Annotated in this window: 3 protein-coding genes (1 of these 3 running past the window's edge); all 3 read right to left on the reverse strand. The window is 75.7% G+C overall.

All coding sequences use genetic code 11. From position 1 onward, the window contains the following. Nucleotides 1-148: 148 nt before the first annotated feature. Entirely contained in the window at nucleotides 149-30,634 is a 30,486-nt protein-coding gene (locus ACZ47G_RS16500; RefSeq protein WP_465743182.1) for an SDR family NAD(P)-dependent oxidoreductase, read from the reverse strand. Between the two features lie 57 nt (nucleotides 30,635-30,691). After that, nucleotides 30,692-47,164 carry an SDR family NAD(P)-dependent oxidoreductase gene (locus tag ACZ47G_RS16505; protein ID WP_465743184.1) on the reverse strand — a complete coding sequence of 5,491 codons (16,473 nt, stop codon included), beginning with the start codon at nucleotides 47,162-47,164 and terminating at the stop codon, nucleotides 30,692-30,694. Between the two features lie 227 nt (nucleotides 47,165-47,391). Continuing rightward, a protein-coding gene (locus tag ACZ47G_RS16510) for a type I polyketide synthase (protein WP_465743186.1) crosses the window boundary here: on the reverse strand, nucleotides 47,392-57,671 show its 3' portion. It continues 5,824 nt past the right edge of the window; only the last 10,280 of its 16,104 coding nucleotides appear in the window; the start codon falls outside the window, past its right edge; the stop codon is at nucleotides 47,392-47,394.

Genomic DNA, 57,671 nt, shown 5'->3' on the forward strand with positions numbered 1-57,671 from the left:
GCCGTCGGCGTACGCCGGGTGCTGGCGGTAGCCTTAGCGTTCGCCCCCCTCCCCCCCCTCCACCCCCCCCCCCTCCCCCCCCCCCCCCCCCCCCCCCCCCCCCGACGCGAGGTGCGGGCCGGCAGGGACGGCCGGGGTCCGTCGGGGTTCAGTCGGCGAGGCCCAGTCCGTTGTCCAGGAGGTCGAACATCTCGTCGTCCGACGCCGACTCGAAGTCGAAGGCGTCGGTGTCGGTGTCGGTGTCGGAGGCTGCGCCCCGGGAGGCGAGCCACTTCGTGCGCAGGATCTCCAGGCGGGCGGTGACCCGGGCGAACAGCTCGTCGTCCGAGACGTCCACCTCCGTCGTACCGAACGCCTGCTCCAGGCGGTCGAGTTCGGCCAGCAGGGCGGCCGGGCCGTCGGTGGGCTCGGGCCGCAGGCCGAGGCGGTCGAAGAGGTGGTCGGCCAGTTCCGCCACCGTCGGGTGGTCGAAGACCAGAGTGGCCGGGAGCCGCAGGGCCACCAACGCACCCAGTCGGTTGCGCAGTTCGACCGCCGTCAGGGAGTCGAGGCCGAGGTCCTGGAAGGCCCGCTGCGGGTCCACGCCGGATGCGTCGGCGTGCCCGAGGACCGCGGCCACCTGGCCGCGGACCGCCTCCAGCAGCTCCTCGTGCCGCTCCGCGCCCGGCAGTTCGGCCAGGCGCCGGACGAACTCGGCGCCCCGGCCCGCCGCGCCCTGGGCGTCCGCGGCCGAACCGCGCCGCACCGGCGCCCGTACCAGGCCCCGCAGGAGCGACGGGATCTCGCCGCGTCGGGCCAGGGCGGCCGGGTCGAGGCGCAGCGGCAGGACGGCGGGTGCCGTGCCGGCCGTGGTCGCGTCGAACAGGGCGAGGCCGAGTTCCGAGGTGAGGGGCGGCATGCCGGCCCGGGCCAGTCGTTCGGCCTCGGCCTCGGTGAGGGTGCCGGTCATGCCGCCGCCGGTCCACGGACCCCAGGCCAGCGAGACCGCGGGCAGGCCCAGGGAGTGGCGGTGCCGGGCGAGTGCGTCCAGGAAGGCGTTGGCGGCCGCGTAGTTGCCCTGCCCGGGGTTGCCGAGCGTTCCGGCCGCCGAGGAGAACAGGACGAAGGCCTCGACGTTCTCGGCGGCCCGGTGGAGGTTCCACGCGGCGTCCGCCTTCGGACGCAGAACGGCGGAGACGCGCTCGGGCGTGAGCGAGCCGATCATCCCGTCGTCCAGGACGCCCGCGGTGTGCACCACCGCGCGGACGTCGTGGCGGGCGAACAGCCCGGTGACGGCGGCCTGGTCGGCGACGTCGCAGGCCTCGACGGCCGTCTCGGCGCCGAGCCCGGCCAGTTCGGCGACCAGCTCGGCCACGCCGTCGGCGGCGGCGCCGCTGCGGCTGACCAGGAGCAGACTGCGCACGCCGTGCTCGGCGGCGAGGTGCCGGGCCACCAGGCGCCCCAGGCCACCGGTGCCGCCGGTGATCAGCACCGTGCCCTCGGTGGGCCAGCTCGGGGCCTCGGCCGCGGGCTCCTCCCGGGTGATCCGGGCGGCGAACAACTCGCCCTCACGCAGCAGCAGTTGCGGCTCGTCGGCGACGAGGGCGGCCGGCAGCAGCTCGGTCTCGGCGGTGGCCAGGTCGATCAGGCCGAACCGGCCTGGCTCCTCCGAGGCCGCCGAGCGGACGAGGCCCCAGGCCGCCGCACCGGCGAGGTCGGCGCCGGACACCGCGCCCCGCGTGACGAAGACCAGCCGCGAGTCGGCGAACCCGTCGTGCGCGAGCCAGGTCCGGACCAGCTCCAGCACGGTGGCCACCCGGGCGTGCACCGACCCGGCGCCGCCGGCCGGGAGTTCGGCCACCACCACCGGCGGGACGTCGGCCCGCGCGGCCAGCCCGGCCAGCGCCTGCTCGTTCGGCTCGACCGCGACGAACGCCACGTCCGCGCCGGCGGGCGTCTGCACCGTTACCGGCACGGGCACCCAGTCGAGGCGGAACAGCGCGTCGTGACCCGCCGGGCGGACCGCGGCGCCGAGCTGCTCGGCGGCGATCGGCCGGACGCTGAGTGAGCCCACCGATGCCACCGGCCGGCCCGCCACGTCGGCCGCGGCGAGCGCCAGCCCGCCGGACGCCGAGCGCGTCAGCCGCACCCGCAGCGCGGACGCCCCGGAGGCGTGCAGCGCGACGTCCTCCCAAGCGAACGGCACCCCGGCGCCGCCCTCACCGAGCCCGCCGCCCACCGCGAGGGTGTGCAGGCAGGCGTCGAACAGCGCCGGATGCAGGCCGTAGGTGCCGCCCTCGACACCCTCGGGCAGGACGACGTCCGCGAACAGCTCGTCACCCCGGCGCCAGACCGTGCGCAGGCCCTGGAAGGCGGGGCCGTACCCGAACCCGGCCTCCGCCAGGCCGTCGTAGAGACCGGTCAGGTCGACCTGCTCGGCGGCGGCCGGCGGCCACACCGAGGCGTCGAACGCCGCCGGTGCGGCCCCCGAGCCCAGCACGCCGTCGGCGTGCAGGGTCCACGGGTGTCGGCCGCCCGATCCGGGCCGGGAGTGCACGCTCACGGACCGGCGGCCCGCATCGTCCGGCGCCCCGACGGCCACCTGGAGCTGCACGGCGCCCGTCCCCGGGAGGACCAGCGGCGCCGCGAGCGTCAGTTCCTCGACGACGTCGCAACCGACCTCGTCGCCCGCGCGCACGGCCAGCTCGACCAGCGCCGTGCCCGGCACCAGGACCGAGCCCATCACGACGTGGTCCGCCGCCCACGGGTGGGACCCCGCCGACAGCCGGCCGGTGAACAGGACGCCGTCGCTGTCGGCCAGCTCCAGCGAGCCGGTGAGCAGCGGGTGTTCGGCGTTCCTGAGCCCGGCGGACTCGGCCCCGCGACCGGCGGGCAGGCCGGTCGGCCAGTAGTCCCGGTGCTCGAACGGGTAGGTCGGGAGCTCGGCGAGGTGCCGGCCGGCTCCGCCGAGCAGGGCCCGCCAGTCGACCTTCACGCCGTGGACGTACAGGCTCGCCAGGGCCTGGAGGAGGCTCGCCTCCTCGGGCCGGTCCTTGCGGAGCGCCGGGGCGGCCACGGTGTCGGCGGCCTCCTCCGGCAGGGCGGTCGCGGTCAGGGCGGTGAGGACGGCGTCGGGGCCGAGTTCGAGGAAGCGGGTGACACCGGCGGCGTGCAGCGTGCGGATGCCGTCGGCGAAGCGGACGGCCTCGCGGACGTGGCGCACCCAGTAGTCGGGGGTCGTGAGGTCCTCGGCCAGTTCGCCGGTCAGGTTGGAGACGACGGGGATCGACGGAGTGCTGTACGTGAGCCCGTCGAGGACTTCACGGAAGTCCGCCAGCATCGGGTCCATCAGCGGCGAATGGAAGGCGTGGGACACCCGCAGTCGGTTCGTCTTGCGGTCGGCGAAGTGCTCCTCGATCGCCGCGACGGCCTCCTCCGTGCCGGAGACGACGATCGAGCGCGGGCCGTTGACGGCCGCGATCGACACGAACTCGCCGAGCAGCGGAAGGACTTCGTCCTCCGTCGCCTGTACCGCCAGCATCGCACCACCCGACGGCAGCGCCTGCATCAGGCGACCACGAGCACTCACCAGCGCGCAAGCGTCCGCGAGCGAGAACACCCCGGCGACATGCGCCGCCGCGATCTCACCGATCGAGTGGCCCGCGACGAACTCGGCACGCACGCCCAGCGATTCGACCAGGCGGTAGAGAGCCACCTCGACGGCGAACAACCCAGCCTGGGCGTACTCCGTACGGTTCAACAGCTCCGCGTCCGAACCCCACACGACGTCCCGCAGCGGAAGCTCCAGCCCCTCGCACACCTCGTCGAAGGCGCGGGCGAACACCGGGAAGCGGTCGTACAACTCCCTTCCCATGCCCACGCGTTGCGAGCCCTGCCCGGAGAACAGGAACGCCGTCCTGCCGTCGGCCGCGACCCCTCGGGCCACCTCCACGCCGTCCACCAGCACCGTGCGGTGCGGCAGCTCCGACCGTCCGGCCAAGGTGAACGCCACGTCTGCGGTGGGCAGTTCATCCGCGTCCGCGAGCCGTGCCAGCTGGGCGTCCAGCGCCGCCTCCGACTTGGCGGACACCGCCCACGGCACCGGGCCGGGCGCCGTCTCGCTCGCCGGCTCCGCCGACTCGGGCCGCTCCAGGATGACGTGGGCGTTGGTGCCGCTGATCCCGAAGGAGGACACACCCGCGCGGCGCGGGTGGCCGGTGGTCGGCCAATCGGTGCGCTCGGTGAGCAGCTCGACGGCGCCGGCCGTCCAGTCGACGTGCGACGAGGGCGCGTCCACGTGCAGCGTGCGCGGCAGCTGGCCGTGCCGCATCGCCAGCACCATCTTGATCACGCCCGCGACACCGGCCGCGGCCTGGGAGTGGCCGATGTTCGACTTGATCGAACCGAGGAGCAGGGGCTGTTCGCGGTCCTGGCCGTAGGTGGCGAGGAGGGCCTGCGCCTCGATCGGGTCGCCCAGCGTCGTCCCGGTCCCGTGCGCCTCGACCGCGTCGACCTCGGCGGTCGACAGCCCGGCGCTCACCAAAGCCTGTCGGATCACCCGCTGCTGCGACGGGCCGTTCGGCGCCGTCAGGCCGTTGGACGCACCGTCCTGGTTGACGGCGCTGCCGCGCAGGACGGCGAGGACGCTGTGCCCGTTGCGCCGGGCGTCCGACAGGCGCTCCAGCACCACCATGCCGACGCCCTCGCCCCAGCCCACGCCGTCCGCCGCCTCGGCGAAGGCCTTGCTGCGGCCGTCCGCGGCGAGGCCGCGCTGCCGGGAGAACTCCACGAACGTCGCCGGGGTGGACATCACCGTCACACCGCCGGCCAGCGCCAGCGTGCACTCACCGCTGCGCAGGGCCTGCGCGGCCAGGTGCATGGCGACCAGGGACGAGGAGCAGGCCGTGTCGACCGTCACCGCCGGGCCTTCGAGACCGAGGGTGTAGGACACCCGGCCCGAGGCCACGCTGCCGGCGCTGCCGCTGCCCTGGTGCCCCTCGAACTCGCCGCCGCCGAGCAGGTTCGCGTAGTCGGCGTACATCACGCCCGCGAAGACGCCCGTCCGGCTGCCGCGCAGCGACACCGGGTCGATGCCGGCCCGCTCGAAGGCCTCCCAGGAGGTCTCCAGCAGCAGGCGCTGCTGGGCGTCCGTCGCCAGCGCCTCGCGCGGGCTCATCCCGAAGAACGCCGCGTCGAACGCCGCCGCCTCCCGAAGGAACCCACCCGTCCGGGTGTAGGACGTGCCGACGTGATCCGGGTCCGGGTCGTAGAGGGTCTCTACGTCCCAGCCTCGGTTCGTCGGGAAGTCGGAGATCGCGTCGGTGCCGTCGGCCACCAGTCGCCACAGGTCCTCGGGCGACGCGACGCCGCCGGGGTAGCGGCAGGCCATCCCGACGAGCACGATCGGGTCGTCGGACGGGACGGGCAGGGCCGCCGGAAGGTCTGTGCTCTCCGTGGTGCCGAACAGGCCCTCCAACAGGAAGCCGGCCACCGCGTGGGCGGTCGGATAGTCGAACACGACGGTGGCCGGAAGCTGGAGACCGGTCACCGACTTGAGCCGGTTGCGCAGCTCGACCGCCGTCAGCGAGTCGAAGCCGAGCTCCTGGAACGCCTTCGACGGATCCACCGTCGCCCGGCCCTCGTGGCCGAGCACGAGGGCGATCTGGTCCCGCACCAGGTCCAGGACGGCCGCGTGGCGCTCGTCGCCGCCCAGGCCCGACAGCCGCCGGGTCAGGTCGACGGCCGCCGGGGCCGTGGCCGCCCGGCGGGCCGGGGGCCGGACCAGGCCGCGCAGCAGGGCGGGGACGTCGCCCCGGTCCCGCAGGGCGGGCAGGTCGAGTCGGACGGGCAGGACGGCCGGCTCGGCGCCGGTGGCGAGCGCGTCGAACAGCGCCAGCCCGTGCTCCGGGTCGAGCGGCGGCACGCCGGCGCGGGTCATCCGCTCGCGTTCGGCGTCGGTGAGGGTGCCGGTCATGCCCGCCACGTCGGACCACGGGCCCCAGCCGAGGGAGACGGCCGGCAGGCCGAGCGAGCGGCGGTGCACCGCCAGGGCGTCCAGGTAGGCGTTGCCCGCCGCATAGGCGCCCTGGCCCGCGCTGCCGAACGTACCGGCCATCGAGGAGAACAGGACGAAGACCTCGACGTTCTCGGCGGCCCGATGCAGGTTCCACGCCGCGTCCGCCTTCGGACGCAGAACCGCCGAGACCCGCTCAGGAGTCAGCGAACCGACCACCCCGTCATCCAGCACACCCGCCGTATGGACGACCGCGCGGATCTCATGCCGGGCGAACAGGTCGGCGACAGCGGCCTCGTCGGCCACATCACAGGCCTCGACCACCGCCCCCGTACCCAGCTCCGCCAGCAGTTCGTCGACACCCTCGGCCTCCGCGCCACGACGGCTCACCAGCAGCAGGTTCCGCACACCGTGCTCCGCCGCCAGGTGCCGAGCCACCAGCTTCCCGAGACCACCCGTACCACCGGTGACCAGCACCGTCCCCTCGCTCGGCCACGCCACCGCCTCAACCGACGACTCCGTCCGCACCAGCCGGGCCGCGAGCAGCTCACCGTCGCGGACCAGCAGCTGCGGCTCCTCCAACCCCAGAGCGGCGGGCGGCAGCTCCTCCGCACCCGCCAGATCCACCAGAGCGAACCGCCCCGGCTCCTCCGACATCGCCGACCGCACCAGACCCCACACCGCAGCACCCGGCAGATCCTCACCCGCCACCACACCACGCGTCACCACCACCAACCGCGAAGCCGCGAACCGCTCCTCCGCCAGCCAACCCTGCACCAACCCCAACACGTGGGCCGTCCGCGCGTGCACCCCACCGGCGACCGTCTCGACCACCACCACCGGCGGCACCTCCGCCGGCACCTCCACCAGCGACTCCACCGCCACGAACTCCGGCGTGCCAGAGGCCTTCACCGGCACCCAGTCCACCCGGAAGAGCTCGTCCCGGCCGACCCGCGACCCGGCCGCGAGCTGCTGGGCGGCGATCGGGCGCACCGTCAGCGCGCCGACCGAGGCGACCGGCCTGCCGTCGGTGTCGGCCACGGCGAGCGCCAGCGCGCCGGAGGCCGACCGCGTCAACCGCACCCGCACCGACGACGCGCCGGAGGCGTGCAGCGCCACGTTCTCCCAGGCGAACGGCACGCCGCCGTCCTCGGTGGAGCCCGCCAGGGCGAAGCCGTGGAGGCAGGCGTCGAAGAGCGCCGGGTGCAGGCCGAAGCCACTCCCGTCGGCGCCCTCGGGCAGGGCGACCTCCGCGAAGAGCTCGTCCCCGCGCCGCCAGACGGCACGGAGGCCCTGGAACACCGGGCCGTACCCGAACCCGGCCTCCGCCAGGCCCTCGTACAGCCCAGCCGCGTCGACCACCTCGGCACCGATCGGCGGCCACAGGCCCGCCTCGAACTCCGCCGGTGCCGCACCCGTCCCCAGCACACCGCTCGCGTGCAGGGTCCAGACCGGCTCCGGGCCGGTGTCCGCCGTGGAGTGGATGCCGACCGCGCGGCGCCCGGTGTCGTCCGGCTCGGCCAGGCGCACCTGGATCCGGACGGAGCCGTCCTCGGGCAGGACCAGCGGCGCGGCCATGGTCAGCTCCTCCACCAGGTCGCAGCCGGCCTCGTCCCCGGCGCGCAGGGCCAGTTCGACCAGCGCCGTGCCCGGCACCAGGACCGAACCCAGCACGACGTGGTCCGCGAGCCACTCGTGCGACCGGGCCGACAGCCGACCGGTGAGCACCAGCCCGGCGGTACCGGCCAGTTCGAGCGAGCCGGTGAGCAGCGGGTGGTCGGCGTTCCGGAGCCCGGCGGACTCGGCCGTGGGGAAGAAGGCCGAGGCGTCCGTCCAGAAGCGGCGGTGTTGGAAGGCGTAGGTCGGCAGGACGACCCGGCGGGCGCCCGTCCCGGCGTGGAAGGCGGACCAGTCCACCGGGACGCCGAGCACGTGCAGGCGCGCCAGCGCCTCGACGACGGTCCGCTCCTCGTCGTGCCCGCGGCGCAGCGCCGGGATCGCTTCGCCCTCGCCGTCGGGCAGCGCCGTCGCGGTGAGGGCGGTGAGGACGGCGTCGGGGCCGAGTTCGAGGTAGCGGCGGACGCCCGCCTCGTGGAGGGTCCGGACGCCGTCGGCGAAGCGGACGGCCTCGCGGACGTGGCGCACCCAGTACTCGGGGGTCATGAGATCCTCGGCCAGGCCACCGGTCAGATTGGAGACCACCGGGATCGAAGGAGCTGTGTACGTCAGCCCGCCGAGGACCGCGCGGAAGTCCGCCAGCATCGGATCCATCAGCGGCGAGTGGAAAGCGTGCGAGACCCGCAGCCGCGTGGTCTTGCGGTCGGCGAAGTGCGCCTCGATCGCCTCGATCGCCTCTTCCGTCCCCGAGACGACGACGGACATCGGGCCATTGACGGCGGCGATCGACACGAACTCGCCCAGCAGCGACAGGACTTCGTCCTCCGTCGCCTGCACCGCCAGCATCGCACCACCCGACGGCAGCGCCTGCATCAACCGACCACGAGCACTCACCAGCGCGCAGGCGTCCTCCAGCGAGAACACCCCGGCGACGTACGCGGCAGCGACCTCACCGATCGAGTGCCCGGCCACGAACTCCGGCCGCACACCCAGCGATTCGATCAGCCGGAACAGCGCCACCTCGACCGCGAACAACCCCGCCTGCGCGAACTCCGTACGGTTCAGCACCTCCGCGTCCGACCCCCACACCACCTCCCGCAGAACCGGGTCCAGCTCCCCGCACACCTCGTCGAAAGCCCGGGCGAACACCGGGAACCGGCCGTACAACTCCCGCCCCATCCCCAACCGCTGCGACCCCTGCCCCGAGAACAGGAACGCCGTCCGCCCACTCGTCGCGACACCGGTCGGCGCCTCGCCGGCCGCCACCGCCCGCAGGCCGGCCAGGAGTTGCCCGGTCCCGTCGCCGACCACGGCCGCGCGGTGTTCGAGCGCGGCGCGGGTCGTCGCCAGCGAGTACGCGATGTCCATCGGACGGGCGTCGTCGGCGACGGCGATCAGCCGCTCGGCCTGCGCGCGCAGGGCCTCGGGGGTCGCGGCGGACAGCAGCCAGGGCACGATCCCCGGTTCGGCCTCCGGCAGCTCCGTGGACGGCGCCGCCGCCGGGGCCTCCTCGATGATCACGTGGGCGTTGGTGCCGCTGATCCCGAAGGAGGAGACGCCAGCGCGGCGCGGGCGGTCGCCCGGGGCCCACGGCCGGGGCTCGGTCAGGAGCCGGACGGCCCCCTCCGACCAGTCCACGTTCGCGCTGGGCTCGTCCACGTGCAGCGTGGAGGGCAGTTCGCCGTTGTGCATCGCGAGCACCATCTTGATCACGCCCGCGACGCCGGCGGCGGCCTGGGTGTGCCCGATGTTCGACTTGATCGAGCCGAGGAGCAGCGGCTGTTCGCGGTCCTGGCCGTAGGTGGCGAGCAGGGCCTGCGCCTCGATCGGGTCACCCAGCGTCGTGCCGGTGCCGTGCGCCTCGACCGCGTCGACCTGGTCGGCGCCGAGGCGTGCGTTGGCCAGCGCCTGGCGGATCACCCGCTGCTGCGCCGGGCCGTTGGGCGCCGTCAGGCCGTTCGACGCGCCGTCCTGGTTGACGGCGCTGCCTCGGACGAGCGCGAGCACCGGGTGCCCGTTGCGCAGCGCGTCCGACAGCCGTTCGACGACCAGGAAGCCCGCGCCCTCGGCGAAGCCCGTGCCGTCGGCGGCGGTCGCGAACGACTTGCACCGCCCGTCGGGGGCGAGCGCGCCCTGACGGCCGAACTCGGCGAACACGCCCGGCGTGGCCATGACCGTCACGCCGCCGGTGATCGCGAGCGAGCAGTCTCCCTGGCGCAGGGCCTGGGCGGCCAGGTGCAGGGCGACCAGGGAGGAGGAGCAGGCGGTGTCCACGGCGACCGCCGGGCCCTCCAGGCCGAGCTTGTAGGAGACGCGGCCGGCCACGACGCTGCCGTTGCCGTCGCTGCCCGGGTAGTCGTGGTACATCACGCCGGTGAAGACGCCGGTACGGGTGCCGCGCAGGCCGCTCGGGTCGATGCCGGCCCGCTCCAGGGCCTCCCAGGAGAGCTCCAGCGTGAGCCGCTGCTGCGGGTCCATGGCGAGGGCCTCGCGCGGGGAGATCCCGAAGAAGCCGGGGTCGAACTCGGCGGCGCCGTCGAGGAATCCGCCCGCGCGGGTGTAGTACGAGTCCTCGGTGCGCAGCGCCGAGAGGTCCCAGCCGCGGTCGGCGGGGAACGGCGAGACGGCGTCCGCGCCGGAGGTCACCAGCTGCCACAGCTCCTCGGGCGTGGTCACCCCGCCCGGGTAGCGGCAGGCCATGCCGACGATCGCGATCGGGTCGTGGCGGACCTCCGTTGCCGGTGGGGTGTCCGTCTCGGTGTCGACGGAACGGGCCCGGTCGTCGGCCCGGTCGTACGCCCGGTCGTCGGCCAGGTCGAGCAGGGCGTCGACCAGGCCGGCGTCCCGCAGTCGACGGGTCGGGATCGACTGCAGCGCGGCGCGCAGGTCGGCCTCGGCCCGGGCCGCCCGGCCGCTCCCGGCGGCGGTCCGCACGCCCAGCTCGGCGACGATGAGGTCCGTCACCGCCTCGGCGTTCGGGTGGTCGAAGGCGAGGGTCGCGGGCAGGCGCAGGCCGGTGAGGGTGTTGAGCTGGTTGCGCAGGTCGGTCGCGGCGAGGGAGTCGAAGCCGAGCTCCTGGAACGCGCGGTCCGGCTCGATCGCGTCGCCCGACTCGTGGCCGAGCAGCCCGGCCACCCGGGCCCGGACGAGGTCGAGGACGGTCCGCCGCTGCTCGGCCTCCGTCAGCCCGGCGAGCCGGGCGGTGAGGCCGTCGGCCGGTGCGGCCGGCGCCGGGGCGTGGGCCGCCGTGCGACGGGCGGCCGGGACGAGGCCGCGCAGCAGCGCTGGGACCTCGTCGGTGCGGGCGCGCAGGGCGGCCGCGTCGACCCGGATCGGGACGACGGCGGCGCGGTCACTGCGCAGACCGGCGGCGAACAGCGCCAGACCGGCCTCCCGGCTGAGCGGCGGGACGCCCTGGGCGGCCATGCGGTTGCGGTTGAGCTCCAGGAGCTGCTCGCCGAGGCCGGCGCCGACGTCCCACATGCCGTAGGCCATCGAGGTGGCGGGCAGGCCGGCGGCGCGGCGGTGGTCGGCGAGGGCGTCCAGGAAGACGTTCGCGGCCGCGTAGTTGCCCTGACCGGCGGTCAGGACCAGCCCGCCGGCGGAGGAGAAGAGGACGAACGCACTCAGATCGAGGTGACCGGTCAGCTCGTGCAGGAACCACGCGCCATCGGCCTTCGGGGCCAGGACGGCATCCATCCGGGCGGGGGTCAGCGCGCCGACCAGAGCGTTGTCACCGACACCGGCGGCATGGATCACGGCCGACAGGCCGGGGATCGCGTCGATCAGAGCAGCCACCGCCGCGCGGTCCGCCATGTCACAGGCCCGCACCTCGGCCACAGCGCCCAAGGCGGACAACTCCGCCACCAGCTCCACCGCCCCCGGCGCCTCCGGACCGCGCCGGCTCGTCAACACCATGCTCCGGACACCGCACTCGGCCACCAGATACCGCGCCACCACGGCCCCCAGGCCACCCGTACCACCGGTGATCAGCACCGTGTCACCCGCGCCGACCGGCAGCGGGCCCGCCGGCTGCGGAAGCCGGACCAGACGTGGAACGTGCACGGCCCCGCCGCGTACGGCCGACTCCGGCTCAGCGGTGACCAGCACCTCCCCGTCCGTGTCCAGCAGCCCGAACCGCCCCGGATGCTCCGCCAACGCGGACCGCACCAGACCCCACACCGGAGCCTGCGCCAGATCCACCGACTCACCCTCACCGACGCCCACCGCACCCCGCGTCACCACCACCAGACGCGACGCCGCGAACCGCTCCTCCACCAGCCACGCCTGGAGGACCTCCAGGACGGCGTGGACGTTCACGCGGACACCGCTCGGGACGTCCGCGGGGCTCGCGAAGGAGCCGCAGTCGAGCACCACCGTGCCGGGCACCGGCTCCGAGGACTGAGGCGAGACGTCCTCCCACCGCGCCCAGGAGTCCTCCACAGCAGGCGAGTTCGGCAGCTTTGTCCAGTCGATCCCGTACAGCGGATCGACCGAACCCAGCTGCTCCGCCGAAACCGCCCGGCCCACCATCGAGGCCACGGCCAGCACCGGTCCGCCCGCCGGGTCGGCGAGGTCGAGCCGCAGCCCGCCGTCGCCGAGCCGGACGATCCGCACCCGCACCGCCGAGGCGCCGACGGCGGACAGGCTCACGCCGGTCCAGGCGAACGGGATCATGGTCTCCCGCTCACCGCCACCGGCCAGGATCGCGGCGTGCATGGCGGCGTCGAGCAGCGCCGGGTGGACGCCGAAGCCGTCGCCCGCCACACCCTCCGGCAGCGCGACCTCGGCGAACAGCTCGTTCCCGCGCCGCCAGGCCGCCCGCAGGCCCTGGAACACCGGGCCGTAGCCGAACCCGGCCTCCGCCATCCGCTCGTACGCGCCCTCCACCGGCAGCGGCTCCGCGCCGACCGGCGGCCAAGCCTCGAACGGCTCCGCCTCCACCGCTCCCCCGACGGCCAGCGAACCGGCCGCGTGCCGCACCCACCCGGCGTCCGGGTCCCCGTCCGGGCGGGAGTGGATGGTGACCGCGCGCCGTTGCGAGGCGTCCGGGCCGCCGACCCGCACGTGCAGCTGGACGGCGCCGTGCTCGGGCAGCACCAGCGGTGCGGCCAGGGTCAGCTCCTCCACCAGCTCGCACCCGACCTCGGCCGCGGCCCGCAGCGCGAGCTCGACCAGCGCCGCACCCGGGACCAGCACGGTGCCCAGGACCTGGTGGTCGGCCAGCCACGGGTGCGAGTCCAGCGACACCCGGCCGGTGAGGAGGAACCCGTCCGTGTGGGACAGGTCGACGGCCGCGCCGAGCAGCGGGTGCGCGAAGGCGCCCACGCCCACCGCGCCCAGGTCGCCGAGCGGGGTCGTCGCGTCGAGCCAGAACCGGCGGTGCTGGAACGCGTAGGTGGGCAGATCCACCGTCCGGGCGCCGGTACCGGCGAAGAGGACGGACCAGTCGACCTCGGCGCCGGCCGCATGCAGCCGGCCGAGCGCGCCGACCAGGTTCGCCTCCTCGCCGCGATCCGCGTGCAGCGCGGGCACGACGCACGTGCCGGCGGCCGTCGGATCGTCGAGGAGGCCCTGCACCAGGCCGGAGAGGACGGTGTCGGGGCCGAGTTCGAGGTAGCGGCGGGCGCCCGCGGCTTCCAGCGTGCGGATGCCGTCGGCGAAGCGGACGGCCTCGCGGACGTGGCGCACCCAGTAGTCGGGGGTCGTGAGGTCCTCGGCCGGTTCGCCGGTGAGGTTGGAGACCACCGGGATCGAAGGAGCTTTGTACGTCAGCCCGTCGAGGACTTCGCGGAAGTCCGCCAGCATCGGGTCCATCAGCGGCGAATGGAAGGCGTGCGAGACGCGCAGTCGGTTCGTCTTGCGGTCGGCGAAGTGCTGGTGAATCGCCTCGACGGCCTCTTCCGTACCCGAGACGACGATCGAGCGCGGGCCGTTGACGGCCGCGATCGACACGAACTCGCCCAGCAGCGGCAGGACTTCGTCCTCCGTCGCCTGCACCGCCAGCATCGCACCACCCGAAGGCAGCGCCTGCATCAACCGGCCACGAGCGCTCACCAGTGCGCAGGCATCAGCCAGCGAGAACACTCCGGCCACGTACGCCGCCGCCACCTCACCGATCGAGTGCCCGGCTACGAACTCGGCACGGACGCCCAGGGATTCGACCAGCCGGAACAGCGCCACCTCGACGGCGAACAGCCCTGCCTGGGCGTACTCCGTCCGGTTCAACAGCTCCGCGTCCGAACCCCACACCACGTCCCGCAGAACCGGGTCGAGACCCCCGCACACCTCGTCGAAGGCCCGGGCGAACACCGGGAAGCGGTCGTACAACTCCCTCCCCATGCCCAAGCGTTGCGACCCCTGCCCGGAGAACAGGAACGCCGTCGCGCCACCCGCCCGGGCGGAGGAGGTGACAGCACCCGGGGCGAGTTCGCCCCGGCTCAGCGCGTCCAGCCCGGCCACCAGCTCCGCCCGATCGGCGCCGAGCAGCACCGCGCGGTGCTCCAGCGCCGCCCGCGTCGCGACGAGCGAGTGGGCGACGTCCAGTGCGTCCAGCTCCGGCCGCGCGCTCACGAAGGCCGTGAGCCGCTCGGCCTGCATCCGTAGGGCCTCCGGCGTCGCCGCGGCGAGCAACCACGGCAGCGTGCCCAACAGCTGCCCACGGTCAGCCGGTTCGGCGGCCGGCTCGGCGACCGGCTCGGGCCCCTGCTCCACGATCACGTGCGCATTGGTCCCGCTGATCCCGAAGGCGGACACGCCCGCCCGGCGCGGACGACCGGTGGCCGGCCACTCCCGGGCCTCGGCCAGCAGCTCGACCGCGCCTTCCGACCACTCGACATGCGGCGAGGGCCGGTCGATGTGCAGCGACTTCGGCAGCACCCCGTGCTGCATCGCCAGCACCATCTTGATCACACCGGCCACACCCGCCGCCGCCTGCGCGTGCCCGATGTTCGACTTGATCGAACCGAGCAGCAGCGGCAGTTCACGGCCCTGCCCGTACGTGGCCAGGAGCGCCTGCGCCTCGATCGGATCGCCCAGCGTCGTCCCGGTGCCGTGCGCCTCGACCGCGTCGACGTCCGCCGCCGACAGCCCCGCGCCGGCCAGAGCCTGCCGGATCACCCGCTGCTGGGACGGACCGTTCGGCGCCGAGAAGCCGTTGCTCGCGCCGTCCTGGTTGACGGCCGTGCCGCGGACCACCGCGAGCACCCGGTGGCCGTTCCGCTCGGCGTCGGACAGCCGCTCGACGAGCAGCACGCCGACGCCCTCCGACCAGCCGACGCCGTCCGCCGCCCCGGCGAACGCCTTGCACCGGCCGTCCGCCGACAGCCCCCGCTGGCGCGAGAACTCGATGAACATGCCCGGCGTCGACATCACCGTCGCACCGCCCGCGAGGGCCAGTGAGCACTCGCCGCTGCGCAGCGCCTGGACCGCCAGGTGCAGGGCGACCAGCGAGGAGGAGCAGGCGGTGTCCACCGTCACCGCCGGGCCCTCCAGGCCCAGCGTGTAGGAGACCCGGCCCGAGACGACGCTGCCGCCGCTGGTCCCCGAGGGGTTCGTGTTGAGCGCGTAGTCGTGGTACATGACGCCCGCGAAGACGCCCGTCCGGCTGCCGCGCAGGGACAGCGGGTCGATGCCGGCCCGCTCCAGCGCCTCCCAGGAGGTCTCCAGGAGGAGCCGCTGCTGCGGGTCCATGTAGAGGGCCTCGCGCGGGGAGATCCCGAAGAAGCCGGGGTCGAAGTCGCCGGCGTCGTGCAGGAAGCTGCCGTGGCGGGTGTAGCTGTGGCCCTCCTTTCCGGGCTCGGGGTCGTAGAGGTGCTCGATGTCCCAGCCACGGTCGGTCGGCAGTCCGGTGACGGTGTCGACGCCCTCCGCCAGCAGCCGCCACAGGTCCTCGGGCGTGGCCGCGCCACCGGGGTAGCGGCAGGCCATGCCGACGATCGCGATCGGCTCGTCGGAGGTGTGCGGGCGGACGTCGGTGCCGGTCGTCGGCGTCGCCTCCGTGCCCGCGCCGGCCAGGTCGAGGAGGTGCTCCGCGACGGCCCGCGCGTTGGGGAAGTCGAAGGCGAGCGTGGCGGGCAGGCGCAGGCCGGTGCGCTTGTTGAGGCGGTTGCGCAGGTCGGTCGCGGCGAGGGAGTCGAAGCCGAGCTCCTGGAACGCCCGCCCGGGCGCGATCGCCTCGGCGGAGGCGTGGCCGAGCACGGCGGCGACCTCAGCCTGCACGAGCTCCAGCACCAGGCGCCGACCCTCGCTCTCGACCAGCCCGGCGAGGCGCTCGGCCAGGCCGGTCCCGGCCACCCGCCCGCTCACCGGCAGCTCGGCCCGCCTGCGCGGCGAGGCGAGGCCGCGCAGCAGCGCGGGGACCTCGTCGGTGCGGGCGCGCAGGGCGGCCACGTCGATCCGGATCGGGACGACGGCGGCGCGGTCGCTGCGCAGCGCGGTGTCGAACAGGGCGAGGCCGGCCGCGTGGTCGAGGACGGGGACGCCCTGGGTGGCCATCCGCGCCCGGTCGACGTCCGCGAGGTCGCGGCCGAGGCCGGCGCCGACGTCCCAGAGGCCGTAGGCCATGGCGGTGGCGGGCAGGCCGGCGGCGCGGCGGTGGGCGGCGAGGGCGTCGAGGAAGACGTTCGCGGCGGCGTAGTTGCCCTGGCCCGCGGTCAGGACCAGCCCGCCGGCGGAGGAGAAGAGGACGAACGCGGTCAGATCGAGGTGGCTGGTCAGCTCATGCAGGTACCAAGCGCCGTCGGCCTTCGGGGCCAGGACGGCATCCAACCGGTCGGGGGTCAGCGCACCGACCAGACCGTTGTCACCGACACCGGCGGCGTGAACCACAGCGGACAGGCCCGGGATCGCCTCGATCAGAGCGGTCACGGCCTCACGATCCGCCATGTCACACGCACGCACCTCGGCGACAGCGCCGAGGGCGGACAGCTCCGCCACCAACTCCACCGCCCCCGGCGCCTCCGGACCGCGCCGGCTCGTCAACACCACACTGCGCACACCACACCCGGCCACCAGGTAGCGTGCCACGACGGCCCCCAGACCACCCGTGCCACCGGTGATCAACACCGTGTCGTCAGCACCGACCGGCAGCGGACCCTCCGGCTGCGGGAGACGGCCCAGACGCGGGACGTGAACGGTCCCGCCACGCACGGCCGACTCCGGCTCAGAGGTGACGATCACCTCCCCGTCCGTGTCCAGCAGAACGAAACGGCCAGGGTTCTCCGCCTGCGCGGACCGCACCAGACCCCACACCGGGGCCTGCGCCAGATCCACCGACTCACCCGCGCCGACCGCCACCGCACCCCGCGTCACCACCACCAGACGCGACGCCGCGAACCGCTCCTCCGCCAGCCACGCCTGCACCGTGCGCAGCACGTGCTGCGTCACCGCGCGCATGGCCGCCGGGACGTCGGCGGCCGGGGCGCCGCCGCCCGGGGCGGCCAGGGCCGCGCAGTCCAGGACGACGGTCTCGGGGGCCGGCCCATCAGCGGGAAGGACGTCCCAGGCCGTCCACTCCGCACCCGCCTCCGGGACGGCCGGCAGCTCCGACCACTCGACCGCGTACAGCGGCTCGGCCGAACCCAGCTGCCCCGCCGAGACGGCCCGCCCCTTCACGGAGGCCACCGTGAGCACGGGGTCACCGGTCGGGTCGGCGAGGTCGAGGCGCAGCCCGCCCCCATCGAGCCGGACGATCCGCACCCGCACCACGGGCGCGCCGACGGCGCGCAGCGCCGCGCCCGTCCACGCGAACGGGACCACGGTGTCGTCGCTCCCGGCGTCCACGATGGCGACGTGCATGGCCGCGTCGAGCAGTGCCGGGTGCACGCCGAATCCATCGGCCTCGACGTCCTCGGGGAGCTCGACGTCCGCGAACAGCTCGTTCCCGCGCCGCCAGGCCGCCCGGAGGCCTTGGAAGGCGTGGCCGTAACCGAACCCGGCCTCCGCCATCCGCTCGTACGCGCCCTCCACCGGCAGCGGCTCCGCGCCGACCGGCGGCCAGACATCGAGACGCTCCGCCTCCACCGCTCCCCCGACGGCCAGCGAACCGGCCGCGTGCTGCACCCATCCGGCGTCCGGGTCCCCGTCCGGCCGGGAGTGGACGGTGAGCTCCCGGCGGCCGGTGGCATCCGGTGTTCCCACCCGCATTTGGAGCTGGAGCGCGCCGTGTTCGGGCAGCACCAGCGGTGCGGCCAGGGTCAGTTCCTCCACCAGCCCGCACCCGACCTCGGCCGCGGCGCGCAGCGCGAGTTCGAGCAGACCGGCTCCGGGGACCAGGACCGTGCCCTGCACGGTGTGGTCAGCCAGCCACGGGAACGCGGCCGTCGACAGACGTCCGGTGAGAACCAGCCCGTCCTCGTCGGCCAGGTCGACCGCCGCGCCGAGCATGGGGTGTGTCGTGGCGCCGAGGCCTGCGGAGCGGACATCACCGCCATGGGCGGCGAGGGGCGCGGGCCAGAAGCGGCGGCGCTGGAAGGCGTACGTCGGCAGGTCGACCTGGCGGGCACCGGTGGCGGCGAACAGGGCGGCCCAGCCCACCGGGGCGCCGTGGACGTGGAGGCGGGCGAGGGCGTCGACGAGGGTGTGCTCCTCGGCCCGGTTGCGGCGCAGTGCCGGGATCGCTTCGGCCTCTCCGTCGGGCAGGGCGGTCGCGGTGAGGGCGGTGAGGACGGCGTCGGGGCCGAGTTCGAGGAAGCGGGTGACACCGGCGGCGTGCAGCGTGCGGATGCCGTCGGCGAACCGGACGGCCTCGCGGACGTGGCGCACCCAGTAGTCGGGAGTGGTGACGTCCGTGCCGAGGGCGCCGGTCAGGTTGGAGACCAGCGGGATCGACGGTGCGCTGTACGTCAGCCCGTCGAGGACTTCGCGGAAGTCCGCCAGCATCGGGTCCATCAGCGGCGAATGGAAGGCGTGCGAGACCCGCAGTCGGTTCGTCTTGCGGTCGGCGAAGTGCTCCTCGATCGCCGCGACGGCCTCCTCCGTGCCGGAGACGACGATCGAGCGCGGGCCGTTGACGGCCGCGATCGACACGAACTCGCCCAGCAGCGGAAGGACTTCGCCCTCCGTCGCCTGCACCGCCAGCATCGCACCACCCGACGGCAGTGCCTGCATCAGTCGGCCGCGAGCACTCACCAGGGCGCAGGCGTCCGCGAGCGAGAACACCCCGGCGACATGCGCCGCCGCGACCTCACCGATCGAGTGGCCCGCGACGAACTCGGCATGCACGCCCAGCGATTCGACCAGGCGGTAGAGAGCCACCTCGACGGCGAACAACCCAGCCTGGGCGTACTCCGTACGGTTCAACAGCTCCGCGTCCGAACCCCACACCACGTCCCGCAGGGCCGGGTCGAGCTCCCCGCACACCTCGTCGAAGGCCCGGGCGAACACCGGGAACCGGCCGTACAACTCCCGCCCCATGCCCAGGCGTTGCGAGCCCTGACCGGAGAAGAGGAACGCGCTCTTGCCTTCGGCTGCCACGCCTCGGGCCAGCTCGACGCCGTCCACGAGCACCGCGCGGTGCGGGAAGAGTGAGCGCCCGGCCAAGGTGAACGCCACATCCGCAGCCGGGAGTTCACCGACCGCCGCCAGCCGAGCGAGCTGCGCGTCCAGCGCCGCCTCCGACTTTGCGGATACCACCCAGGGCATCGCCCCCGTCGCGGGCGTGGCTTCCCGGACGGTCTCGGGCTCGGCCTGCTCCAGGATGACGTGGGCGTTGGTGCCGCTGATCCCGAAGGAGGACACACCCGCGCGGCGCGGGTGGTCGGTGGTCGGCCAGTCGGTGCGTTCGGTGAGCAGCTCGACGGCGCCGGCCGTCCAGTCGACGTGCGACGAGGGCGCGTCCACGTGCAGCGTGCGCGGCAGCTGGCCGTGCTGCATCGCCAGCACCATCTTGATCACGCCCGCGACACCGGCCGCGGCCTGGGAGTGGCCGATGTTCGACTTGATCGAACCGAGGAGCAGGGGCTGTTCGCGGTCCTGGCCGTAGGTGGCGAGGAGGGCCTGCGCCTCGATCGGGTCGCCCAGCGTCGTCCCGGTCCCGTGCGCCTCGACCGCGTCGACCTCGGCGGTCGACAGCCCGGCGCTCGCCAAAGCCTGTCGGATCACCCGCTGCTGCGACGGGCCGTTCGGCGCCGTCAGGCCGTTGGACGCACCGTCCTGGTTGACGGCGCTGCCGCGCAGGACGGCGAGGACGCTGTGCCCGTTGCGCCGGGCGTCCGACAGGCGCTCCAGCACCACCATGCCGATGCCCTCGCCCCAGCCCACGCCGTCCGCCGCGTCCGCGAACGAACGGCACCGGCCGTCGGCCGACAGGCCACCCTGCCGGGAGAACTCCACGAAGGTGTTCGGCGTCGACATCACCGTCACGCCGCCCGCCAGGGCCAGCGAACACTCACCGCTGCGCAGCGCCTGCGCCGCCAGGTGCATCGCCACCAGCGACGACGAGCACGCCGTGTCCACCGTCACCGCCGGGCCCTCCAGGCCCAGCGTGTACGAGACGCGGCCCGAGGCCACGCTGCCCGCGCTGCCGCTTCCCTGGTAGCCCTCGAACTCGCCGCCGCCCAGCAGGCTCGCGTAGTCGGCGTACATCACGCCCGCGAAGACGCCCGTCCGACTGCCGCGCAGCGACACCGGGTCGATGCCGGCCCGCTCGAAGGCCTCCCAGGAGGTCTCCAGCAGCAGACGCTGCTGAGCGTCCGTCGCCAGCGCCTCGCGCGGGCTCATCCCGAAGAACTCGGAGTCGAACTCCCCCGCGCTGTGCAGGAATCCACCGGAGCGCGTGTAGGACGTGCCGACGTGCTCCGGGTCCGGGTCGTAGAGCGTCTCGACGTCCCAGCCTCGGTTCGTCGGGAAGCCGGAGACCGCGTCCACTCCGTCGGCCACCAGTCGCCACAGGTCCTCGGGCGACTCGACGCCACCCGGGTAGCGGCAGGCCATCCCGACGATGACCACCGGGTCCTCCGACAGCGACGGCAGCGCCTCGGGGACGTGGACGACGGTTTCGGTGCCGAACAGGCCCTCCAGCAGGAAGCCGGCCAGTGCGCTCGCCGTCGGGTAGTCGAACACCACCGTGGCCGGAAGCTGGAGACCGGTCGCCGACTTGAGCCGGTTGCGCAGTTCGACCGCCGTCAGCGAGTCGAAGCCGAGCTCCTGGAAAGCCTTCGACGGATCCACCGCCGAGCCGGTGTCATGGCCCAGCACGAGCGCGATCTGCTCGCGCACCAGCTCCAGAACGGCCGCCCGTCGCTCATCCCCGCCCAGTCCGGACAGTCGCTGCGCCAGACCCGCCGACACGGCCGAACCGGCGACGACGGCGCGTCGCACCCGGCCGCGCACCAAACCGCGCAGCAGCGGGGGTACGTCGCCGTGCGCGGCCATCGCCGCGAGGTCCATGCGCATCGGCAGCACCGCCGGGTGCCCGGTGGCGAGCGCCGCGTCGAAGAGCACGACGCCCTGGTCCGGGGCGATGGCGGGCAGGCCGAGCCGGGCGATGCGCTCGGCCTCGGCGTCGGTGAGAGTGCCGGTCATGCCCGCCACGTCCGACCACGGCCCCCAGCCGAGGGAGACGGCCGGCAGGCCGAGCGAGCGGCGGTGCACCGCCAGAGCGTCCAGGTACGCATTGCCCGCCGCATAGGCGCCCTGGCCCGCACTGCCGAACGTACCGGCCATGGACGAGAACAGGACGAACACCTCGACGTTCTCGGCGGCCCGATGCAGGTTCCACGCCGCGTCCGCCTTCGGACGCAGAACCGCCGAGACCCGCTCGGGAGTCAGCGAACCGACCACGCCGTCATCGAGCACACCCGCCGTATGGACGATCGCGCGGATCTCATGCCGGGCGAACAGGTCGGCGACAGCGGCCTCATCGGCCACGTCACAGGCCTCGACCATCACCCCCGCACCCAGCTCCGCCGCCAACTCCTCGACGCCCTCGGCCTCCGCGCCACGACGGCTCACCAGCAGCAGGTTCCGCACACCGTGCTCGATCGCCAGGTGCCGGGCCACGATCTTCCCGAGACCACCCGTACCACCGGTGACCAGCACCGTCCCCTCGCTCGGCCACGCCACCGCCTCAACCGACGACTCCGTCCGCACGAGCCGCGCGGCGAACAGCTCACCGTCGCGGACCAGCAGCTGCGGCTCCTCCAACCCCAGAGCGGCGGGCGGCAGTTCCTCCGAACCCGCCAGATCCACCAGAGCGAACCGGCCCGGCTCCTCCGACATCGCCGACCGCACCAGACCCCACACCGCAGCACCCGGCAGATCCTCACCCGCCACCACACCACGCGTCACCAACACCAACCGCGAAGCCGCGAAACGCTCCTCCGCCAGCCAACCCTGCACCAACCCCAACACCCGGGCCGTGCGCTCGTGCACCTCACCGGCGACCGTCTCGACCACCACCACCGGCGGCACCTCCGCCGGCACCTCCGCCAGCGAGGCGACCGCCACGAACTCCGGCGCGTCGGAGGCCTTCACCGGCACCCAGTCCACCCGGAACAACGCGTCGTGGCCCACCGGGCTCACCTCGCCCAGCGCCACCGGGCGGACGACCAGCGACCCGACGGTCGCCACCGGCCGCCCCTCGGTGTCGGCGATCGCGAGCGACACCCCGCCGTCCGCCGACGGCGTCAGCCGCACCCGCACCGACGACGCGCCGGAAGCGTGCAGCGCCACGTTCTCCCACGCGAACGGCACCCCGCGTTCGTCGGAGCCGGTGAGCGCGAACGCGTGGAGGCAAGCGTCGAACAGCGCGGGGTGCAGGCCGAAGCCCGTGCCCTCGGCGCCCTCCGGCAGGGCAATTTCGGCGAAGACCTCGTCCCCGCGCCGCCAGGCCGCGCCGAGCCCCCGGAACACCGGGCCGTACCCGAACCCGGCCTCCGCCAGGCCCTCGTACAGCCCGGTCAGGTCGACCGCCTCGGCGCCGGCCGGCGGCCACACGCTCGCCTCGAACTCCGCCGGTGCCGCTCCCGTCCCGAGCACACCGGTGGCGTGGAGGGTCCAGGACGTCGGGTCCGCCTCGTCCGGCCGGGTGTGCACGGTGAGCGCGCGCCGCCCGGACGCGTCGGGCTCGCCGACCCACACCTGCACCCGCACGCCGCCCTGCTCCGGCAGGACGAGCGGCGCGGCGAGCGTCAACTCCTCGACCAGGTCGCAGCCGACCTCGTCCGCGGCGCGCACGGCCAGCTCCACCAGCGCCGTGCCCGGCACCAGGACCGAACCCAGCACGACGTGGTCCGCGAGCCACCCGTGCGACCGGGCCGACAACAGGCCGGTGAACAGGTAGCCGTCCGTGTTGACGAGTTCGACGGCCGCCCCCAGCAGAGGGTGCTCGGCAGCAGCGAGGCCCGCGAGCCGAACGTCTCCACCGCGCGCGAGGGTGACCGCCGGCCAGTAGTGCCGGTGCTGGAACGCGTACGTGGGCAGGGCCGCGGCGCGGGCGCCGGACCCGGCGAACAGGGCGGCCCAGTCGACGGGCACGCCGGAGACGTGCAGGCGCGCGAGGGCGGTCAGGACGGTCGCGTCCTCGGCCTGGTCCTTGCGGAGGACGGGAGCCAGGACGGCTTCACCGGTGAGAGAGGCAGCCGCCAGTGCGGAGAGGACGCCGTCGGGGCCGAGCTCGAGGAAGCGCGTGACACCCGCGGCTTCCAGCGTGCGGATGCCGTCGGCGAAGCGGACGGCCTCGCGGACGTGACCCACCCAGTAGTCGGGCGAGGTGAGGCCCTCCGCCAGTCCGCCGGTCAGGTTGGAGATCACCGGGATCGAAGGATCTTGGTACGTCAGCCCGTTGAGGACCGCCCGGAAGTCCGCCAGCATCGGATCCATCAGCGGCGAGTGGAACGCGTGGGACACCCGCAGCCGCGTGGTCTTGCGGTCGGCGAAGTGCTCCTCGATCGCCGCGACGGCCTCCTCCGTGCCCGAAACGACCACCGAAGTCGGTCCGTTGACGGCGGCGATCGACACGAACTCGCCCAGCAGCGGCAGGACTTCGTCCTCCGTCGCCTGCACCGCCAGCATCGCACCACCCGACGGCAGCGCCTGCATCAACCGGCCACGAGCACTCACCAGGGCGCAGGCATCAGCCAGCGAGAACACCCCGGCCACGTACGCCGCCGCCACCTCACCGATCGAGTGCCCGGCCACGAACTCGGCACGGACGCCCAGGGATTCGACCAGCCGGAACAGCGCCACCTCGACGGCGAACAGCCCTGCCTGGGCGTACTCCGTCCGGTTCAACAGCTCCGCGTCCGAACCCCACACCACGTCCCGCAGAACCGGGTCCAGCTCCCCGCACACCTCGTCGAAAGCCCGGGCGAACACCGGGAAGCGGTCGTACAACTCCCGCCCCATCCCCAACCGCTGCGACCCCTGCCCCGAGAACAGGAACGCCGTCCCGCCCTCACCCGCGAGCCCCCGGGCCACCTCGACGCCGTCCACGAGCACCGCCCGGTGCGGGAAGAGCGACCGCCCGGCGAGAGCGAACGCCACATCCGCGGCTGGGAGTTCACCGACCGCCGCCAGCCGTGCCACCTGCGCGTCCAACGCCGCCTCGGACTTCGCGGACACCACCCAGGGCATCGCCCCCGACGTCGTCGCCGCGTCCTGCACGGGCGCGGACCCGCCCTGCTCCTCGCCCTGCTCCAGGATGACGTGCGCGTTGGTCCCACTGATCCCGAACGACGACACGCCCGCCCGGCGCAGACGGCCGGCCTCCGGCCACTCCTGGGCCTCGGCCAGCAGCTCCACCGCGCCCGCCGTCCAGTCGACGTGGGACGAGGGCGCGTCCACGTGCAGCGTGCGCGGCAGCAGACCGTGCTGCATCGCCAGCACCATCTTGATCACGCCCGCGACACCGGCCGCGGCCTGGGAGTGGCCGATGTTCGACTTGATCGAGCCGAGGAGCAGCGGCAGTTCACGGCCCTGCCCGTACGTCGCGAGGAGGGCCTGCGCCTCGATCGGGTCGCCCAGCGTCGTCCCCGTCCCGTGCGCCTCCACGGCGTCCACGTCACCGAACGACAGCCCGGCGCTCGCCAAAGCCTGCCGGATGACGCGCTGCTGCGACGGGCCGTTCGGCGCCGTCAGGCCGTTGGACGCGCCGTCCTGGTTGACGGCGCTGCCGCGCAGGACCGCCAGCACCCGGTGCCCGTTCCGCCGGGCGTCCGACAGCCGCTCCAGCACGACGACACCGACGCCCTCGCCCCAGCCCACACCGTCCGCCGCGTCCGCGAACGAACGGCACCGGCCGTCGGCCGACAGGCCACCCTGCCGGGAGAACTCCACGAACGTCCCCGGCGTCGACATCACCGTCACACCACCGGCCAGCGCCAGCGAGCACTCACCGCTGCGCAGCGCCTGCGCCGCCAGGTGCATCGCCACCAGCGACGACGAGCACGCCGTGTCCACCGTCACCGCCGGGCCCTCGAAGCCGAAGGTGTAGGACACCCGGCCCGAGGCGACGCTCGGCGCGCTGCCGTTGCCCCGGAAGCCCTCGAACTCCTCGCCGTCCAGGAGCGAGCGGTAGTCGGTGTACATGATTCCCGCGAAGACGCCGGTCCGGCTGCCACGCAGCGACACCGGGTCGATGCCGGCCCGCTCGAAGGCCTCCCAGGAGGTCTCCAGCAGCAGACGCTGCTGGGCGTCCGTCGCCAGCGCCTCGCGCGGGCTCATCCCGAAGAACTCGGAGTCGAACTCCCCCGCACTGTGCAGGAACGCGCCCCGCCGGGTGTACGACGTGCCCGGGACGGACCGGTCCTCGTTGTAGAGCGAGTCGAGGTCCCAGCCTCGGTTGACCGGGAAGTCGGACACCGCGTCCACGCCGTCGGCCACCAGCCGCCACAGGTCCTCGGGCGACTCGACGCCACCCGGGTAGCGGCAGGCCATTCCGACGATGACCACCGGGTCGTCCGACAACACCGGGAGCACCGCCGGGAGTTCCTCGGCCTCCTCGGCACCGAACAGGCCGTCCAGAACGAAGCCGGTCAGCGCGCTCGCCGTCGGGTAGTCGAACACGACAGTGGCCGGAAGCCGGAGACCGGTCACCGACTTGAGCCGGTTGCGCAGCTCGACCGCCGTCAGCGAGTCGAAGCCGAGCTCCTGGAACGCCCGCGACGGGTCCACCGCCGAGCCGGAGTCGTGGCCCAGCACGAGCGCGATCTGCTCGCGCACCAGCTCCAGAACGGCCGAACGCCGCTCATCCCCGCCCAGGCCGGACAGTCGCTGCGCCAGGCCCGCCGATACCGCCGTACCCGCGACCACCGCCCGCCGGACCCGGCCGCGCACCAAGCCGCGCAGCAGGGCGGGGACCGAGTCCTGGGCCCGCAGCGCCGCGAGGTCGAGGCGGACGGGCAGGACGGCGGGCTCGCCCGCGGTGAGCGAGGCGTCGAACAGGGCGGCGCCCTCGGCGGCGGTGAGCTCCGGCATGCCCGCGCGGGCGATCCGGTGCAGGTCGACGTCGGCGAGGGTGCCGATCATGCCGCCGTCGCGGGTCCACGGGCCCCAGGCCTGGGAGACGGCCGGCAGGCCGAGGGAGCGGCGGTGCACCGCCAGCGCGTCGAGGTAGGCGTTGCCCGCCGCGTAGGCGGCCTGTCCCGGGCCGCCGAAGACGCCGGAGACGGAGGAGAACAGGACGAAGGCCGCCAACGCGCGGTCCTTCGTGGCCTCGTGCAGGTTCCAGGCGGCGTCCGCCTTCGGGCGCAGGACGGCGGAGACGCGCTCGGCGGTCAGGGAGCCGATCACGCCGTCGTTGATCACGCCCGCCGTGTGCACGACCGCGCGGATCCGGTGCCGGGCGAACAGGCCCGTCACCGCCGCCGGATCGGCGACGTCGCACGCCTCCACGACGGCCTCCGCGCCAACCGCTGCCAGCTCGGCGAGCAATTCGTCCGTACCCTCGACGTCCGCGCCCCGGCGGCTGACCAGCAGCAGGTTCCGCACGCCGTGCTCGACGGCCAGGTGCCGGGCGATGACCCGGCCCAGGCCGCCCGTGCCACCGGTGATCAGGATCGCGCCCTCACCGGCCCACTGGACCGGCTCGCCCGCCGACTCGGCCCGCACCAGCCGGGCCGCGAACAGCTCACCGTCGCGGACCAGCAGCTGGGGCTCCTCCAACCCCAGAGCGGCGGGCGGCAGTTCCTCCGAACCCGCCAGATCCACCAGAGCGAACCGGCCCGGCTCCTCCGACATCGCCGACCGCACCAGACCCCACACCGCAGCACCCGGCAGATCCTCACCCGCCACCACACCACGCGTCACCAACACCAACCGCGAAGCCGCGAAACGCTCCTCCGCCAACCAGCCCTGCACCAACCCCAGCGCCTGCGCTGTCCGCGCGTGCACCTCCTCGCCGGCCGTCTCGACCACCACCACCGGCGGCACCTCCGCCGGCACCTCCGCCAACGACGCAACCGTCACGAACTCCGGCGTGCCAGAGGCCTTCACCGGCACCCAGTCCACCCGGAACAGCCCGTCCCGAGCCGCCGCCGACTCCCCGCCCGCCACCGCGCGCAGGGCCAGCGACCCCACGGACGCCACCGGCAGCCCCTCGGTGTCGGCGACCGCCACCGCGACGGACTCCGCACCGGTCCGGGTGACGCGCACCCGCACCGAGGAGGCGCCGGAGGCGTGCAGCGACACGTCCTCCCACGAGAACGGCACGACGCCGTGCGGCAGCCCGTTGACGGCCGTCACGTGCAGGGCGGCGTCGAGCAGCGCCGGGTGCAGACCGTAACCGGCGCCCTCGGTGCCCTCCGGCAGGGCGACGTCGGCGAAGGCCTCGTCCCCGCGCCGCCAGGCCGCCCGGAGGCCCCGGAACACCGGGCCGTACGCGTAGCCGCCGTCGGCCATGCCCTCGTACAGCCCGGTCAGGTCGACCGCCTCGGCTCCGGCCGGTGGCCAGACGGACGGGTCGAAGGCGGCGCGGGTCTCCCCCACGGCCAGGACGCCGGTCGCGTGCCGGCCCCAGGCCCGGCCTTCGACACCCTCGGGCCGGGAGGCGATGGTGAAGGTGCGACGGCCGGTCCCGTCGGCCGCACCGACCCGCAGTTGCAGCTGGACGCCGCCGTGCTCGGGCAGGACGAGCGGTGCGGCCAGGGTCAGTTCCTCGACGCGGTCGCAGCCGACCTCGTCCCCGGCGCGGACGGCCAGTTCGAGGAACGCGGTGCCGGGCAGCAGGACGTCGCCGCGCACGACGTGGTCGGCGAGCCAGGGGTGCGACTGGCGGGAGAGCCGGGAGGTGAACAACAGGCTGTCGTCGTCGGAGAGTTCGAGCGAGGCGGAGAGCAGCGGGTGGTCGGCGGTGTCGAGGCCCGCGGCGCCGAGGTCACCGGCCGTCGTGGCGGCGGTGGCGGGCCAGTAGCGGCGGTGCTGGAAGGCGTACGTCGGCAGGTCGACCAGGCGGACGGCGGTGCCGACGAAGAGGGCGGACCAGTCGACGGGCGCTCCGGTGACATGCAGGCGGGCGAGCGCGGTCAGGACAGCCGTCTCCTCGTCCTGGTCCTTACGGAGGACGGAGACCGACACGGCGTCATCGGAGAGGGAGGAAGCCGCCAGCGCCGTCAGGACACCGTCGGGGCCCAGTTCCAGGAACCGGGTGACGCCGGCGGACTCCAACGCGCGCACGCCGTCGGCGAAGCGGACGGCCTCGCGGACGTGGCGCACCCAGTAGTCGGGGGTGGTGACGTCTGCGCCGAGGGTGCCGGTGAGGTTGGAGACCAGCGGGATCGAAGGGGCCTGGTACGTCAGCCCGTTGAGGACCTCACGGAAGTCCGCCAGCATCGGATCCATCAGCGGCGAGTGGAACGCGTGCGAGACCCGCAACCGCGTGGTCTTGCGGTCGGCGAAGTGCGCCTCGATCGCCGAGACCGCCTCCTCCGTTCCGGACACGACGATCGAGCGCGGGCCGTTGACGGCCGCGATCGACACGAACTCGCCCAGCAGCGGCAGGACTTCGTCCTCCGTCGCCTGCACCGCCAGCATCGCACCACCCGACGGCAGCGCCTGCATCAACCGACCACGAGCACTCACCAGCGCACACGCGTCAGCCAGCGAGAACACCCCCGCCACATGCGCCGCCGCCACCTCACCGATCGAGTGCCCGGCCACGAACTCCGGCCGCACACCCAGTGATTCGACCAACCGGAACAGCGCCACCTCGACCGCGAACAACCCGGCCTGGGCGTACTCCGTACGGTTCAGCAGCTCCGCATCCGAACCCCACACCACCTGACGCAAAGCCGGATCCAACCCCGCACACACGGCATCGAACGCCTCCGCGAACACCGGGAACCGGCCGTACAACTCCCGCCCCATCCCCAACCGCTGCGACCCCTGCCCCGAGAACAGGAACGCCGTCCGGCCGCCCCGGACCGCGCCCTCGACGGCCCCGCCCGTCCCCGCCGCCAGCGAGTCGAGCCCACGCAGCAGTGCGTCCCGGTCCGAACCGACCACCACGGCGCGGTGGTTGAGCATCGACCGGCCGGTGGCCAGCGCCGCCGCGACGTCCCCGACCGGAAGACCGGTCGCGGCCTCGCGCAGGCGGACGGCCTGGGCGCGCAGCGCCTCGGGTGTCCGGCCGCTCAGCACCCACGGCACGACGGCCGGAGCCGGAGCCGGAGCAGCCTCCTCGGCCTCCTCGGCCACGGCCTCGTCCGCCTGCTCCAGGACCACGTGCGCGTTCGTCCCGCTGATCCCGAAGGCGGATACGCCCGCCCGGCGCGGACGCCCGGTCTCCGGCCAGTCCCGGGCCTCCGTCAGCAGTTCGACGGCGCCGACCGTCCAGTCCACGTGCGAGGACGGATCGTCGACGTGCAGGGTGGCGGGCAGCACGCCGGCGCGCAGCGCCATGACCGTCTTGATCACGCCCGCGACGCCGGCCGCCGCCTGGGCGTGGCCGATGTTCGACTTGACGCCGCCGAGGTAGAGCGGCCGGTCCGCGGGCCGGTCCTGGCCGTAGGTCGCGAGCAGGGCCTGGGCCTCGATCGGGTCGCCGAGCGTCGTGCCGGTGCCGTGGGCCTCGACGGCGTCGACCTGGTCGGGCGTGAGGCGGGCGTTGGCGAGGGCGGAGCGGATGACGCGCTGCTGGGAGGGGCCGTTGGGGGCGGTCAGCCGGCTGCTGGCGCCGTCCTGGTTGACGGCGGTGCCGCGGACGACGGCGAGGACCTGGTGGCCGAGGCGCCGGGCGTCCGAGAGCCGCTCGACCAGCAGGACACCGACCCCCTCGGCCCAGGAGGTGCCGTCCGCGGCCTCCGCGAAGGGCTTGCAGCGCCCGTCGGCGGCGAGGCCGCGCTGGCGGGAGAACTCGGTGAACAGGCGGGTGGTCGGCATGACGGCGACGCCGCCGGCGACGGCCATCGCGCACTCGCCGGCGCGCAGCGACCGGACCGCGAGGTGGAGGGCGACGAGGGCGGAGGAGCACGCGGTGTCGACGGTGACGGCCGGGCCTTCCAGCCCGAGGGTGTAGGCGATGCGGCCGGAGAGAACGCTGACGGCTCCGCCGGTGAGGAGGTGGCCCTCGGTCTCCTCGCTCTGGCGGGCGAGGGAGCCGTAGTCGGTGTCGGCGCCGCCGATGAACACCCCGGTGTCGCTGCCGCGCAGGGCGGCGGGGGCGATCCGGGCGCGCTCGATCGCCTCCCACGCGGTCTCCAGGAGGAGCCGCTGCTGCGGGTCCATGGCGAGGGCCTCGCGGGGGGCGATGCCGAACAGCTCGGCGTCGAAGTCGGCGACGCCGTCGAGGAATCCGCCGTGGCGCACGTAGCTCTTGCCGGGGGTGCCGGGGGCGGGGTCGTAGAGGCCCGCGGTGTCCCAGCCGCGGTCCTCCGGCAGGTCGCCGATGGCGTCGGTGCCCTCGGCGACGAGCTGCCAGAGGTCCTCCGGGGTGCGGACGCCGCCGGGGTAGCGGCAGGCCATCCCGATGATCGCGATCGGCTCGGCGTCCCTCGCCTCGACGGACTCCAGGCGCAGCTTCGTGCGCCGCAGGTCCGCGGTGACCTTCTTGAGGTAGTCGCGGAGCTTGTCCTCGGAGGTGCTGGCCATGGGTGGGAAACCTCGCAGTTCGGAAGGGTGGTACGGGCCGCGTCGGACGGGGTGGACTCAGGCGAGGCCGAGTTCGCGGTCGATCAGGTCGAACATCTCGTCGTCGGTGGTGTCGTCGAGCGCGTCGTCCGGACCGTCGGCGGCCGCGGGCGACTCGGTCGCGTCGCCGTCGAGCCGCCACTGGAGGCTCTTGAGGCGGGCGAGCAGCCGGGTGCGGGAGTCGGCGTCCAGTTCGGTGCCGGAGAGCGCGCTCTCCAGCTGGTCGAGTTCGGTGAAGACGGGCCGGGCGGGCTCGGCCGTGCCGGTGGGTGCGCCGACCAGGTCGCGCAGGCGCCCGGCGAGGGCGGTGGGCGACGGGTGGTCGAAGATCGTCGTGGTGGGCAGCCGCAGGCCGAGTTCGGCGTTGAGCCGGTTGCGCAGTTCGACGGCGGTCAGGGAGGACATGCCGAGGTCGAGGAAGCCGCGCTCGGGTTCGACGGCCTCGGGCGAGCCGTGGCCGAGGACGGCGGCGAGGTGGCCGACGACGACGTCCAGCAGCAGCTTCTCCTGCTGGGCGACGGCGAGCCCGGACAGCCGGTCCAGCACTCCCGGTTCGCCGCTCGCCGGGTTCCCGGCCGGACCGGCGGCGGTGCGCCGGGCGGCGGCACGGCGGGGCGCCAGTTCGGCGAGGAGCGGCGGGGCGCCGGCCGTGCCGAGGGCGTGCCGGTCGAGCCGGATCGGGGCCAGGTGCGGCCGGTGCACGCCGGCGGCGGCGTCGAGCAGGGCGAGGCCCTGGACGGCCGTGAGCGGCAGCATGCCGGAGCGCGTGAAGCGGGCGATGTCCACGGCGTCCAGCGTGGACGTCATTCCACTCGATTCTCCCCAGTATCCCCAGGCGAGGGAGACGGCCGGGCGGCCCTCGACGCGGCGGCGGTGGGCCAGGGCGTCGAGGAAGGCGTTGGCGGCCGCGTAGTTGGCCTGGCCGGGGCCGCCGGCCGTGGCGGCGAAGGAGGAGAACAGGACGAAGGCGGAGAGGTCCAGGTGCCCGGTCGCCTGGTGGAGGTTCCAGGCGGCGTCCACCTTGGGGCGCAGCACCTCGGCGAGCTGGTCTTCCGTCAGGCTTTCGAGCAGTCCGTCGTGCAGGACGCCGGCGGCGTGCACGACGCCGGTGAGCGGGTGCTCGGCGGGGACGGTGGCGAGGAGCGCGTCGAGGGCGGCGCGGTCGGCGGTGTCGCAGGCGGCGACGCGGGCCTCGGCGCCGAGGGCCGTCAGGTCGGCGAGGAGTTCGGCCGCGCCGGGGGCGTCCGGTCCGCGGCGGCCGGTGAGCAGCAGGTGGCGGACGCCGTGCGCGGTGACGAGGTGGCGAGCGACGAGGGCGCCCAGGGTGCCGGTGCCGCCGGTGATCAGCACGGTTCCCGCCGGGTTCCAGGACCACGCCGGGCCGTCTCCGGCACCGTCCACCGGGCGCAGCCGGGGTGCCGTCACCTCGCCGCCGCGGACGGTCAGGCGCGGCTCGTCGGGGACGGCGAGGGCGGTGGGCAGGGCCGCGTCGGAGGCCGGGTCGCCGTCGAGGTCGACGAGGAGGAAGCGGCCGGGGTTCTCGGACTGGGCGGAGCGCAGGAGTCCGTGGGCCGCCGTCTGGGCGAGGTCGGTGCCGTCGTCGGCCGGGGTCGCGGCCTCGGCGCCGTGGGTGAGCAGCGCGAGGCGGGCGTCGGCGAGCCGGGGCTCGCCGAGCCAGGCGCGGGCGAGGCCGTGGGCGGCCCGGACGGCGCGGTGGGCGCCGGTGACGGGGTCGCCGCCGTCGGTCGCGGTGAGGCGGTGGACGACGGTGGCGGGTGCGGGCTCGCCGGCGTCGAGGGCGGCGGTGAGGGCGGCGAGGTCGGCGTAGCGGCGGGCCCCGAGGGCGGTGGCGAGCGCGTCGTCGCCGCCGAGGACGGCCACGGCCTCGGGGTCGGCTCCGGACCCGGCGCTGCCGGGCGCCGGGATCCAGTCGACCGCGTAGAGCGGGTCGGCCGCCGGGGCGAGGTGCTCGGCCGCGATCGGGCGGACGGTGACGGCCCCGGCGGTGAGCACGGGGGCGCCGTCGGCGTCGGCGGCGGTGAGCGCGTGGCTGCCGTCGGCGGCCGGGGTGAGCCGGACCCGGAGCAGGGCCGCGCCGGTGGCGTGGACGGTGACGTCGCGCCAGTCGGCGGGCTGAGCGGGCTCGGTGCCGCCGGGGAGGGCGGCGAGCAGGGCCTGGAGCAGGCCCGGGTGGACCCGGAAGCCGGCCGTCTCGGTGTGGTGCTGCTCGGGCAGGGCGACCTCGGCGAACAGTTCGTCGCCGCGCCGCCAACGGGCCAGGACGGTGCGGAACCGCTCGCCGTACTCGCCGTACTCGCCGTGCTCGGCGCTCTCGGGCTGCACGGGGTCGGTCGCCCGGGCGCCGGCGGGGGGCCAGGCGGCCGGCGACGTGCCGTCGGCGCTGGCGGCGGCGCTGCCGTCGGCGCTGGCGTCGGCGCTGCCGTCGGCGCTGTCACCGGTGCTGGCGGCGGTCAGGACGCCGTCGGCGTGGCGGGTCCACAGGGTGTCGTCGGGCGCGCCGGTCGGTCGGGCGTGGACGGCGAGGGCCCGTCGGCCGTCGGCGTCGGCGGGGCCCACGGCGAGCTGGAGGTCGACGGTGCCGTGCTCGGGCAGGGTCAGCGGGGTGAGCTCGGTGAGCTCGGCGACGCCCGGGCAGCCGGCCTCGTCCCCGGCCCGCACGGCCCAGTCGAGCAACGCGGTGCCCGGGACGACGGCGGTGCCGCGCACCCGGTGGTCGGCCGTCCAGGGGTGGGTCGTGGTGCCGATCCGGCCGGTGAGCAGCACGGTGTCGGTGCCGGCGGGGCGGACGACACCGTCCAGCCCGCAGGGTTCGAGGGGTGTGCCGGTGCCGGCGGCGTCCTGGGCCAGCCAGTAGCGGCGGCGCTGGAAGGCGTAGCCGGGCAGGTCGACGGTCCGGCCGCCGGTGAGGACGGGCCGCCAGTCGATCCGCACGCCCCGGACGTGGGCCTCGGCGAGGGAGGTCAGCAGCCGGGCGGGGCCGCCGTCCTCGCGCCGGACGGTGCCGAGCACGACGGCCTGGGCGCCCGCTTCGGCGGCGGTGTCCTCGACGGCCATGGCGAGCACGGGGTGTGGGCTGCATTCGAGGAAGGCGTCGTGGCCCTGGGCGAGCAGGGCGCGGACGGACTCCTCCAGGCGGACGGTCTGCCGCAGGTTCCGGTACCAGTAGCCGGCGTCGAGCGGGGTGTCGCCGAGCCAGTCGGCGGTGACGGTGGAGAAGAACGGGATGCGGGCCTCGCGCGTGGTCAGCCCGGCGAGTTCGGCGCGGAGCGTCTCCTCGATCCGCTCGACCTGGGCGGAGTGGGAGGCGTAGTCGACGGGGATGCGCTTGGCCCGGACGCCGTCTCGGGCGCAGCCGGCCAGCAGGTCGTCGAGGGCCGCGGTCTCGCCGGAGACGACGACGCCGGACGGGCCGTTGGCGGCGGCCACCGAGATCCGGCCGCCGTAGGGCTCGATCCGGGCGAGGACGTCGGCGTGGGCCCGCGGGACGGACACCATGCCGCCGTGGCCGGAGAGGCCGCGGGCGATGGCCTGGCTGCGCAGGGCGACGACCTTGGCGCCGTCCTCCAGGGAGAGCGCGCCGGCCACGCAGGCGGCGGCGATCTCGCCCTGGGAGTGGCCGAGGACGGCGGCCGGGGTGACACCGTGGGCCTGCCAGCAGGCGGCGAGCGCGATCATGGTGGCCCACAGGGCGGGCTGGGCGACGTCGACGCGGTCGAGTGACGGCGCGTCGGCCCCGCCGCGCAGGGCGGCTTCCAGGGACCAGTCCGTCCAGGGCGCGAGGGCCCGTTCGCAGGCGGCGATCCGCTCGGCGAACTCCGGTGCGGTGTCGAGCAGTTCGGCGCCCATGCCGGCCCACTGGGAGCCCTGGCCGGGGAAGACCAGGACGACCCGGCGGTCCCGCCCGGCGCCGTGCCGGCCGGTGACGAGTGCCGGGGCGGGCGTGCCGTCGGCGAGCGCGGCGAGGCCGGCCCGCAGGTCCTCGGTGTCGGTGCCGACGACGACCGCGCGGTGCTCCAGGAGGGCGCGGCCGGTGGCCAGGGAGTGGGCGAGGTCGAGCGGTGCGGTGGCCGCGCCGTCGAGGTGGCCGAGCAGGGCGCGGGCCTGGCCGCGCAGGGCCTCGGCGCTGCGGGCGGAGAGCAGCCAGGGCAGGGCGGGGCGCTCGGGCGCGGGGGCCGGTTCGGGCTCCTGCGGGGACTCCGCTCGGGGGGCCTGTTCGAGGATCACGTGGGCGTTGGTGCCGCTGAGGCCGAAGGAGGAGACGCCGGCCCGCCGGGGCCGTCCGGTGGCGGGCCAGTCGCGGGCCTCGGTGAGCAGCTCGACGGCGCCCTGCGTCCAGTCGACGTGGCTGGTGGGCCGGTCGATGTGGAGGCTCTGCGGGAGGGCGGCGTGCCGCAGGGCGAGGACGGTGCGCAGGACGCCGGCCACGCCCGCGGCGGCCTGGGTGTGGCCGAGGTTGGACTTCACCGAGCCGACGAGGAGCGGGTGTTCGCGGTCCTGGCCGTAGGTGGCGAGGAGGGCCTGGGCCTCGATCGGGTCGCCGAGGCGGGTGCCGGTGCCGTGCGCCTCGACGGCGTCCACCTCGGCGGGCGTCAGACCGGCGTCGGCCAGGGCGGCCCGGATCACCCGCTGCTGGGACGGGCCGTTCGGCGCGCTGAGCCCGTTGCTGGCACCGTCCTGGTTGACGGCCGAGCCGCGGACGACGGCCAGCACCGGGTGCCCGTTGCGCCGGGCGTCCGAGAGCCGCTCGACGAGCAGCACGCCGACGCCCTCGGAGAAACCGGTCCCGTCGGCGGCGTCGGCGAACGGCTTGCAGCGGCCGTCGAGGGCCAGCCCGCGCTGGCGGGCGAAGTCGACCGGGATCATCGGCGTCGACATGACGGTGACGCCGCCCGCGAGGGCGAGCGTGCACTCGCCGCCGCGCAGCGCGCGGACCGCGAGGTGGAGCGCCACCAGGGAGGACGAGCAGGCGGTGTCGACGGTGACCGCCGGGCCCTCCAGGCCGAGGGTGTAGGCGACCCGGCCGGAGATCACGCTCGCCGCGTTGCCGGTGCTGAGGTACGGCGCGGCCTCGTCGGGGACGCGGGTGACCCGGTCGAGGTAGTCGCTGGAGGACAGGCCGGCGAACACCCCGGTACGGCTGCCGCGCAGCGTGCCGGGGTCGATGCCGGCCCGTTCGACGGCCTCCCAGGCGGTCTCCAGGAGCAGCCGCTGCTGCGGGTCCATCGCGAGGGCCTCGTTGGGGCTGACGCCGAAGAAGGCGGCGTCGAAGCCGGCGGCGTCGGTGAGGAAGCCGCCCTCGCGGGTGCGGGAGGAGTCGGGGTGGTCGGGGATGCCGTCGTACAGGCGGTCGAGGTCCCAGCCGCGGTCGGCGGGGAAGGGGGCGATCGCGTCGGTGCCGGCGGAGAGCAGGGTCCACAGGTCCTCGGGGGTCGCGACGCCGCCGGGGAAGCGGCAGGCCATGCCGACGACGGCGATCGGCTCGTCGGCGGCCCGCACCGCGGCGCCGGTCCCGGTCGCCCCGCCGGTGCCGGTGCCGGTGCCGGTGAGGCCGTCGGCCAGGTGTCCGGCGAGCGCCCCGGGGGTGGGGTGGTCGAACACCAGGGTCGCCGGCAGCCGCAGGCCGGTCGCGGAGTTGAGGCGGTTGCGCAGTTCCACGGCGGTCAGCGAGTCCAGGCCGAGGTCGCGGAACGGCCGCGCGGCGTGGACCTGCTCGGCCGAGGAGTGGCCGAGGACGGCCGCGGTGCAGCCGCTCACCAGGTCGAGCAGCGCCGCGGCGCGGTCGGCCGCGGTGAGCCCGGCGAGGCGGGCGCGCAGCCCGTCGGCGGCCTGGGCGCCCTGCGCGGTGCGGCGGGCCGGGGCGCGCACCAGGGAGCGCAGCAGGGCGGGGAGTTCGGCCGCGCCGCGCGAGCGCAGGGCGGCGGTGTCGAGGCGGACCGGGACGAGCAGGGCGCGGTGGTCGGCGAGGGCGGCGTCGAACAGGGCGAGACCGTCGGGGGTGCTGAGGGTGAGCGCGCCGGACTGTTCGGCGCGGGCCCGGTCGGTCGCGCCGAGGTGGGCGGTCATGGTGCTGGCCTGGGCCCACAGGCCCCAGGCGAGGGCGGTGGTGGGCAGGCCGGTGACCCGGCGGTGCTGGGCGAGCGCGTCGAGCCAGGCGTTGGCGGCGGCGTAGTTGCCCTGGCCGGGCGAGCCGAAGACACCGGCGGCGGAGGAGAACAGCACGAGGTCGGCGAGGTCGAGGCCGCGGGTGAGCTCGTGCAGGTGGCGGGCGGCGTCGGCCTTGGGGCGCAGCACGGCGGCGAGCCGGTCGGGCGTCAGGCCTTCGACCACGCCGTCGTCGAGGACGCCGGCCGCGTGGACGACGGCGGTGAGCGGGTGCTCGGCGGGCACGGCGGCCAGCAGCGCGGCCAGGGCGGCGCGGTCCGCGGTGTCGCAGGCGGCGAGGGTGACCTCGGCGCCGAGGGCGGTCAGTTCCTCGGCCAGGGCCGCCGCGCCGGGGGCGTCGGGGCCGCTGCGGCCGGCCAGCAGCAGATGCCGCGCGCCGCGCGCGGTGACCAGGTGGCGGGCCAGTTCGGCGCCGAGGGTGCCGGTGCCGCCGGTGATCAGGACGGTGCCGTCGGCGTCCCAGGGGCGCGGCACGGTGAGCACGATCTTGCCGGTGTGCCGGGCCTGGGCCATGTACCGGAAGGCCTCTCGGGCGCGGGTGACGTCCCAGCAGGTGAGCGGGAGGGGGCGCAGGGCACCCTGCTCGAACAGCTCGACCAGGTCGGCGAGCATCCGGCCGATCCGCTCGGGCCCGGCCTCCTGGAGGACGAAGGCCCGGTAGTGGGCGCCGTGGTGGGCGGCGGCGACCTCGTCGGGGTCGCGGACGTCGGTCCGGCCCATCTCGATCAGCCGTCCGCCGGGCCCGAGGAGGCGCAGCGAGGCGTCGACGTACTCCCCGGCGAGGGAGTTGAGGACGACGTCCACCCCTTCGCCGCCGGTGGCGGTGCGGAAGCGCTCCTCGAAGTCGAGGGTGCGGGAGGAGGCGATGGCGGTGTCGGGCAGGCCGTCGGCGCGCAGCAGGTGCTGCTTGGACGCGCTCGCGGTGCCGTAGACCTCGGCGCCCCAGAGCCGGGCGAGCTGGGTCGCGGCCATGCCGACGCCGCCGGTCGCGGCGTGGACGAGGAGGCGTTCGCCGGGCCGGAGGTCCGCGAGGTCGCGCAGCGCGTAGTACGCGGTGAGGAAGACCACGGGCACGGACGCGGCCTGGGCGAAGGTCCAGCCCCGGGGGACGCGGGCGAGCAGGCGGTGGTCGGTGACGGCGAGCGGGCCGAACCCGCCGGGGATCATGCCCATGACGCGGTCGCCGACGGCGAGTCCGGTGACGCCGGGGCCGAGTTCGCGCACGACGCCGGCGGCCTCGGAGCCGAGGAAGCGGGCGCCGCCCGGGTACATGTCGAGGGCGTTGAGGACGTCGCGGAAGTTGAGGCCGGCGGCCCGGACCTCGATCCGGACCTCGCCCTCGGCGAGCGGCGCGGCCACGTCGGGGCTCGGCAGGAGTTCGAGGTTGTCGACGGTGCCCTTGGCGCGGATGTCGAGCCGCCACGGGCCGTCGGGCACGGGCAGCGGCTCCGCGGTGTGGGCGCGGGCCAGCCGGGGGGCGTGGGCGGTGCCGTGGCGCAGCGCGAGCCGGGGTTCCCCGGTGGCGAGCGCGGCGGGCAGGGCGCGCCAGGAGGCCGGGTCGTCGTCCAGGTCGGCGAGGACGATCCGGCCGGGGTGCTCGCTCTGGGCGGAGCGGACCAGGCCGTGGACGGCGGCGGCGGGCAGGTCGTGGACGTCCTCGGCGGGGTCGGCGGCGACGGCGCGGCGGGTGGTCACGAGCAGGGTGGCGTCGGGACGGGCGTCGGCGAGCCAGGTCTGCAGGACGGCGAGGGCGAGTTCGAGCGCGGGCAGGGGTTCGTCGCCGCTGAGCTCGACGAGCGTCAGCGCGGCGTCGGTGTCCGCGTCGGCGTCAGTGTCCGTGTCGGCGTCGGCGTCTTCGGCGAGGGTGACGCCCGCCTCGGCGAGGGCCGCCGCGTGGGCGGGCGGCTCACCGAGGACGGCCCAGCGGGCGGGGGCCGGGCCCGGCTCGGGGAGGGTCAGGGCCGGCCAGTCCAGGTGGAAGAGCGCCTCGCGGGCCACCCGGGCGGCCGGGTCGAGGGCGCCCTCGGCGAGCGGGCGCACGGCCAGCGCCTCGATGGCGGCCACCGGCCGGCCGGCCGGGTCGGCCATCGTGACGGACACCGCGTCGGGCCCGGCCGGGGTGAGCGTCACGCGCAGCGCGGTGGCACCGCCGGCGTGCAGGGTGACGCCGGTCCAGGCGAACGGCAGCCCGGGGCGGCCCTTCAGCGGGCCGAGGCCTGCGGGGTGCAGGGCGGCGTCGAGGAGGGCGGGGTGCAGGCCGTAGCGGGCGGCGTCGGCGCGGGCCGGCGCGGGCAACTCGACCTCGGCGTGGACGGCGGTGCCGAGCCGCCAGGCGGCGCGCACGCCCTGGAACACCGGGCCGTAGCCGTAGCCCTGCTCGCGCAGGCCCGGATAGAAGCCGCCCACGTCGATCGGCTCGGCGCCGGCGGGCGGCCAGGCGGCGGAAGCGGGCGCGGGCTCGGCCCCGGCGGGGGTGCGGTCGGGGGCGACGGAGCCGTCGGCGTGCCGGGTCCAGCCCTCCGGCGCGTCCGGGTCGGCCGGGCGGGTGTGCAGCGCGACCGGGCGCCGGCCGGTGTCGTCCGGGGCGCCGACCTCGATCTGCACCTGGAGCGCGCCGCGCTCGGGCAGCAGGACGGGCGCGTGCAGGGTCAGTTCCTCGATGCGCCCGCAGCCGAGTTCGTCACCGGCCCGGACGACCGCTTCGACCAGCGCCGCCCCGGGCACCACGACGGTACCCGCGACGGCGTGGTCGGCGAGCCACGGGTGGGTGTGCAGCGACCACCGGGCGGTGGCCACCAGCCCGCCGCCCTGGGCGAGTTCGACGGCGGCGCCGAGCAGCGGGTGCTCCGGCGCCGCGAGGCCGGCCGTGGTGACGTCGCCGCCCGTCGTGCCCGGACGCGGCCAGTAGCGCTGCCGCTGGAACGGGTACGTGGGCAGCTCGGTGGCGCGCGCGCCGGTGCCGGCGAACAGGCGGTCCCGGTCCACCCGGGCGCCGTGGTTGCGGGCGTCGGCCAGGGCGAGGAGGAAGCGGCCGGGGCCGCCCTCGTCGCGGCGCAGCGTGCCGAGGGCGGCGGCGGGCAGGCCGCTGTCCTCGATCGTCTCCTGGACGCCGGTGGTCACCACGGGGTGCGGGCTGACCTCGACGAACACCCGGTGGCCCGCGGCCAGCAGGGTGCGGGTGGCCTGCTCGAACTCCACGGTGTGGCGCAGGTTGCGGTACCAGTAGGCGGCGTCCAGCCCGGCCGTGTCGATCACCGCACCGGTGACGGTCGAGCAGAACGGGACGTCGGCGCTGCGCGGGGCGATCGGGGCGAGGAGGTCGAGCAGCTCGTGCTCGATGCGCTCGACGTGCGCGGAGTGCGAGGCGTAGTCGACGGGGATCCGGCGGGCCCGCACACCGGTCCGCTCGCAGTCGGCGACCAGCTCGTCCAGGGCCTCGGGATCGCCCGAGACCACCACCGAGCCGGGGCCGTTGACGGCGGCGACGGAGACGCGTCCGTCCCGGCGCGCCAGGCGCTCACGGACGGCCGTGACCGGTTCGGCCACCGACACCATGCCGCCGAGGCCCGCGAGCCGCCGGATCGCCCGGCTGCGCAGGGCGACGACCCGGGCGGCGTCATCGAGGGAGAGCGCGCCGGCCACGCAGGCGGCCGCGATCTCGCCCTGCGAGTGGCCGAGCACGGCGGCCGGTTCGACGCCGTGCGCGCGCCACAGCTCGGCCAGCGACACCATGACGGCGAACAGCACGGGCTGCACGACGTCGACCCGGTCGAAGCCGGGCGCCCCGGGCTCGCCGCGCAGCACGGCCGTCGCCGACCAGTCGGTGAACGGCTCCAGCGCCGTCGCGCACTCGGCGAAGCGCTGCGCGAACACCGGTGAGGTGTCGAGGAGTTCGACGGCCATGCCGGCCCACTGCGCGCCCTGGCCGGGGAAGACGAAGACCGGTGCGCCCTCCCCCGCGGCCTGTCCCACCAGGACGGCGGGGGTGGCGCGGTCGTCGGCGAGCGCGTCCAGGCCGTCCAGCAGCCCGGCCCGGTCGGGCGCGACGACGGCGGCCCGGTGCTCCAGGGCGGCGCGGGTCGTGACCAGGGAGCGGGCGACGTCGTCGAGGGCGGGCTCGGCCGCCCGGACGTGGGCGGCGAGGCGGCGGGCCTGCGCGCGCACGGCTTCGGGGGTCCGGGCGGACAGCAGCCAGGGCAGCGGGCGGGCGCCGGCCGGGCGCTCGGGCAGCGGCTCGGGCAATGCCTCGGGCAGCGGTTCGGGCGCGGGGGCCGCTTCGAGGATCACATGGGCGTTGGTCCCGCTGACGCCGAACGAGGACACACCGGCGCGCGGCGGCCGTCCGGTCTCGGGCCAGGCCCGGGCCTCGCTCAGCAGCTCGACGGCGCCCTCCGTCCAGTCGACCTGCGTGGTCGGCTCGTCGATGTGCAGCGACCTCGGCAGTTCGCCGTGCCGCATCGCGAGCACGGTCTTCATCACGCCCGCCACCCCGGCGGCGGCCTGGGTGTGGCCGAGATTGGACTTCACCGAGCCCAGCAGCAGCGGGAGTTCGCGGTCCTGGCCGTAGGTGGCGAGGAGGGCCTGGGCCTCGATCGGGTCGCCGAGGCGGGTGCCGGTGCCGTGCGCCTCGACGGCGTCGACCTCGGCGGGTGTCAGACCGGCGTCGGCCAGGGCGGCCCGGATCACCCGCTGCTGGGACGGGCCGTTGGGCGCCGTCAGGCCGTTGGAGGCGCCGTCCTGGTTGACCGCGGAGCCGCGCACGACGGCCAGGACCGGGTGCCCGAGCCGCCGCGCGTCCGAGAGCCGCTCGACCAGCAGCACGCCGACGCCCTCGGCCCAGCCCGTCCCGTCGGCGGCGGCGGCGAACGGCTTGCAGCGGCCGTCGGGGGCCAGGCCTCGCTGGCGGGAGAACTCGACGAACACCTGCGGCGTGGACATCACCGTCACGCCGCCCGCCAGCGCGAGCGAGCACTCGCCCCGGCGCAGGGCCTGGGCGGCCAGGTGCAGGGCGACCAGCGAGGACGAGCACGCGGTGTCGACCGTGACGGCCGGGCCCTCCAGACCGAGGGTGTAGGAGATGCGGCCGGAGATCACGCTCGCCGCGTTGCCCGTCATCACGTGCCCGGCGACGCCCTCCCTGGCCGGGTCCAGCAGCAGGTGGTAGTCCTGGAAGTTCGAGCCGACGAACACCCCGGTCCGGGAGGCGCGCAGTGCCCCGGGGTCGATGCCGGAGCGCTCCACCGCCTCCCAGACGGTCTCCAGCAGGAGCCGCTGCTGGGGGTCCATCGCGAGGGCCTCGCGGGGGGAGATGCCGAAGAAGGCGGCGTCGAAGTCGGCGGGCGCCGTGAGGAACGCGCCCTCGGCGACGTAGCTGGTGCCCTCGTGGTCCGGGTCGGGGTGGTGCAGGCGGTCGGTGTCCCAGCCCCGGTCCGCCGGGAACGGGCCCACCGCGTCGCGGCCCTCGGCCAGCAGCCGCCAGAGGTCCTCCGGCGATTCGATGCCGCCGGGGAAGCGGCAGGCCATCGCGACGATCGCGATCGGCTCGTCGGCCGCGAGGGCGGTGGCGGGGGAGAGGACTCCGAACGTCTCGCCCGCAGCCGGGCCCGCGAGCTCGGCGCACAGATGGGCGGCGACGGCGGCCGGTGTCGGCCGGTCGAACAGCAGGGTGGCGGGCAGACGCAGGCCGGTCGCGGCCGTGAGCCGGTTGCGCAGCTCGACCGCCGTCAGCGAGTCGAAGCCGAGCTCCCGGAACGCCCGGCCGGCGTCCACCGTCGCGGTGGAGACGTGCCCGAGGACGGCGGCGGCCTCGGTGCGGACCAGCTCCAGCAGCAGGCGTTCCTGCTCCTCGGCACCGCGCCCGCGCAGCCGATCGGCCAGTGGGGACCCGGTGGTCGTGGTGGCGACGGCGCCCGGGTGGACCGTGCGACGCGCCTCGGGCAGCTCCGCGATCAGCGCGCTCGGCCGGGCGGCGGTGAGCACGGGGGCGAGCGCGCTCCAGTCGACGTCCGCCACCGTGAGGCCGGAGGCGTCCGCCTGCACGGCCCGGCGCAGCGCGGCGACCGCCCGCTCCGGGTCCATCGGGGCGAGCCCGCTGCGCCGCATCCGCCCGGTGAGGCCCGGGTGGTCCCCCGCCATGCCGTCCCCGGCCCAGGGGCCCCAGGCGACGGCGGTGGCGGGCAGCCCGGCGGCGCGGCGGTGCTCGGCGAGGGCGTCGAGGTAGGCGTTGGCGGCGGCGTAGTTGGCCTGGCCGGGGTTGCCGAGGACGCCGGTGATCGAGGAGAACAGGACGAACAGCGCCAGGTCGTGCCCGGCCGTCAGCTCGTGCAGGTTGCGGGCGGAGGCGGCCTTGGCCCGGAGCACGGTGTCGAAGCGGTCGGCGGTGAGGCTCTCCAGCACGCCGTCGTCGAGGACGCCGGCGGCGTGGACGACGCCGGCCAGCGGGTACTCGGCGGGCACGGCGGCGAGCAGGGCGGCGAGCGCGTCGCGGTCGGCGACGTCGCAGGCGGTGATGGTGACGCGGGCGCCGAGGGCGGCCAGCTCGTCGCCCAGCTCCGGCGCTCCGGGGGCCCCGGGGCCACGGCGGCCGACCAGGAGGAGGTGTTCGGCACCGGCCCGGGCCAGCCAGCGGGCGACGTGGGCGCCGAGGGCACCGGTGCCGCCGGTGACGAGCAGGGTGCCCCGGGGGGCGGCCCAGCCGTCGGGAGCGGCCCAGCCGTCGGGGGCGTCCGGCCCGGGCGTCGCACCGCCCGGGTCGGCGGTCGGCACGGCCCGGCCCACCGCCTCCTGCTCCTCCACCACGGAACGCGGCAGCGCCGCCGCGCGGCCGGGCACCGACGGGAGGTGACGGCGGGTCAGGCGGCGGGCGTGGGCGCCGGAGCCGCGCAGGGCGAGCTGGTCCTCGGCCGTCTGGGCGAGGAGGCCGGCCAGCCGGACGGCGGTGCGGGCGTCGGGGGCGGCGGGCAGGTCGATCAGGCCGCCCCAGCGCTGCGGGTGCTCCAGCGCGGCCACCCGGCCGAGGCCCCACAGCTGCGCCTGCTCGGGCTCGCTCACCCGGTCCGCGCCCTCGGCGGCGACGGCGCCCCGGGTGAGGCACCAGAGCCTCGCCGGTCCTCCGGCGGCCTCCAGGGTGCGCAGCAGTTCGACGGTCGCGGGCAGGTAGCGGGGGACGAGGCGGTGGTCGGGGTGCGGCCGCCCGTCGGCGGCGAGGAAGGACAGGACACCGACGGGCGGCTCGGCGGGGGCGTCCGCGAGCACCGCGGCCAGGGCCTCCGTCCCGGCCACCCGCTCGATCCGCAGCCCGCGCTCGGCGAGGGCGTCGACGGCGGCGGCGGCCCAGTCGGCCGCGTCGCCCGCCGGGATGACGGCGAGCCAACGGCCGGGCGGGACGACGTCGGTGAGGCCGCGCACGGGCACCCAGCTCGTCCCGTACGTCCACCCGTCCAGCGCGCCGAGCAGGCGCCGCTGCCCGCGCCAGGAGGCCAGGACGGGCAGCAGGCGGTCCAGCGAGGCCTCGGCGGACTCCTCCGCGATCCCGAGGACGGCGGACGCCTCCCGCAGGTCCCCGGCTTCGACGGCCGTCCAGAACGCGTCCTCGACCGGATCGGCCGAGGGTGCGACCGCGTCCCGGCGCTGGAGTTCGGGCAGCCAGTAGCGCTGCCGCTGGAACGCGTAGGTGGGCAGGTCGACGCGGCGGCCACCGGATCCGGCGAGCACCGCCGCCCAGTCCGGGCCCGCGCCGCGCACATGCAGGCGGGCGAGGGCTTCCAGGAGGGCCGGCTCCTCGGGACGGTCCTTGCGGAGCGCGGCGGCCGAGGCCGCTTCGGCGGGCAGCGACTCGGCCGCCATCGCGGTGAGGACGCCGTCCGGGCCGAGTTCGAGGAAGCGGGTGACACCGGCGGCGTGCAGCGTACGGATGCCGTCGGCGAAGCGGACGGCCTCGCGGACGTGGCGTACCCAGTAGTCGGGAGTGGTGACGTCTGCGCCGAGTTCACCGGTGAGGTTGGAGACCAGCGGGATCGAAGGGGCCTGGTACCTCAGGCCGTTGAGGACTTCGCGGAAGTCCGCCAGCATCGGGTCCATCAGCGGGGAGTGGAACGCGTGCGAGACCCGCAGTCGCGTGGTCTTGCGGTCGGCGAAGTGCTGGTGAACCGCCCCGACGGCCTCCTCCGTACCCGAGACGACGATCGAGCGCGGGCCGTTGACGGCGGCGATCGAGACGAACTCGCCCAGCAACGGCAGGACTTCCTCCTCCGTCGCCTGCACGGCGAGCATCGCACCACCCGACGGCAGCGCCTGCATCAACCGACCACGAGCACTCACCAACGCGCACGCGTCCTCCAGTGAGAACACCCCCGCCACGTGCGCCGCCGCGACCTCACCGATCGAGTGCCCGGCCACGAACTCCGGCCGCACACCCAGCGATTCGAGCAGCCGGTACAGCGCCACCTCGACCGCGAACAACCCCGCCTGGGCGTACTCCGTCCGGTTCAGCAGCTCCGCGTCCGAACCCCACACCACCTCCCGCAGCGCCGGGTCGAGCGCCCCGCACACCTCGTCGAAGGCCCGGGCGAACACCGGAAACCGGGCGGACAACTCCCGCCCCATACCCAGCCGTTGCGACCCCTGACCGGAGAACAGGAACGCCGTCGCCCCCTTCTCCGCCGCGCCCGTCACCAGTCCCGCTCCCCCGCCCCCGGCTGCCAGGGCGTCCAGGGCGCGCAGGCGCTCCTCCGGGTCCGCCGAGACGACGACGGCCCGGTGGGCCATGGCGGCCCGGCCGGTCGCCAGGGAGTACGCGACGTCGGCCGGGTCGAGCGGCTCGCGCGTCCGCAGGTGGGCGGCCAGGCGTCCGGCCTGGGCCCGCAGGGCCGTCCCGTCGTGCGCCGACAGCACCCAGGGCAGCGCCGCCCCGGGAACCACCGCAGGCGCGACGTCCCCGACCGGCTCCGCCGGCGCCGCCTCCAGCACCACGTGCGCGTTGGTACCGCTCACGCCGAAGGAGGACACGGCCGCGCGCCGGGGCCACGCGTTGGCGGGCCATTCCCGGGCCTCGCCCAGGAGTTCGGCAGTACCGGCACTCCAGTCGACGTGCGGGGTGGGGGCGTCGAGGTGCAGGGTGCGCGGCAGCAGACCGTGCCGCATCGCGAGTACCGTCTTGATCACCCCGGCCACGCCGGAGGCCGCCTGGGTGTGGCCGGTGTTGGACTTCAACGCCCCGATCAGCAAAGGCCGTTCCCGGCCCTGACCGTAGGCCGAGAGCAGGGCCTGGGCCTCGATCGGGTCGCCGAGGCGGGTGCCGGTGCCGTGCGCCTCGACGACGTCCACCTCGGCGGGCGTCAGACCGGCGTCGGCCAGCGCGGCCCGGATCACCCGCTGCTGGGACGGCCCGTTGGGCGCCGTCAGCCCGTTGGACGCACCGTCCTGGTTGACGGCCGAGCCGCGCACCACGGCCAGCACCGGGTGCCCGAGGCGCCGCGCGTCCGAGAGCCGCTCGACCAGCAGCACGGCCGCGCCCTCGCTCCACGCGGTGCCGTCGGCCGCCGCCGCGAAGGGCTTGCACCGGCCGTCGGCGGCGAGGCCGCCCTGCCGGGAGAACTCGGTGAACATCTGCGGGCTCGACATCACCGTCACGCCGCCCGCGAGCGCGAGGGTGCACTCGCCGCGGCGCAGCGACTGGACGGCGAGGTGCAGGGCGACCAGCGAGGAGGAGCACGCGGTGTCCACCGTGACGGCCGGGCCCTCCAGGCCGAGGACGTAGGAGATGCGGCCGGAGGCGACGCTGACGGTGTTGCCGGTCAGGAGGTGCCCGGCGGCGGTCTCGGCGACCTGGCCACCGGCGGTCGAGGCGCTGTCGTAGCCGCCGTGGCCGGCGCCGACGAACACCCCGGTCTGGGTGCCGGTCAGCGTACCGGGGTCGATGCCGGCCCGTTCGACGGCCTCCCAGGCCGTCTCCAGGAGGATCCGCTGCTGGGGGTCCATCGCGAGGGCCTCGCGCGGCGAGATGCCGAAGAAGGCGGCGTCGAACTCGCCGGCGTCGTGCAGGAAGCCGCTCTCGCGGGAGGTGACGGCGCCCTCGGGCAGGTCCCAGCCGCGGTCGGCGGGGAAGGCGGAGACGGCGTCGACGCCGTCGCGCACCAGGTCCCACAGCTCCTCCGGGGAGGCGACCCCGCCCGGCAGCCGGCAGGCCATGCCGACCACGGCGATCGGCTCCCGGTGCTGCTCGGTCGCCTCGCGGAGCTGTTCGCGGGTCTCGTGGAGGTCCGCGATCGCCCGCTTCAGGTAGTCGCGGAGCTTGTCTTCGTTCGACATCGGGACGTCAACCTCTCCGGGGGTCTGCCAGGGAACGCCGCGCGGGAGGGCCCGCGCCCGGACGCCCGGTTCGGCGGCGCGCGCGAACTCCTGACGTCGGGTCCGACCCGTCGCCCGCCCAGTCTCGCCACGGACGGCCCCGGTTTTCCCTAGAGGCCTGAACGTCCCGGACGCACGAACGGGCGCGCCGGACACCGCGGAAGGTGTCCGGCGCGCCCGTCGGGCCGTCACTCCTGGCCGCGCAGCCAGTCCTCCACGATCTCGGCGGTGAGGGCCGAGTCCTCGCGGATCATCGACAGGTGGTCGGCGTCGACGCCGCGCACCTGGGCGCCGGGCACCAGCGGCTCGGCCTGGGCTCGCTGCTCGATGGGGGCCTCGTCGACGCCGGTCATGGCGCGGTCGCAGGTGACGAGCAGGACGGGCGCCGTGGTGTGGTGGACCTCCAGGCGGTTGAGGAGGACCATCCAGCGGCCCATGGCGGACAGCCGGGAGTTGGTCAGCCGCACCGGCGAGTCCGCGCCGGTGAAGTTGAGCCGCATCATGCCGGTGTAGTCGGTGCCCTCGTCGGCGTTGTGCTGGAAGCTCAGCGTGTCGAAGAGCACGACGCCCGCCGGGCGGATGCCCCAGGTGTGCTCCAGCAGGCCCGCCGCGGCGTAGGCGAAGGAGCCGCCGGAGGAGTGGCCGGCCAGGACGAACGGGTGGCCGTCGCTGGCGCGCAGGGCGCTCTCGGCGATCACCCGGGTGGCAACCTCGGGGGTGGCGGGCAGCCGCTCGCCGGTGGCGAAGCCGACCAGGGGGAGCGCCGACACCTCGCGCTCGCCCCGGAAGTGGGCGGCGAGCCGGGAGTACTGGTGCACCCCCGCGTTGGCCGTCGGCGCGCTGACGCAGATCAGCCGGGTCGGGCGCGGCCCCTCGGCGAGGCGGGTCGCCCAGGGCAGGTCCTCCAGTTCGGCGGTCGCCTCGAAGGTGGGCCGCAGGGCCGCGACGGTGGCCAGCATGCGCTGCGCCTCGGGCACCTTGCCGTTGGCCAGGGCGTCGGTGAACAGGCGCTCCAGGGAGTCGAGTTCGGGCTCGCCGCCGGGCACCAGCACGGCCCCGCCGACGCCGTGCTCGCCGTCCTCGGCGCGCTGGTCGGCGAGTTCGGCGCGGATCCAGGTGGCGAACTCCAGCGGCGAGCGGCTGTCGAAGACGACGGTGGCGGGCATCCGCAGGCCGGTGACCGCGGCGATCCGGTTGCGCAGCTCGACGGCGGTGAGCGAGTCGAACCCGAGCTCGTAGAAGTCGCGTTCGGCGTCGACGGCCTCCGGGGAGGGGTGGCCGAGGACGGCCGCGGCCTCGGCGCGGACGGTGTCCACGAGGTAGCGCATCCGGTCGCGCTCGCCCAGGTCGAGCAGTTGCCGGGTGAAGCCGGCGGCCGCGTCGGCGCCGCTCGCGCCGCCGCCGGAGGCGGTGCGCCGGGCGGCGCGGACGAGTCCGCGGAACAGCGGCGGCACCTCGCCCTGGGGGCGCATGCCCCCGGCGGCCAGGCCCATCGGGATGACGAGCGGTTCGGCTGAGCCGAGCGCGGCCTCGAACAGGGCGAGGCCCTGCTCGACGGAGAGCGGCGGGATGCCGCCGGACTGCATGCGCCGCATGTCGGTCTCGCTCAGCTCGCTGGTCATGCCGGCCTCCTGGGCCCACGGGCCCCAGGCGAGCGAGGTGCCGGCCAGGCCGAGCGACCTGCGGTGGTCGATCAGGGTGTCCAAGAAGGCGTTGGCCGCGGCGTAGTTGCCCTGGCCGGGGCTGCCCATGACGCCCGCGATGGACGAGAACACGGCGAAGACGGCGAGGTCGAGGTGGCGGGTCAGCTCGTGGAGCTGCCAGACGGCGTCGACCTTGGGCCGCAGGACGGCGGACAGGCGTTCGGGGGTGAGCGCGGTGATGATGCCGTCGTCCAGCACACCGGCCGTGTGGATGACGGCGGTGAGCGGGTGTTCGGCGGGGATGCCGGCGAGCAGCTCCTCGGTGGCCGCGCGGTCGGCGGTGTCGCAGGCGACGACCCGGGCCTCGGCGCCGAGGGCCGCGAGGTCGGCGAGGAGTTCGGCCGCGCCGGGTGCGTCCGGTCCGCGCCGGCTGGTGAGCAGTAGGTGGCGAGTGCCGGTGACGGCGAGTCGGCGGGCGAGGTGGCGGCCGAGGGCGCCGGTGCCGCCGGTGATCAGGACGGTGCCCTCGGGGTCGCGTTCCACGGGCATCGTGAGGACGGTCCGGCCCGTGGCCTCGGAGGCCGCCGGCCCTTCGACGGCCAGCACCTTGCGGGCGTCGCGGATGTCGTGGGTGGCGACCGGCGGCGCGGTGAGCTCACCGCGCCCGGCCAGGGCGACGAGCTCCGCGAGGATCGCGGCGGTCTCGTCGGCGTCGGGTGCGGCCAGCTGGGCGGAGGCGTCGGCGGCCAGGGCGGCGGCGGCCCCGAAGGACCAGCCGTCGGGCAGCCGGGCCAGCAGGCGCCGGTCGGCGACCGCCTTCGGCCCGGCGGGCAGCACGCCGAACACCTCGTCGCCCGGGCGCAGGTCCGGCACGCCGTCACCGACCGCCGTCACCACGCCGGCCGCGCCGGTGCCGCCGCCGTGCACCGCGGCGACGGCGGCCCGGACGGCGACGGCGACCTGCCCGGCCGCGGGCGGCCCGGCCGCCTCGGGGCAGGGCACCAGCGCCAGGTCCTCGGGCCGCAGGCCGTCCAGGACCCACGGCGTGCCCGCCGGGGGCAGCAGCCCCGCCGCGTCCGCGAGCCGGGCCAGCCGGCCCACCCGCAGCGCGCCGCCGCGGACGGCGAACTGGGCCTCGCCGTCGGCCAGCAGGCCGGGCAGCAGCGGCAGCACCGCGGCCACGTCCTCGGTGCGTTCGACGTCGAGCAGGGCGAAGCGGCCGGGGTGCTCGGAGTTCGCCGTGCGGACCAGGCCCCAGGCCGCGCCGCCGGGCAGGTCGCGGACGGTCTCACCGTCCGCGGCCCGGACGGCGCCCCGGGTGACGAACACGAGCCGGGCGGCGGCGGCCCGGTCCTCGGCCAGCCACTCCTGGACGAGGGCGAGCACCCGGGTGGTGTGCGCGTGGACGGCCTCGGGGACGTCGCCGGCCGGGCCGTCCAGGGCGACCAGGACGAGGTCGGGCACCGGGCGGCCGAGGTCCGCAAGGGTCGCGGCCGAGGAGCCCGCTCCGTAGGCGTCGCGGCCGAGCGCGGTGCGGCTCGGCGCCGTGGCGGCGGGCGGCGTGGGCGGGGCGGGGACCCACTCGATCCGGAACAGCGGGTCGCGGCCGGTGCGGGCGGCGGCCGTGGCGGCCTGCGGGGCGCGCAGCGTGACCGAGCCGACCGTCAGCACCGCGCCGCCGGCCGGGTCGGTGGCGGTGACGGCCACCGTGTCCTCGCCGAGGCGGGCGATGCGCACCCGCAGCGCGGACGCTCCCCCGGCGTGCAGGGCCACGCCCTGCCAGGCCCGGGGCTGCGGCAGTTGCTCCTCGGTGCCGACGCCGATCAGCACGGCGGCGTGCAGGGCGGCGTCGAGCAGGGCCGGGTGGAGGCCGAAGTAGCGGGCGTCGTCCGCGGGTTCGCCGTCCAGCTCGACCTCGGCGAACACCTCCTCACCGCGCAGCCAGGCGGCGCGCAGCCCCCGGAAGGCCGGGCCGCGCCCGGGCTCGCGGTAGAAGCCGTCCAGGTCGACGGCGAGCGCCCCGGCCGGCGGCCAGACCGCCTGGGCGTGGTCCGGCAGGTCGGTGTCCTGGGGCACCAGGGTGCCGGTGGCGCAGCGCGTCCACGGCTCGTCGGGGGTGGCGTCGCCGGGGCGGGCGTAGCAGGCCACCGGGCGGGCGCCGGTGTCGTCCGGCCCGCCGACCCGCACCTGCACCACGGGTTCGTCGTCCTCGGCGAGCGGCAGCGGGTCGCCGAGCGTGAGCTCCGCGATCCGGCCGCAGCCGACCTGGTCACCGGCCCGGACGGCCAGTTCGACGAAGGCGGCGGCCGGGAAGGCCGGCCGGCCGCCGATCCGGTGGTCGAGCAGCCACGGGTGGACGCGCAGGGCGAGGCGGCTGGTGAAGAGCACGCCGTCGGTGTCGTCGGCAAGCGGGACGGCGGCGCCGAGCAGCGGGTGGTCGGCCGGGACGAGGCCGACGGAGGCGACGTCGCCGGAGAGGGCGGCCGGGCGCGGCCAGTAGCGGTGGTGGTCGAAGGCGTAGGTGGGCAGGTCGACCCGGCGGGCGCCGGTGCCGTCGAACAGGGCCGCCCAGTCGACCGGGACACCGGCCGCGTGGAGCGTGGCGAGGGCGGTGAGCAGGGTGCGCTCGTCGGCGCGGTCCTTGCGCAGGGCGGCGGCGCGGACGCAGTCGGTCGCGTCGTCGCCGAAGCCCTGCTCGCCGAGGCCCTGTTCGCCGAGGCTCTGTTCGGCGAGGGCGGTGAGGACGCCGTCGGGGCCGAGTTCGAGGAAGGCGGTGGCACCGGCCGCGCGCAGGGCGCGGATGCCGTCGGCGAAGCGGACGGCCTCGCGGACGTGCCGCACCCAGTACTCGGGGCTGGTGAGGTCCGCTCCGAGGCCGCCGGTGAGGTTGGAGACGACCGGGATCGACGGGGCGCTGTAGCTGAGCCCGTTCAGGACTTCGCGGAAGTCCGCCAGCATCGGGTCCATCAGCGGCGAGTGGAAGGCGTGCGAGACGCGCAGGCGGGTGGTCCGGCGGTCGGCGAAGTGCGCCTCGATCGCCTCGACGGCCTCCGCCGCCCCGGAGACGACCACCGAAGTCGGCCCGTTGACGGCCGCGATGGACACCAAGTCGCCCAGCAGCGGCAGGACTTCGTCTTCCGTGGCCTGCACCGCCAGCATCGCGCCACCGGACGGCAGCGCCTGCATCAGCCGGCCACGCGCCGCCACCAGGGCGCACGCGTCGCCGAGCGAGAACACCCCGGCGACGTGCGCCGCCGCGATCTCGCCGATCGAGTGGCCCGCGACGAACTCGGGTCGGACGCCGAGGGATTCGACCAGCCGGTAGAGCGCCACCTCGACCGCGAACAGTCCGGCCTGGGCGTACTCCGTCCGGTTCAGCAGGTCCGCGTCCTCGCCCCACGCGACCGCGCGCAGCGGCTGGTCCAGGTGCTCGTCCAGCACCGCGCACACCGCGTCGAAGGCGTCGGCGAAGACCGGGAAGCGCGCGTACAGCTCCCGGCCCATGCCGAGGCGCTGCGAGCCCTGCCCGGAGAACAGGAAGGCCGTCGAGCGGTCCGCCGCGATGCCCCGGGCGACCTCGGTCAGCCCTTCGCTGCACGCGAGCAGCACGGCCCGGTGCTCGAAGGCGGAGCGCCCGGCGGCCAGCGAGAACCCGATGTCCAGCGGGGACAGTTCGAGGGCCGAGGCGCGGGCGAGGTGGGTCTCCAGCGCCGCCTCGGAGCGGCCGGAGAGCACCCATGGGACGACGGTGGGCAGCACCCGCTGGTCCTCGGTGCGCTCGGGCAGGGCGGGCGCCTGTTCGAGGATCACGTGGGCGTTGGTGCCGCTGATCCCGAAGGAGGACACCCCGGCGCGCCAGGGCCGGTCGACCTCGGGCCACGGCCGGGCCTCGGTGAGCAGGTCGATCGAGCCCGCCGTCCAGTCCACGACGGCCGACGGCCGGTCGATGTGCAGGGTCTTCGGCAGCACGCCGTGGCGCATGGCGAGCACCGTCTTGATCACGCCGGCGACGCCGGCCGCGGCCTGGGTGTGGCCGATGTTGGACTTCAGTGAGCCCAGCAGCAGCGGCCGTTCGCGGTTCTTCCCGTAGGTCGCGAGCAGTGCCTGGGCCTCGATCGGGTCGCCCAGGGCGGTGCCGGTGCCGTGGCCCTCCACCGCGTCGACGTCGGCGGCCGACAGTCCGGCGCTCGCCAGCGCCTGGCGGATGACGCGCTGCTGGGACGGGCCGTTGGGAGCGGTGAGGCCGTTGGAGGCGCCGTCCTGGTTGACGGCGGAGCCGCGCAGGACGGCCAGCACCGGGTGTCCGTTGCGCCGGGCGTCGGACAGCCGCTCCAGGACCAGCATGCCGACGCCCTCGGACCAGTTGGTGCCGTCGGCGGCGTCCGAGTAGGCCTTGCAGCGGCCGTCCGCGGCGAGGCCGTTCTGGACGGTGAAGCCGGCGAAGCTGACCGGGGTGGTCATCACCGTCACCCCGCCCGCCAGGGCGAGCGCGCACTCGCCGCCCCGCAGCGCCTGACCGGCCTGGTGCAGGGCGACCAGGGAGGAGGAGCACGCGGTGTCGACGGTGACGGCCGGGCCCTCCAGCCCGAGGGTGTAGGAGATGCGGCCGGACAGGACGCTCGACGCGAGGCCGGTGCCGGAGTGGCCGCCGACGTCCTCGCGCGAGTTCATCATGAGCGTCGCGTAGTCGAGGCCGTTGGTGCCGACGAAGACGCCGGTGCGGCTGCCGCCGAGCTTCTGCGGGTCGATGCCCGCGCGTTCCAGCGCCTCCCAGGAGGTCTCCAGCAGCAGGCGCTGCTGGGGGTCCATGGCGAGGGCCTCGCGCGGCGAGATGCCGAAGAAGGAGGCGTCGAAGTCGGCGACGGCGTCGATGAAGCCGCCTTCCAGGGTGGCGCTGCGGCCCCGGCCGTCGCGGTCGCCGGCGAGCAGGGTCCGCAGGTCCCAGCCGCGGTCCTCGGGGAACCCGGCGATGCCGTCACCGCCCTCGGAGACCAGGCGCCACAGCTCGTCCGGCGAGGTGACCCCGCCGGGCAGCCGGCAGGCCATGCCCACGATCGCGATCGGATCGCCGTCCTCGGCCCCGGTGCCCGTGGCGGGCGGCAGCGGGGTGTCGGCGGGCGTGTCGAGGAGCTCGGCCAGCAGGTGCTCGGCGAGGGCGTGGGCGGTCGGGTAGTCGTAGACGGAGGTGGCGGGGAGCTTGAGCCCAGTGGCCGCGCCGAGCCGGGCGGGCAGCTCGACGGCCGTCAGCGAGTCGAAGCCGAGGTCGCGGAACTTGCGGTCCGGGGCCACGGCGGAGCGGTCGGCGTAACCCAGCACGGCGGCGACCTGGGTGCGGACCAGGTCGGTGAGCAGGGCGGTCCGCTCGGTCGGGGTGAGGGCGCGCAGGCGTCCGGTGAGCTCGGAGGCGGCCGTCGCGTAGTCGCGGCGGGCCGCGGCGGCGGCTTCCAGGGCGGGCCGGGCGGCCGGGAGGTCGCGCAGCAGCGGGTTGCCGCGCAGGCCGACCAGGCTCTCCAGGACCTGCGGCTGCGTCAGGTCGAGCAGCACCAGCGCCGGGGCCGGGCGGGTGACGGCCTGGCGCAGCGCGGCCAGGGCGAGGTCGGGGTGCAGGGCGGGAACGGCGGCGCGCTGGGTGCGTCCGTCGTCCTCGGCCGGGACGCCGGAGTCGGAGTCGGAGTCGGAGCCGGTGTACTCGGCGCCGATCCAGGCTCCCCAGGCGATGGAGGTGGCGGGCCGGCCCTCGGCTCGGCGACGCTGGGCGAGCGCGTCCAGGACGGCGGCCGGGGCGGCGAGGCCGGCGCGGCCGGGGGTGCCGACGGCGCCCGCGACGGAGGAGCAGAGCACGAAGGCCGTCAGGTCGAGGTCTCGGGTCAGCTCGTCCAGGTGGAGGGCGGCCCCGGCGCGGGCCCGGTGGACGGCGGCGAGGCGCCCGGGGGTCAGGTCGTCGAGGACGCCGTCGTCGACCGTGCCCGCCGCGTGGACGACGGCGGTGAGCGGGGCGTCGGCGGGGATCGCGGCCAGCAGGGCGGCGAGGGCCGCGCGGTCGGCGACGTCGCAGGAGGCGATCGTCACGGCGGCGCCCAGGCCGCCCAACTCCTCGGCGAGGTCGGCGGCGCCGGGGGCGTCGGGCCCGCGGCGGCTCGCCAGCAGCAGATGGCTCGCGCCCGCGGCGGCGAGCTGCCGGGCCACGGCCGCGCCCCGACCGCCGGTGCCGCCGGTGATCAGCACGGTGCCGGGGGTCTGCCCCGGCGTCCAGCCCGCGTCCGGGGTGCCGGCCGGGGCCGGGACGAGGCGGCGGGCGTGGACGGCGGCGGCCCGGATCGCGATCTGGTCCTCGCCTGCCCCACCGTCCGCGCCGGGCCCGCCGGCGAGCACGGCGGCCAGGCGGCGCACCGCGGACCGGTCCGGGGTCTCGGGCAGGTCGACGAGGCCGCCCCACCGCTGGGGATGCTCCAGCGCGGCCACCCGGCCGAGGCCCCACACGGCGGCCTGCTCGGGTGCGGTCGGGGCGTCGGTGCGGGCCACGGCGACCGCGCCGCGCGTCAGGCACCACAGCGGCGCGGTGACGTCCGCGTCGCCCAGGGCCTGGAGCAGGGCGAGCGCCGTGGCGCCCGGGTCGGTGCCGCGCCCGAGCGCGAGGAGGGACAGCACACCGGCGAACGGGCGCCCGGTCGCCGGCAGTTGGCGCAGAAGCTCGGCGAGCTCGGCGCGCTCCGGAGCGGGGACGGACAGGCACAGCGCGTCCGGTCCGACGGCCTCGCAGGCCGCCGCCGTCCACGCCTCGTCGCCGTCCTCGGCCGGTGTCACCACCAGCCACGGGCCGGACGGGCGGGCCGTCGAGCCGCCGGGCAGAGCGCGCCAGGACTCGTGGAAGCGCAGCGCGTCCAGCAGGGACTGGTCCCGGTGGTGGCGCCGCCATGCGGACAGGGCCGGGAGCACCGCGCCGAGCGCGTCGCCGTCCACCGCGAGGTCGGCGGCGAGCGCGTTCAGGTCCTCGCCCTCGACGGCGGCCCAGAAGCGGGCGTCCAGCGGGTCGTCCGGCGCGGCGCCGCCGGGGCGTCCGGCCGTCGGGGCGTGGGTCTGCGGCCAGTAGCGCTCGCGCTGGAAGGCGTACGTCGGCAGGTCCACCCGCCGGGCGCCGGTGCCGTCGAAGACCCGGGCCCAGTCGACGGGCACGCCGACGACGTGGAGACGGGCGAGCGCCGTCAGTAGGACGGCCTCCTCCGGGCGGCCACGGCGACCGGCCGGCTCGACGACGGCCTCCGAGGTGTCCGCCAGGGTCTGGCGGACGGCCGGGGACAGGGCCGCGTCGGGGCCGAGCTCCAGGTAGTCCGTGGCACCGGCCGCGTCGAGGGCGCGGACGCCGTCGGCGAAGCGGACGGCCTCACGGACGTGGCGCACCCAGTAGTCGGGGGTGGTGACGTCTACGCCGCCGAGGGCGCCGGTGAGGTTGGAGACCAGCGGGATCGAAGGGGCCCGGTACGTCAGCCCGTTGAGCACCTCGCGGAAGTCCGCCAGCATCGGATCCATCAGCGGGGAGTGGAACGCGTGCGAGACCCGCAACCGCGTCGTCCTGCGGTCGGCGAAGTGCGCCTCGATCGCCGAGACCGCCTCCTCCGCCCCCGAAACGACCACCGAAGTCGGACCGTTGACCGCCGCGATCGACACCAACTCGCCCAACAGCGGCAGGACTTCCTCCTCCGTCGCCTGCACGGCGAGCATCGCGCCACCGGACGGCAGCGCCTGCATCAACCGGCCGCGAGCAGTCACCAGCGCGCAGGCGTCCTCCAGCGAGAACACCCCCGCCACATGCGCCGCCGCCACCTCACCGATCGAGTGGCCCGCGACGAACTCGGCGCGGACGCCCAGCGATTCGACCAGCCGGAACAGCGCCACCTCGACCGCGAACAACCCCGCCTGCGCGAACTCCGTCCGGTTCAGCAGCTCCGCGTCCGAACCCCACACCACCTCCCGCAGAACCGGGTCAAGCGCCCCGCACACCTCGTCGAAGGCCCGGGCGAACACCGGGAACCGGGCGTACAACTCCCGCCCCATGCCCAGACGTTGGGCACCCTGCCCGGAGAACAGCAGCGCCGTCCGGCGCTCGCCGTCGGCCACGCCCCGGGCCACCTCGGCACCGTCCAGCAGCACCGCCCGGTGCCCGAACCGCGACCGCCCGGCGGCCAGTGAGAGGCCGACGTCCACCGGCGAGGCGTCCAGGCCTTCGAGTCGCGCGAGCTGGGCGTCCAGCGCGGCCTCGGACTTGCCCGCCAGCACCCACGGCACGACCCCCGGTGCGCCGCCCGCCTCCTCGACCCGCGGAGCCGCAGGCGCCTGCTCGACGATGACGTGCGCGTTGGTGCCGCTGATCCCGAAGGCCGACACACCCGCCCGGCGCGGACGGCCGGTCTCCGGCCACTCCTCCGCCTGCGCGAGCAGCCGGATGTCACCGCTCGTCCAGTCGACGTGCGAGGACGGCGCGTCCACGTGCAGCGTGCGGGGCAGCACGCCGTGCTGCATCGACAGCACGGCCTTGATCACGCCGGCCGCGCCGGCAGCGGCCTGGGTGTGGCCGATGTTGGACTTCAGCGAGCCGAGCAGCAGCGGCCGTTCGCGGTCCTGCCCGTAGGTGGCGAGCAGCGCCTGCGCCTCGATCGGGTCGCCCAGCGTGGTGCCCGTCCCGTGGCCCTCGACGAAGTCGACCTCCGCCGCCGAGAGACGCGCGTTGGCCAGGGCCTGGCGGATCACCCGCTGCTGGGCCGGGCCGTTGGGCGCGGTGAGGCCGTTGGAGGCGCCGTCCTGGTTGACGGCACTGCCGCGCACGACCG

The organism is Kitasatospora sp. NPDC030952, from assembly GCF_055571335.1.

Bases quoted from the DNA above. Each gene is read 5' to 3' on its own strand.
- ACZ47G_RS16500 (WP_465743182.1), bottom strand. From the start codon at position 30,634: ATGGCCAGCACCTCCGAGGACAAGCTCCGCGACTACCTCAAGAAGGTC.
- ACZ47G_RS16505 (WP_465743184.1), bottom strand. From the start codon at position 47,164: ATGTCGAACGAAGACAAGCTCCGCGACTACCTGAAGCGGGCGATCGCG.